This is a genomic window from Lactococcus termiticola, assembly GCF_003116835.1.
Classification (GTDB): domain Bacteria; phylum Bacillota; class Bacilli; order Lactobacillales; family Streptococcaceae; genus Lactococcus; species Lactococcus termiticola.
In genome coordinates, this window is record NZ_BFFO01000005.1 from 55,961 (window position 1) to 113,631 (window position 57,671).

Below are 57,671 nucleotides of genomic sequence, written 5' to 3' on the forward strand. Positions count from 1 at the left end.
TCCCCCCCCTCTTCTGTTCACTATCGTTCCCAATTGTCTCCACAATTAGAGCCATTATATTCCTTCTCTGATTAAAAATCAAGAATTTAATGAATAATTTTAATTTAAGTTGCCCTACATTTTCAGCAAGTCTTTACAAGCCCCTCAAAATCGCCAAAATTTGCTATAATAGTTAGGACTAGGCAGTCTTTCTGCCAAATTTTTCGGAGGAGTTATGACTAAAATTACAACTGACCAGGTCTTGCACGTTGCTGACCTGTCAAAATTGGCTTTTTCCGCTGAGGAAATCACTCGCTTCACTAGCCAACTTGGCGATATTATCGACATGGTGGAAAGCCTCGATGAGGTTGACACGACCGGTGTTGCCTTTACTATGAATGTAGCTGACAATGTCAACCGGATGCGTGAAGATGTCCCTGCTGAGCCTGTCAACCGGGACTTGATTTTGCGTGAAGTCCCTGAGACCCAAGACGGCTTTATCAAGGTGCCAGCCATGCTGGCTGATGGAGGTGACGCATGAGCTTTAATGATAAAACCATCTCTGAGCTCCATGAGCTCCTGGTCAACAAGGAAATTTCAGCCACTGAGTTGACGCAGGCGACGCTTGCTGATGTCAAAGAGCGTGAAGCCCAGGTTGACGCCTTTGTCACAGTCACTGAAAAAGAAGCCCTGGAAAAAGCGTCTGCTATCGACGCCCGTGGGATTGACGCCAGCAAGTTGACAGACGGAATTCCTCTGGCTGTCAAAGACAATATTGTCACCAAAGACATCCTGACCACAGCGGCATCAAAGATGCTCCACAACTGGATTCCACCATATAATGCCACCGTTGTCAACAAACTTGACGAGGCCGGCATGGTCATCATCGGTAAGGCCAACATGGACGAGTTTGCCATGGGTGGCTCGGGGGAAAACTCTGCCATCAAGCCAACCAAGAACGCCTGGAACAAGGTCAAGGTCCCTGGTGGTTCCTCATCAGGTTCTGCCTCTGCTGTGGCTTCAGGACAGGTCCGCCTTTCCCTCGGCTCTGACACAGGGGGCTCTATCCGCCAGCCTGCTAGCTATTCTGGGATTGTCGGCATGAAGCCGACCTACGGCCGGGTTTCCCGCTTTGGCCTCATCGCCTTTGCCAGCTCGCTTGACCAAATCGGGACCTTCAGCCAGACCGTCAAGGAATCAGCTGAGTTGCTCCAAGTCATCTCTGGTGTTGACGACAATGACAATACCTCATCAGATATCGCTGTGCCTGATTTCACATCAAAAATTGGTCAAGATATCAAAGGCATGAAAATCGCCCTGCCCAAGGAATACCTGGGCGAAGGAATTGACGGGGGTGTCAAAAAGACCATCATCGATGCTGCTAAGCACCTGGAAAGCCTCGGAGCCATCGTCGAAGAGGTCAGCCTGCCCCACTCTAAGTACGGCGTGGCAGTCTATTACATCATCGCAGGCTCTGAAGCCTCTTCAAACCTGCAACGTTTTGACGGCATCCGCTTTGGCTACCGGGCCGATAACATCAAAGATCTGGAAGACCTCTATGTCCGCTCTCGCTCCGAAGGCTTTGGCGATGAGGTCAAACGCCGTATCATGTTGGGTTCATTCAGTCTTTCTGCCGGCTATTATGACGCCTACTTCAAGAAGGCTGGCCAGGTCCGAACCCTCATTGTTGAGGACTTCAACAAGGTCTTTGACAACTACGATCTCATCCTTGGTCCAACAGCTCCGACTGTTGCCTTTGGCTTTGGTGAAAAGACCCAGGACCCTGTCTCTATGTACCTGGCCGACATCCTGACTATCCCTGTCAATCTGGCGGGACTGCCAGGCATCTCGATTCCTGCAGGCTTCTCCGACGGCATGCCTGTCGGTATGCAGCTCATCGGGAAACGCTACGATGAAGAGACGATTTATCAGGTCGCTGCTGCCTTTGAGGCAACGACCGACCACCATAAAAAACAACCACATATCTTTGAGAAAGGGGAATTTTAATGAGTAATTTTGAAGTCATCATTGGCCTTGAAGTCCACGTCGAACTCAATACCAAGAGTAAGATTTTCTCACCAGCCCCTGCCAACTTTGGTGGTGAAGCCAATAGCAGCACCAACCTCATCGACTGGGGTCTCCCTGGTGTCCTGCCCCGCATGAACAAAGGCGTAATTGACGCCGGTATCAAGGCGGCGCTTGCCCTCAACATGGACATCCACCAGTCCATGCACTTTGACCGGAAGAACTACTTCTACCCTGATAATCCCAAGGCCTACCAGATCTCACAATTTGATGAACCGATTGGCTACAATGGCTCTATCGAAGTGACCCTTGAAGACGGTAGCAAGAAGAGCCTCCGGGTCGAGCGGGCGCATTTGGAAGAAGATGCCGGCAAGAACACTCACGGGACAGACGGTTATTCTTATGTCGACCTCAACCGCCAAGGTGTGCCTCTGATTGAGATTGTCTCTGAGCCTGATATGCGCAATGCTGACGAGGCCTACGCCTATCTGGTCGCCCTCAAGGAGCTCATCCAGTACACCGGCATCTCTGATGTCAAGATGGAAGAGGGCTCTATGCGTTGTGATGCCAATATTTCCCTGCGTCCTTATGGGGCTGAGAAATTTGGTGTCAAGACTGAAGTCAAGAACATGAACTCTTTCAGCAATGTCAAAAAGGCCTTGGCCTTTGAGATTGACCGCCAGGCCAAGATTTTGCGGGCCGGTGGAGAAATTCGTCAGGAAACCCGTCGTTTTGATGATAAGACCGGCGAAACGATTCTTATGCGTGTCAAAGAAGGTTCATCTGACTACCGCTACTTCCCAGAGCCTGATGTGCCTCGCTACGAGATTTCTGATGAATGGATTGCTGAGATGCGGGCAGAACTCCCTGAGTTTGCCTCAGCACGTCGGGCACGTTATCAATCAGAACTTGGCCTCAGCCAATACGATGCTGAGCAGCTGACGGCAAACAAGGCGACCTCTGACTTCTTTGAGTCAGCCGTTAAACTCGGTGCTGACGCCAAACTCGTCTCAAACTGGCTCCAAGGTGAAGTGGCTCAATATCTGAATGCTGAACAGCTCGAGCTCAAAGACATCAAGCTCAGCCCAGAAAACCTGACGGAGATGCTTTCTCTGATTGCTGACGGCACCATCAGCTCGAAGATTGCCAAGAAGGTCTTCATCGAGCTCGCCAAAAACGGTGGCTCAGCCGAAGCCTTTGTCAAAAAGGCGGGACTCGTACAGATTTCTGACCCGGCTGTTTTGATTCCAATTATCCAGGAAGTCTTTGCCAACAACGCGAAATCTGTCGAAGACTATCGTGGCGGTAAGCAAAACGCCGCTAAAGCTCTCGTCGGCCAGCTCATGAAGGCAACTAAGGGGCAGGCTAATCCTGCTGTAGCTCAGAAGTTGCTTTATGAGGAGTTGGATAAATAAGGATTGATTCGTTTGAGTCGTTTCATTCCAGAACTCCCTCCGATTTTCTGTGAGGCCCGCAAGCGAAGGCTCCGCCTTCCATTGCTAACTGTCGAGCCCTTTGGTCTCGCCAGTTGCCTTTTTCACAGCGAATCTGCGGGAGTTCTTCCATTTCACTTGTCTATATCTAAAACCCGGTCTCAATAGACTGGGTTTTGTTATTTATAAATAGGAAGCAAGAGTTCCAGAAAACAGCCCCACTACAGCCTGGGGCTGTTTTCTGGAACGACCAGGACCAGATGAACAGAAAGCTTCAAATCGTCCAAAATCCCTAATTTTACTGACTTTATCATGGTAAATAAGCCTCTTAAATTCTCTGTTTACGGGCTTTTTTTGTGTTATAGTAAGGTTTAGTACCATAAGAAAAGAGGAAAGAAAAATGTCCTATTCAAAATATGGGCAAGTCTTTCGAGCCATCCGTCACAAAAATGGCCTCCCCCTCTCAGCCCTGAGCAAGATTGGGATTGATGGTTCAAATATTGCCCGATTTGAGCGAGGAGAAAGCATGCTCGCCATCGATAAACTTGCCGTCTGCCTGCAAGAAATGAATGTCAGCCTGGCAGAATATGAACTCTTAATCAATCATTTTATTCCCGATTATGAAACAGAATTCTTTTTCGACCTGGAGAACTATGATTTTTCAAGAAATATTAAAGGCCTCGAGAGCCTCTATTTAGAGGCCGAAAGCGAGGGAAAATGCCGTTTTGCCCTGGCCGCTAAGGCTTGCTTTGTTACGCTCTCTAAAAAAGACTGCGACTTTTTACTCGCCTACTTCGAGAACCTAGATTACTGGACCTTTCCAGACCTCAAGCTGGCCTACTTCTGCATTTTCCACTTCAAAAGCGGCGACATCAGCCGGCTCATCAAGGCCAGCCAGGGCCGGAATTACAGCCTGGGCTATCACTTCTGTCATCTGAGAAGCCATGTCCAGCTCATCAGCCGGGCTATGATTCTCTTTGCCAGTCGGGGTAAGCAGAAAAAGGCCCAGCAGATGGCTGACCGCCTGCATAAGTTTGAAATCAAGCGGGATTTTTTCGCCATCAATCTTATCGCCATTGCCGAAGCCGTCTACTGCCTGCAGTTTGAAGACAAGAAGAAGGGGATGGAAGAGCTTGAAAAATGTCTCGATAAATTTAGTAGCTGTGACGCTGGCGAACTGGCCAGCTACTACCGCTTCCACTTCCAACTCATGGGCATCTTGCCCTAAAGAAAAAGCTGACAGCGTCAGCTTTTTTATGATACTAATAAATCCTGGCGATGCCGGGCCGAAAAACGCCGGAGCATGGCAATGGTCGTCGGAATCAGAATGACCGTCGAGCCAATCCAAGCGGCAGGGTTAGAGGCAATGATGACGGTATAATTCATCAGGTAGACCCCGAGAATCGCCACCGCTGCCCGCATGACCAGCTCCATCACCCCGCAGATGGTCGGAATCTTGGCGTCGCCCAGGCCCTGCAGGGTCGAGCGGGTCACAAAGAGGATGGCCAGGAGCCAGTAGAAGGCCCCATTGACCAGATAGTAATGCTGGCAGAGCTCGAGGACATCCGTCTGCGAAGGGCTGATAAAGGCCGTCGTAAAGTAGAAATGGAGCAGGTTAAGGACAAGGGCAAAGAAAATCGCCCAGCCAACTGCCAGCCCCAGAGCCCTGTAAAGGCCTTGGTTTATCCGCAGGTACTGCTTGGCTCCAAAGTTTTGAGCGGCAAAGGTAGCCATGGCAAGGCCTATTGACATCATTGGCAACATTGCAAACTGGTCGATTTTTGAGACAATGGCCTGGGTTGCGACCGCATTGGTCCCCAGCGTATTGAGGGCAATTTGCAGTGTAATCGAGCCAATCGCAATGATGCTGGACTGAAAGCCCATGGGCAGAGCCAGGCCTGAGTGCTCGATAAATTCTGATTTTCTCAACTTCCAAAATTCCCGCTGAAGGCGGAAGGCTGGCACCTTTCGCCGGATATGCCAGAAGAGAAAGCCCACAGAAATCAACTGGGCCAAAATTGTCGCTGAGCTAGAACCCAAAAGACCCAGATGAAAGCCGAGGATGGCCACATATTCAAAGATAATGTTGAGGATACTGGCGACAATCAAGGCGTAGAGCGGAGTCTTTGAGTCACCCAGGCTCCGGAGGGCATTGGACAGATAGGCATAAAGATTTGTCGCAATCATCCCGCCCAGCATGATGGTCAAGAAGGTCCTGGCCCCCTCGAAAATCTCCGCCGGCGTCTGCATAAAGCGAAGCAAATCACCCACAAAAAGGACGGAAAGGACTGCCAGAATGACCGAAACCGCCACTGTAAAATAAAGGCCAGTCGCATAAGACTTCTTCACACCGACCTTGTTACCCGCCCCAAAGCGCTGGGCTGTAATAATCGTCAGGCCAGAGGTCAGCCCCTGGGCAAAGCCAATGATCAAAAAGTTAATTGCCCCCGTCGCCCCGACCGAAGCCAGAGCATCCTTTCCCAGCGTCTGACCGACAATCAGCGTATCTGCTGTATTGTAGAGGACTTGAAAAAAATTCCCCAATAAAAGGGGAAGTGTGAAGAGAATCAAGCCCTTGAAAATTTTTCCCTGTGTTAAATCTTTCATGGTCTCTATTTTAGTTTAATTTAGTTTTGTCGTCAACCTGCATTTTGGTGGCTTGCAGCCGGCCTTTCCTCTTCGGGGCTGGGGATGTTTCTAGTAGTGGGTGCTCGCGTAAGCGAGACTAAGAGCAACTCTAAGCCCCTCTTAGTCTCGCTTACGCGAGCCGTCGAGTGGCTAAGATTTGCTACTTGCGGATTTCCGCTCCGCGGATTACACGACAGCAGAGCTGTCGGTAATCCCACTACTAGAAAATCCCCTTGGGTTAGAGCTCCGCTCCCGCCGTCGGCGGACCGCTTTGCGGGTTTGGCGGAGCCAAACGGCCGGAGGCCTAGTAAAAAGGGAATTTTCTAATAATGGGAAGACAAGCAGCTTTGCTGCTTAGTCTTCCGCACAGGGGAGATCCACAAGTACTATTTCTTAGGCTGATGACGGCTCCCGCAGGGAGACTAAATCAGACTTAGAAATAGTCGAAGCTAGCTCCCCGAGCACTCCATTATTAGAAACATCCCCAAACCCGAAGGGAAAAGCCGCCTGCAAGGCACAAAAAAAGCCGGCCACACGGCCAACCTTCAAAAAATCTTATTTTGTTACGTTGACTGCTTGAGGTCCGCGAGGGCCTTCTTCCAAGTCAAATTCAACTTTTTGTCCTTCGTCGAGGGTTTTGAAACCGTCGGTTTGGATTGCTGAGAAGTGTACGAATACATCTTTTCCGTCTTCAGCTGTGATAAAACCGAAGCCTTTAGTAGCGTTAAACCATTTTACTGTGCCTTGTGCCATTCTTTTGATCTTCCTTTCTTTTCATTTTGTAAAGCCTGTTTAGAAATGGTGGATCAAGGTGACACACAGCAATTTATAAAACAAAAACTTACACCTTTATGATAACATAGATAGTATGAAAAAGAAAGCCTTTTATCGCAAGCAAATGATAGAACAGCTCAAAGCGATGCCGATGGCTGAGCGACAAAGACAGACTGACCTCATCCTCGATAAACTGATGGCTTCTGACAGCTATAAAAAAGCAAAAAGCCTTGCCCTCTACATGTTTCAAGACTTTGAGTTTGACCTGACCCGTCTCTTTGAAGATGAAAGCAAGCAAATCCTCATCCCAAAGACCCTGCCAGGCCGGCAGATGATTTTTGCCAGCTACGATAAAGACAGCCTAACTCAGTCAGCCTTTGGCATCGCTGAGCCTAACTCCAACAAGGCTGAAAGCCCCGACCTCATCATCGTCCCAGGCCTTGCCTGGAATAAGACCAGCCACCGCATCGGTTTTGGTGGAGGCTACTATGACCGCTACCTGGCTGATTTTACTGGCCCTACAGCCTCGGTCTGCTACGACTTTCAAGTCATTGATTTTGAGCCAGAAAGCCATGACATCCCCGTCAACGCCATCTTTAGCCTATAAAAAAGGAAACCCATGAAGCCTGAAAATATTAAAAAAGACCTGCTCGACCATCGGTCGACCTATCTCATCGTCCTCCTGACCCTGGCGGTCTGGTTTGCCCAGCTCACGACCTTTTCAGGACAAGTGAGCTCAGGCCAGGCCCTGCTGGAGTCTGGAGCTATCTTTTCCCCTCATATCCTGGCTGATCCCAGCCAGATTTGGCGACTTTTCACGCCTATCTTCGTCCATGCCAGCTGGGGACACGTCCTCTCCAACATGCTGATTGTCTTTTTTATGGGCCGTTTAATCGAAGAAATCTTTGGTCACCTGCGATACCTGATCATCTATCTTTTGGCTGGTATTTTCGCCAATTCAGCCATTTTCTTTCTGGCTCCAGACGTCCTTTCGACCGGTGCTTCAGGGGCCGTCTTTGGCCTCTTTGGAGCCATCGCTGCCCTGGGTTATTTCACAGGTGACCCACGCCTCAAGCAAATCGGGAAGACCTTCGCTGTCCTGATTATCCTGCAAATATTCATCAACCTCTTCCAGCTCGGCCAGGTCAACATCTGGGGCCACATCGGCGGAGCCCTTGGCGGTGTCTTGCTCGCCGCCTTCATCCCACCCAAGGCTTACTGGAAATGGGTGCCGACGACCTATAAGGTCTCTTGTGGCTTGATTTTTGTGGCCTTGATGATTGTTTTTATTGCTCTGCCTTTTATGCGGGGATAATGTAGGTGAAATATGGTTAGAAAACTCACTGAAAAACAGCGGATTGTCTTCGATGAGATCTATAATCTTATCCTCAATCCGGAGATTACTGAGCAGGAAGGTCAATGATTTGTCCCATGCTTTAAGGATAATCATCATCCGCAGGGAAAATTCCAAGGCGGTTCTGGCTTTTAAGAAATTGCTTGATGCGAGTAATGAAGACGGGAATCTTCCTGGTGGGGATTTGCCTGGTAAATCCTCCAAAACAGGCTTAACGCAGAGGCGTTAGCCTTTTTTTCTTAGGGCTTTAACCGGATAAATGACTTCACGAAAAAAGAGGACGAAGGCCTCTTTTTGTCAAATTAATTTTTCTGAATAAGGATTGAATAAGCCAATTTTATCACAAGTGTAGTGGAGGAAATTCTGAAAAACACTGTGAAAAAAGGCAAATGGAGAGACCTTCGGGCTCGCCATTTAGCAATGAAACCGAAGGTTTGCTTGCGGGCCTCACAGTATTTTTCAGAATTTCCGGAACGAAACGGACCTTATCGTCAAGCCCCAACCTCATCCTTCTTCAACTGCTTACTCCGCAACTGTCCACAAGCCGCATCAATATCAGCTCCGTGCTCTTGCCGAACCACGCAGTTGATGCCGTTCTTCTTGAGGACATCGTAAAACTTGGCTACATCCTCAGGCTTTGAGCGTTCATACTTGATATGCTCAGCGACGGGATTATAAGGAATCAGATTGACATAGGCCAGCTTATTGCGAGGCTTGATGAGATCCGCCAATTCCTGGGCGACCTCTGGGCTGTCGTTGACGCCGGATAGCATGATGTACTCATAGGTCACACGGCGGTTCGTTGTTTCAGTATAATAATCAATCGAATTGAAAAGCTTCTCGAGAGGAGCATTCCGGGTAATCCTCATGAGGCTAGTCCTCAGCTCATCGTTTGGAGCATGGAGAGAAATCGCCAGATTGACCTGGAGGCCGTTGTGGGCAAACTCTTCAACACGTTTTGGCATAAAGCCACAAGTTGAAACCGTGATATGACGGGCACCGATGGCCAGACCCTTGTCGTCATTGATGACATGCAGGAAGTTCATCAAGTGCTCGTAGTTCTCAAATGGCTCACCAATACCCATGACAACCACGTGAGATACGCGCTCATCCAGGCCACGTTCATCAAAGTATTTTTGAACCAGCATGATTTGAGCGACAATCTCACCAGCTGTAACATCCCGCTCTTTTTTCAAAATCCCTGAAGCACAGAAGGTACAGCCCATGTTACAGCCAACCTGAGTGGTCACACAGACAGAAAGCCCGTAGCTCTGTCGCATCAGGACGGTCTCAATCATCATCTTATCAGGCAACATGAAGAGGTACTTGACCGTGCCGTCTTCAGACTCCTGGACCACGACCTGCTGGAGGGGATTCATGATGAAGTTTTCTTTCAAGAGGTCAATGAAGTCCTTCGAGAGGTTGGTCATCTCGTCAAAAGACTGGACACGCTTGCGGTAGAGCCAGTCCCAGACCTGGGTCGCCCGGAATTTCTTTTGGCCATTGGCAAGCGCCCATTCAATCAAGGCTTCCTGTGTTAATCCGTAAATGCTTTCTTTATTTTCCATGTTTGCTTTCTATTTTGGACTTGCGTTCTCTGATGACAAAGCCTTGCTTGCCTCCCGGCTTTTGGCCGGGCTTATCCTTGGGCTTATTATTGTTCGGCTTGTTTTGCTTGTTGTTGCCGGCGTTTTTGCCATTATTATTGTCAGCCTTAGCTTGGGAAGGCTTTTTGCGATTCCGCTTGCGGTTATCGAGTCTTGGCTTCTTAGGACCATCTTCAAAGACTCGCTCCTTGGCATAAGGCAGGTCTTTTTCGCCCGCCTTGCGGATGCGTCTCAGGACAAAGTAGGCACAGCCGTAGTTGCAGTATTCATTGAGATAGTCTTCCAGATGGTCGATTCTCTGCTCAGGACTGGCCTTTTTGCGACTTTCAGAATAAAAGCCCTTGAGGCGAAGTTGTTCAAAGCCCCAGTCGCCGACAATGTAGTCATAGCGGTCGAGGATGCCATTGTAGCGTTGCTCCAGCTTTTCAGTGTTAAAGGCTTCCTTCACATTTCTGACCAAATGAAAGGTCTTCTCGCCGACCTTGACGACCTCGTCAATGGCAATGACATGCTCGCCCGGGTATTTATTATAATTTAATTTCGTTTCATCTACTTCTTTAGGCATGATTCTCTTTCTTCTTTAGTGCATGGGCAAAGCATTCTCTCAGAAAATCAGGAAAGAGAATCTCTGCATGGCCTAAACCTTTCAATATCGGGAAATAGCGGGCAAAGAGGTACTGGTCAGGCATGAGGACCTCGTAGGTCTCATTGGCTTCGACCGGCTGGCCCAGGTAGCTGGCCTTGCCCTCTTCAAAAGTCAAATTGTGCAAAATCAGCTCGCCAAAGACCTTGCCCCGAAAGCCCATGCCCTGAATCGTCTGGTTGACCATAAAGCTGGCGTTCTGTGTGATTTCAGCCAGGGCCTGGCTCAATTCATCGCCTGTAAAAGTAAACTTGACCAGACGAATCGAATGAGGCAAAAAGTCATGGAGCATGTCCAAGTCCAGCTCGGCCGGCAGGTAGTCCGTGACCAGGAGGCCAGAAGCCAGCAGCATGGCCGGCACCTGCTTTTGCTCACAAAAGCGCTCGGCGAGATAATGACTAGCTGGATAGTCAGGAGCCGTATTGGTCAAGCCCTCTTCCAGGGCCTCAAACTGGACCTGCTGGAGGAGCTTGTGGCCCTCATCCTCCCAAGCCGATACCCTTTCCTTGTCGCCAGGCAAATCTGGCAAAAGCTGGGTATCATAGGCATGAATCCTTGAGTCGACCAGCTGATTGCCCTCAAAATCAAGGTCAATCAGGCCGACATGCTCGCCGTAACGGCCCGCTGCCGCAAGGAGGGTCTCATTGGCCTTTGAGCCATCCTCAAAGAGATGATGGGTGTGGCTCCCGATAATCAAGTCAATCTCTGGAAAACGCTCAGCAATCTCTTCATCACGGGGCTTCCCAAGATGAGACAGGAGAATCGTAAAGTCGCAGTCCAGCGGAAGAAGCTCCTCTAGGACATCCATCGGGTAACGCAAGTCCCAGCCAGCCAGTGGATAGGCCCGGTCATAAGGGGCTGTCAGGCCGATGATACCGACCTTCATCCCCCAGCTCGTCTCAATGATTTTTGGTCCCTGCCCAAAGGGCGTATTCGTCAGATTAGACAAGAGGACATCAAAATTGGCCTGGTCATAGAGATGGCTGAGCATCTCGTGGGTCAGGCCGAGGCCTTCGTTGTTGCCGATGGTCGCAGCCGTCAGCCCAAGGCGGTTCATGAGCTCAATGTTACTTCGCCCAGCCGTTGCTTCAGTCAAGGGATGAGCCCGGTCGACATTGTCGCCCAGGTCAAAGCGAAGGACGTCGCCCGTTGCCTCCTCAGATTTTTCCGCAAAAAAACGCTCAATCACTGGGAAATTTTCAAAGTGAGAATGAAGGTCGTTCAAATGCAGGATCCGCAGGCTATTCATACTCTACATTATAGCACACTTGTCAAGGGCTTGATGGGGAAATGAAACGGCTGGGGATACTGCTCTCTTGGACCCTTTCGCTCCAGTAAACAGGGCGACTTGCTGTGGGCCGGAAGCGTTCCATGCCTAAATCATAAGCCCTAGCAGTCTTACGATTTGCCTTTTTCACAGCAGGTCACCCTGTTTTCTTCCGCTACAGTCATGATAAGCTTTTAGGCTGTTTCAGCTCCCCTTCCCTTTAACTTTTCTACCAGTAAAGTGAAAGAAATCCCACAGAAACACCGTGAAATTAGGCAAACGGCGAGACCGAAGGGCTCGATATTTAGCAATGGAACGCGGAGCGTTCGCTTGCAGCCTCACAGTGTCTTCTGTGGAATTTCTGTAACGGAACGACAGCTAAGGTCAAGAACTCATTAAAGCCCGAACTGATCCTTCAAGCCATCAATCGCACCCTTGGCTTGATCTTCAATCCCGTCTGGCAATTTTTCAGTCAGCTCGTCGATCATGCCAGAGGCTTGATTTTTCATGTCATCGGGAACATTTCCCATCAGGTCTTGAGCCTTTTCGCCCAAGTCGCCTAAGTTACCAAGGTCTAAACCTTTTGTCAAATCTTCAAGTCCCATGTGTGGACCTCCTTTAATAAAATATATTTAATGCCCAGTCGAGCCAAAACCGCCGGCCCGCTCAGACTTTGTAACATCTTCATCGCCATCAGCAACCAGGAAAGGAGCAAAGACGCCCTGCACCACCCGTTCTCCAGCCTCCAGCACAACCTCTCGGTCTGTGATGTTTCGCATCTGGGCAAAAATCTCGCCCTCATTGCCCGGATTATTGTAGTAGTCGCCGTCAATCACGCCCACCGAGTTAATCAAGACCAGTCCCTTCTTTCGGGGATTTGACGATCGGTCGTAGAGATAGAGCACCTCACCAGGCTGCATGTAGGCCTTCAGGCCCGTCGGCACCAGCTTGATTTCTCCAGGAGCAAAGCTGACCGTCTGCGAGGCCGCCAAATCATAGCCCGCTGCCTGATGGGTTTCCCGCTTGGGCAGGCTCAGGCCAAGCTTCTCAGCTCCAGAAACAAATTCAAAACCACGTATTTTCATTTTGTCGCTCCTTTTTTAATATTATAACGGAAAAAGATAAAAACAACAATTTTTTCCTAATGAGCTAGCGCAGAGCGTGCTACTTATAACAAAAATGAGCTTCGTTTGTTATAATATAACTAATTAGAAAGGCAGGCCAACATGACTCAAATCCCAAGCTTCGGAGAAAAACTAGAAAGCGTCGACTACCAGCCAAGATACGGCGTCTACGCGATTGTTTCACGTGAAATTGACGGTAAAATCTGCCTGGTCCAGACACCGAATGGGGCCTTTTATCTGCCTGGTGGCGAGATTGAAGCAGGAGAAGACCAGGAGTCTGCCCTCAAGCGGGAGCTTCTTGAAGAACTGGGGGCTGAAATGGAGATTGGTAATTTCCTCGGCCAAGCTGACGAGTACTTCTACAGCTCCCACCGGGACCAGCACTACTACAATCCAGCCTATATCTACAGCCTCAAGACAGTCAATTTTGACCATGCTCCTTTGGAAGATTTTAACAAGCTGGTCTGGTTTGACTATGAAGATGCCCTCCTCAAGCTCAAGCGAGGCAGTCACAAGTGGGGCCTCGAGGCCTGGAAGGCCCAGCAAAACTAAGAAAGTCTCACAAATCAACTCAGATAAAATAAAAAAAGCTGTGATTTTTAGCCTCACAGCTTTTTGTCTTTTTGGACTTGTAAAACCGCTCAACGGCTCAGCTCATAAAAGAGCTCAGCCACGCTACCCTCAAACGGATAGGGCTCGTCGTTGATTTCCATCATGACGACCCTTGCCGAATCCGGTATCCTTGGCAGCTCCATGCTCTGCTGACGTAAAAAATCAGGCACGCCATTAAAGACAGCATACATTTCCTGCTGGTTCAACAACTGGTATTTAATTTTCATGAGGCTCCTCCCTTCAGCTTTTCTTTCTCCTCAGTAACATTATATGAAAAATTTATCTTATTTTCAAGAACTTTTATCCATAAAACAAAGTGAAAATAACAGAAAAAAGCAGCCCACCACAAGCTGCTTTTTAGGAGTAAACTAATGAAAATTTTATTGGAATAAAATGATTATAACTTAGCTTGCTTAAATTAGACTAAAATAAGCATAAAATGAGTTTAATCTGTGAAAAGGCATCCAAAAAGATAAGCTTTCAAATCCCCTTAAAATATGGTAAAATAGGCCTATCCCACTACTAAGATAAGGAAAAATACATGCTTACAGTTTCTGATATTTCATTAACATTTTCTGACCGCAAACTCTTTGATGATGTCAACATTAAATTTACAGCAGGCAACTGCTACGGCTTGATCGGGGCAAATGGGGCCGGGAAATCTACCTTCCTCAAAATTCTCTCAGGTGACCAACAACCTTCAACTGGTCACGTTTCTATGGATCCAAATGAACGTCTTTCAGTCCTTCGTCAAAATCACTTTGACTACGAAGACCAAGCACCAATCGATGTTGTTATGGCCGGTAATGAAGAGCTCTTCAAGATTGCCCAAGAAAAAGATGCCATCTACATGAATCCAGACTCGACAGATGACGACTTCATGCGGGCAGCTGAACTCGAAGCTGAATTTGGTGAAATGGGCGGTTACGAGGCTGAAGCTGAAGCCGCTCAACTCCTCCAAAACTTGGGAATTCCTGTGGAACTCCACCGTGACCTCATGAGTAACTTGACTTCAGGCGAACACGTCAAAGTCCTCCTGGCCCGTGCCCTCTTTGGTAAACCTGATGTCCTCCTCCTCGATGAACCAACCAATGGACTGGATATCCAAGCGATTTCTTGGCTCGAAGATTTCTTGATTAACTTTGAAAATACCGTCATCGTCGTTTCCCATGACCGTCACTTCCTCAACAATGTATGTACTTACATGGCTGACCTCGACTATGGCAAAATCAAACTCTACCCTGGTAACTACGACTTCTGGAAAGAATCATCTGAACTCGCCCTTCGCCTGCAAAACGACGCCAACCGTAAAGCTGAAGAAAAAATTGCCGAGCTCAAAGATTTCATCGCGCGTTTCTCAGCAAATGCCTCTAAATCCAAACAAGCGACTTCACGTAAGAAAATGCTGGACAAGATCGAAGTCGAAACTTTCGTGCCATCTTCACGTAAATATCCTTTTGTCGGCTTTGAACAAGAACGTGAAATCGGGAACGACCTTCTCCGTGTGGACAATCTCTCTGTCGAAATCGACGGCGAAAAGATTCTCGACAACATCAGCTTTATCCTAAATCCTGGCGACAAGACCGCCTTCATCGGACAAAACGACATCCAGACGACAGCCCTCTTGCAAGCTGTTATGGGTAAAATCCCTTATACAGGTGAGGTCAAATGGGGTGTAACCTCAAGCCAGTCCTACCTGCCTAAGGACAATACCGAAGACTTTGCCACTGATGAATCTATCCTCGACTGGCTCCGTCAATTTGTCCTGACCAAGGAAGAAGACGATAATACCTACCTCCGTGGCTTCCTTGGCCGGATGCTCTTCAAGGGCGACGAGTCGCTCAAACCTGTCAATGTCCTTTCAGGTGGGGAAAAGGTCCGGGTCATGCTCTCTAAGATGATGCTCCAACGTGCCAATGTCCTGGTCCTTGACGACCCAACCAACCACTTGGACTTGGAATCTATCTCAGCCCTCAATGATGGCCTCAAGAGCTTCAAGGGAAGCATCCTCTTTGCCTCTCATGACCATGAGTTCATCTCGACCCTGGCCAACCACATCGTCGTCTTATCTAAGAATGGCGTGATTGACCGGATTGGCGAAAACTATGATGACTTCCTGGAAAATGCAGAAGTCCAGGCCAAGGTCAAGGCGCTCTGGGCGGAATAATATGACTTATAAAATCTTTGCCAGCGACATGGACGGGACCTTTTTGGACAGCGAACGGGGCTATGACAAGGCCCGTTTCGCTGAGATTCTCAAGGAGTTTGACAAGCGAGGCCTGATTTTCTGTGCCGCCTCTGGCCGGCAGATGCTGGCCCTAGAGGAGGTCTTTGCTGACTTCCGGGACCAGATTGCCTTTTGTGCAGAAAACGGGGCCCTGGTCAAATACAAGGGGGAAATCCTCTACAGTAGCGAACTGGGAGCCGAGAAGAGCAAACAGCTCATCGGCCTCCTCCAGAAGAATCCCCATCTGGCCGAAGACCGGATGCTGGTCTCTGGCCTCAAAGGCTTTTATTGCCTGGAGTCCAGCCCCCAGGACTTCCGGGACTTTGCCAGCCTTTATTATGAGAATTTGCAGGTCGTCTCATCAACTGAAGAAATTGACGACGTCTTCCTCAAGGTCTGTGTCGAGTTTCCACCCGATGAAATCCGGGCCTGTGAAGACTGGATCAACGCCCGCATGTCAGGCATCCGGGCGACCACGACCGGCTTTAAGTCGATTGACATCATGTCAGAAGGCGTCAGCAAGGCCAGTGGCCTAAGCCATCTCCTCTCGCATTTTGACCTGGACGCCAGCCATCTCATGGCCTTTGGCGACCAAATGAACGACCTTGAGATGCTCAAGCTCGCGGGGCACGCCGTTGCGGTGTCCAATGCTGTGCCTGAGATCTTGAGCTTGGCGGATGAGATGATTGGGGATCACCAAAACAGTGCCGTCCTAGAGCGATTAGAAGCCTATTTGAAAAGAGCCTAGTAAGGCTCTTTTTTATGACGGTGAAGACGGATAGTAAGGGAGCTGAAAGAGATAGAGCCCTTTCGATTTTTAGCCTTTTTTTATAGAGGGAAAGAAGTCAATTCTCCTTAAACAGCAAGCTTTTCCAGTTAGTAAAAAATCTGATATAATATATAAATACATTATCAAATTTGAAAAGAGATTCCATGAAAATCGCAGTTGATGCTATGGGCGGAGATTACGCCCCTGAAGCCATTGTAAAAGGTGTAGAACTGGCCCGTGCCAGCTTTCCAGATATTGAATTTCTGCTTTTTGGCGACCCTGAGGCCATCAAGAAGCACTTGAGCGACGAGAAAAATATCAGTATCATCAAGACTACCGAGCTCATCGACTTCCACGACGAGCCCCTCAAGGCCATCCGCAAGAAGAAGGACAGCTCGTTGGTCCGGGCGGTCAAGGCAGTCAAAGACGGCGAGGCCCAAGCCGTCCTGTCGGCTGGTAGCACTGGAGCCCTGCTTGCCGCCGGCCTCTTTATCGTTGGCCGTATCAAGCAAATCGAACGTCCAGCCCTCATGAATACACTGCCTACAGCTGATGGCTTGGGTTTTGACATGATGGACCTGGGTGCCAATGCTGAAAACAAGGCCGAGCACCTGCTTGATTTCGCTATTCTCGGTAGTTATTATGCTGAAAATGTCCGTAATATCAACAAGCCCCGGGTCGCCCTCCTTTCAAACGGAGCCGAAGAATCTAAGGGCTCGCCCCTTGTCAAAGAAGCCCACGAGCTCCTGTCAAATGAAGTCAGCATCAACTTTGTCGGCAACATCGAGTCCCGGGACATCCTGGCCGGTGGCATGGCTGACGTCGTCGTGACTGACGGCTTCACAGGAAATGCTGTTTTGAAGGCCATCGAAGGAACTGCCAGTGTCCTGATGAAGCAAATCAAAGACGGCATCATGAATGGTGGCCTCGGCACCAAAATCGGCGGTGCCCTCGTCAAGAAGGAACTCAGCAAGCTCCGCAATACGATGAGCACTGACTCTGCCGGCGGTGCCCCAATCTTTGGCCTCAAGGCCCCAGTCGTCAAGACCCACGGCAACTCTAGTCCTGAAGCGATTTTTAGTACGATTAAGCAGATTCATAAGATGCTTGAGACGGATGTGGTCGGCAAGCTCGTTGAGCACTTTGAAAAGAATGCAGAAGAAAAGCACTGAGGCAGTGCTTTTTTATATGATTATACGTCAGATAAAAAAGCACAGAAATTCTGTGCTTTTCTTACTTACAATTCTCCCGTCAAAAACTGGGCACGACCATTGCCAAAAGACCAGTCTGCATCCCCATTTTCAACAATGGAAATCAGGAGATTTCTGGGGTCAAGGTCAAGACTCGCTTCCAGATTCTCTGCCACCGCCTGGTAAAAGGCGACTTTAGATGCTTCCGTCCGCTTTCTTGAGACGACTTGAATGACAATCTCACGCCCAGGCTCCCGCTCAAAGCCAAGGCCTGTATCCTGAGCGATGATTTCGCCGGCAGCATGCTTTCTGATGACCTGGTAGCGGTCTCGTTCAGGCACGCCAAAGCTTGAGAGGACGGCCTTGTGAATACCGTCTGCGATGAGTCTGAGCTCGTCAGCCGACCATTGGTCGGACAAATCAATATTTATCAAAGGCATAAAATTTCCCCTTAAACGTGAATCGGCATGCCGTCTGCAACTTCAGCCGCATCCATAATTGCTTCACCAAGAGTTGGGTGAGGCTGGATGGTCAAGCTGATATCCTTAGAAGTCAAGCCATTTTCAATAGCAAGAGCGAGACCTGAAATCAAATCAGAAGCCCCAGGGCCAACGATTTGAGCACCAATGATAGCCCCCTCTTTCGTTTCTGTAATCAGACGGATAAATCCTGTTGTATCATCCATAGAAAGGGCACGGCCATTGGCTGCAAATGGAAACTTGCTGATTTTTACTGTATCCATGCGGTCTTTGACTGATTCAGGTGTTTCACCAACCGTTGCCAGTTCAGTAGAAGTGTAGGCAACAGCAGGCATAGCCACATGGAGGTCAACTGCTTCATCAGCTCCAGCAATAGCTGCCGCTGCAACCTTAGCCTGGAATGAAGCCTTGTGTGCTAGCATTGGACCAGGGACTACGTCACCGATGGCATAGATGTGGGGAACACTGCTTTGATATGAGTCAGAAACCTCAATCAGACCGCGGTCTGTAAGCTTCACATCGGTATTGTTTAAGCCAAGCAAGTCAGTATTTGGTTTACGACCGACCGAAACAAGAAGATAATCTCCCGTCACAGTCTTAGTTTCTCCATTTTGCTCAAAAGTGAGTGTAACATCTTTATCTGTCTGTTCAGCAGAAATCGCTTTAGCTGATGTAAAGACATCGCTGCCTGCATCAATGACACGCTTATGAATGATATCAGACATTTCTTTATCAAAGCCATTCAAGATATGATCAAGGCCTTCGATAATTGTAATTTTCGCACCAAGATTTCGGTAAGCACCACCGAGTTCAGAACCAATAACTCCGCCCCCAACAATAATGAGGTGTTTAGGAATTTCTTTAAGGCTAAGCGCTGCAGTTGAGTCGATAATACGACCTCCAAATGGAAAACTTGGGATTTCAATAGGACGTGATCCAGTCGCGATAATCGCGTTTTGGAAGTGGAGGAGTTGGAAACCGTCTTCCTGCTCAACATTCAGGGTTTCATTGTCAACGAACTCGGCCGTCCCTTTGATGATGTCAACCTTATGCTTTTTAAGGAGCATGCCGACACCGCCTGTCAATTGAGCAACAACCTTTTCATCCTTCCACTTTTGAGCAGCTACCCAGTCCAGTTTTGGTGACTCGACGGTCAAGCCAAAAGGTGTCTTATTCTCAGACTCTTTGAGTGAGTCTTGGTACTTGTGGCCAACATTGATCAAGGCTTTTGATGGAATACAACCAATGTTCAAGCAGACGCCACCCACATTATCCTTTTCAATGATGGTTACTTTTTTCCCGAGCTCAGCCGCACGAATCGCAGCGACATATCCTCCGGGGCCTGAGCCAATCACAACTAAATCTACATCTGTAGCTTGTGCACCTACTACCATATGTTGTTTCCTTCTTTCTTGTTTTCTTGTTTTCTTTTCTTCTATTTGGGACTTTCGTTCCAGCTTTTAGGCTGATTCTAGCTGTCACCATAGGCGAAGCCTCTGTCAACTAAATTTACAGTTAATAATGACAGAAGAGGAGAGTTTGCAATGCCGTAAACTCTATTGACATTAAACTTCCATCAACATGAATGCAGGATCTGCAAGCAAGCTCTTCAAATAGTTGAGCGAGCTTTGTCCAAGCATGCCATCAATCAAACGGTGGTCATAGGTCATTGATAACTTCATATTTTGACCTACAACGATTTCACCCTCTTCGTTGACGATAGGTTCTTTCACGATAGAACCCAAGCCCAAGATAACAACATCGGAACCATTGATAATTGGTGTAAACCATCCGCCACGTGCTGAGCCAATATTTGAAATCGTAATCGTTGAACCACGCATTTGGTCTGGTTTGATCGAACCAGTACGGACTGCTTCAGCAAGTTCAGAAATTTCTTTTGCAATTGTCAAGATAGACTTACTGTCAGCATTCTTGATGACTGGCACATAAAGTCCTGTCGGAGCGTTTACAGCGATACCGATGTTTACACTAGCATGGTAAACCACATCTGTTCCCTTGATAGAAGCGTTGATTTCTGGGAATTTCTTAGCCGTTGCTGCCAAAGCTTTCGTTACATAAGCAAGGTATGTCAACTTCACATCTTGCTTAAGCGCAGTTTCTTTGAAAGTTGCACGGTGAGCAACCAACTTAGATACTTCGACTTGGTCAAAGTTTGTCACCGCTGGGATATTGCTATGTTGTGTTGACATCGCAGCCGCGATTGCTTTACGTGTTGGACTCATTGCTTCGACACGGTCTTCACCAGCAACTGCAACAGGTGCTGGCGGAGCTTTTGGTGCTGGTGCTGGTTCAGCTGGACTTGGAGCGGCAACCGCTGCTTCTGGAGTCGCTACTGGAGCAGCTGGCGCAACATTTCCTGCGGCAAAGTTTTTCACATCAGCAAGGGTGGTATGACCATGACGACCAGTTGCTGGGACTTGTGTCAGGTCAATACCATGCTCATGTGCATAATGACGAACCGTCGGCATCGCAAGGACGCGTCCTGCAGCACCGGTCTTCGTCAATGATGCATTTGCTGGAGCTGCAGCTGCTGGGGCAGGGCTTGCAGCTAATGCTGCCGCTACTGCTTCAGAAGTCGCAGCTGCCGGACTCGCATTTCCAGAGCCGTTATACTCAATCAATGGTGCGCCGACTTCGACAGTCGTTCCTGCTTCAACGAAAAGTTTTGTGACTGTTCCTGAGTAAGGTGACAAGATTTCTTGCATGAGTTTATCGTTTTGAACTTCAGCAACAGGATCATCTTCTTTGACAACATCGCCAACTTTAACAAGCCAGTTCGCGATATCACCTTCGTGCATTCCTTCACCGATATCAGGCATGGTGAAGATTTGTGTGTCGCCTCCTGCAGCTGGAGCTGGACTTGCTTCAGCACTAGGTGCTTCGGTAGTTGCTCCGCCAGTGCCATCTCCATCGTACTCAATCAGAGGAGCGCCAACTTCGACAGTTGTTCCTGCTTCAACGAAAAGTTTCGTAACGGTTCCTGAGTAAGGCGACAGGATTTCTTGCATGAGTTTATCATTTTGAACTTCAGCAACAGGATCATCTTCTTTGACAACATCGCCAACTTTGACAAGCCAGTTCGCGATATCGCCTTCGTGCATTCCTTCGCCGATATCAGGCATTTTGAAAATTTCAGTCATAATTCACAATCTCCTTTGCTTTTGCTGCAATGTCTTCTGCCTTAATCATCCAATCATTTTCAGCTTGTGAAAATGGAAAGACACTATCAGGTCCTGCGACACGTCCAATAGGGGCTTGAAGCGAAAGTACAAAACGTTCAGAAATCTCAGCCATTACGTTAGCTGCAATCCCTGCAGAACGCTGTGCTTCTTGCACCACAACCACACGACCTGTCTTTTCAACCGTCTTACCAATCGATTCGATATCAAGTGGCGCAACCGTACGCAAATCAAGGACTTCTGCATTAATTCCTTCTTTTTCAAGTTGTTCTGCAGCTTTCAAAGCAAGGGGCACTGTCCCACCATAAGCAATGATAGAAACATCTGTTCCTTCTTTAGCAACAGCTGCCTTATCAAGTGGTGTTGTATAATAGCCCTCTGGCACTTCACCTTTTAATGAACGGTAGAGGTGTAAGTTTTCAAGGAACATGACAGGGTCATTATTTTCAATCGAAGCAAGGAGCAAGCCTTTAGCATCCGCTGGGTTTGAAGGCATCACCACACGCAAGCCTGGAATCTGTGCAAGCAGACCTTCGATAGAGTCTGCGTGCATTTCAGGTGTTTTTGTCCCGATACCATAAGGTGTACGCAAGACAATAGGATTGTGTCGTGTATTATTGAAACGATAGCGTGTCCGAGACATTTGACCTGCGATAGAGTCAAAGACTTCGTAGATAAATGTTCCAAACTGGATTTCCATGATTGGACGGAAACCTTGTGTTGACAGACCAATCGCAAGACCACCGATACCAGATTCGGCAAGTGGTGTATTGAAGACGCGGTCTTCGCCATATTTTGCTTGGAGTCCATCAGTCGCCCGGAAAACCCCACCATTTTGTCCGACATCTTCACCAAAGATTAATGTATTTTCATCTTTTTCAAGAGCGAGGTCAAGTGCCTCAGTAATTGCTGCAATATAGGTTTTGACTGCCATTATTTGCCCTCACTTTCAAATTTCTGAATTTGTTCTGCCATGACCTGGCTAGGGACTTCGAGTGTGTTTTTAAGGAAGTTAGAAATCTTTTGTTTTTCAACACCATTGGCCTTCTTGATGTCGGCATCAATCCGGGCATCAAGCTCAGCCACATAGGCTACTTCCTTGTCATCATCCCAGAGCCCCTTGTCTGTCAGGAGCTTGCGCATGCGAAGCAAGGGCTCTTTTTGCCACCAGGCTTCCAGGTCTTCCTTGGTCCGATAGCGAAGCGGGTCGTCGCCCGCTGTAGAATGGGGCTCTAAACGATTGGTAATAGCCTCAATCACAACAGGGCCGTTTCCAGCTACCGCCCAAGCACGGGCCTCTTTCGAAGCCAGATACATTGCAATGGCATCATTACCGTCAACGACGATTGATGGAGCACCTGCCGCCCAGCCCTTGGCTGCCAGGTGTTCAGCAGCGGTCTGGAGATTCCGAGGGGTCGAAATAGCAAAGCCATTATTTTGGATGAAGGCGACCATTGGCGCCTTATAAGCTGCCGCAAAGTTAATGCCTTCGTAGGTATCGCCTTGAGAAGAACCGCCGTCGCCTGTGTAGACAAAGGCAACCGCATCCTTCTTACGTTTCTTGAGGCCTAGGGCCACACCCGCAGCCTCAACATATTGGGCCCCGATGATAATCTGCGGGAACCAAGATTTGACCTCAGCCCCTTCATCGGTCGTGTATTCATTGCCAAAATAATGTCCCCGGCTCCAGAGCAGGCCCTTCCAGATTGGCCAACCCTTACTGTAAATTTGAGGCAGGTCACGGTAGCCTGGGAAGAGCCAGTCCTCATCAGTGAAGGCAAAGGCAGAGGCCATCTGTGAAGCCTCCTGGCCTGCTGTAGGTCCAAAAAAGCCCATCCGGCCCTGTTTGGCCAGCTTCATGCAACGGATATCAACCTGACGGCTGAGGAGCATATTTTTGAAGAGCTCAACCAGCTGGTCGTCTGTGAGACCCGCCCGCTCAAAGCCTTCTTGGTCGACGATATTGCCTGTTTCGTCCAGGATTTGCAGCATGGGGAAGCTGCTGTCTTGAAGTTCTAATTGTTGCTTAAAATCTAAGATTTCTTTTGCGTTTGACATAGATTTTTCCTTTCTTCGCCCTATTGGTCAGGGTTCTTGAACATGTTTGAAAGCTCTTCGTTAGTGATCGTACCAAAGTACTGGCCGGCCTTGTTGGCCTCGAGGACCTCGTAGACCGCCTTGACATCAAAAGGCAGGCCGATAAACTGATCCTTGATATCACGCCAGTCTCGGACACCTAAAAAATCGCCGACAAAGTTGATGTCAGTGATGCGACCTTCAGCCACATTGACCTGGATGTCAATCCCGCCACCAGCAAATTTCTCATGGTGTTCAAAGCTGAATTTTGGCGACTCGCCATAATTCCAGTCCCAGGTCGCAAATTGCTCATCTCTCAATCGCTTGATGTCCGCAATTTGCTCGTCCGTCAAGACCAGCTCGCCGTCCTTTCCTTCATCGGTAAGGTAATATTTTAGCTTCTCGATGAAGGTGTTAATATCCAGGTCAGGAGCGTAATCCTTGATGTTTCCAACCCTGGAGCGGACGGATTTAGCAGCTTTTGATATGAATTTCTCATCCGAGACACTCAGACTTCGGACCAGGGCGTCTACGTCCGAGTTCCAAAGCAAGGTCCCGTGGTGCATCAGGTAGCCACCCGCATAACGCTGGGCATTTCCTGAGACCTTCTTGCCCTGGATTTCCAGGTCATTACGGCCGGTAATCTGGGCATCGATTCCCAGGCTCTGAAGGGCATCATACATAGGCTTAACAAACTGCTTGAAGTTGACCTGGGCCGAGCTCTCCACAGGAAGGAAAAAGGTGAAACAGATGTTTCCCTCATCGTGGTAGACGGCCCCACCACCAGAAACCCGGCGGACCACCTGGACATCATGGCTGTCGATATAGTCCTGGTTGACCTCAGCAAAGGTATTTTGATTGCGGCCGACAATGACGGCCCGCTTGTTCTGCCAGAGGGCAAAGACCGGCTCTTCAGGCTTGAGATGCTTGAGGAGCCAGCTGTCCATTGCAATATTGGTATAGGCATCCTGGCCTAGGTAGTTGATATACTGCATAATCCTCTTTCTTATCTTAAACGATTAGAAAAAATTAAAGGTTAAGTAAAATTTATCGCTATGTCTTCATTATATTATATTGTGAACTTAAAAGGCAAGAAATATGTTTATCGCTTTCATTTCCTTAATTTGTGCAGGTTTTCACATTGTGAGATTGTGAAAAAATCTTTTAGAGTCACTATGACTAAATTTCTAATGAAAAAAGCAGTCAACGACTGCTCATTCTTATTTTTTTGCCAGAATCCTGAAGACAGTGGCCCTGTCGATGTTGCCAAGGAAGTTTTCCCCTTCGTAAATGGCCAGGCTCTCATTCTGGCTGAGCTCCTGATATACCTGCTCTATGGGAGCCGTGACATCGGCCTTGTTCCAGACAGGATCTGCCTCCCGGTCAAGCTCAAGCTCTTCAATCAGGCTCTTCAAGGTCAGCTGGTCAAAATTCGCCGCCCCAAAGAAGGACTTGACAAAGTCCGTCGCCGGATGGTTTTTCAGCTCGTCCGGCGTCCCCAGCTGGGCAATCTCGCCGTCAGCCACGACAGCAATCCGGTCGCCGAGCTTCATAGCCTCATTCATATCATGGGTCACAAAGACAATGGTCGTGCCGAACTCGGCATGGATATCCAAAATCAGGTCCTGGAGAGCTGTTCTCGAAATCGGGTCCAGGGCCGAAAAAGGCTCATCCATCAAAATCAAGTCCGGCTCCGCCGCAATTGCCCGCAGAATCCCAATCCGCTGTTGCTCGCCACCTGAGAGCTCTCGAGGGAAGCGACCAGCATACTTCTCAGCAGGCAGGCCGACCTTGTCGAGCAGGGCCTGGCTCCGCTCCCGGCATTTCTCCTTGTCCCAGCCAATCAGCTCAGGAATCAGCTCGATGTTCTGCTTGACCGTCATATTGGGAAAGAGGGCAATCTGCTGGAGGACATAGCCGATTTTCAGCCGGAGCTGTTGGAGGTCGTAGTCCCGGATTTTCTTGTCTTCGAAGTAGACATAGCCGTCGGTCGGGATGACCAGCGCGTTGATCATCTTGAGGGTCGATGTCTTGCCACCGCCTGATGGGCCGACCAGGACAAAGATTTCTCCTTGTTGAATTTCAAAGTTCATGCCCTCTGTGACAACCTTTTCGCCATATTTCAGGCCGACATTTTCAAATTTTATCTGACTCATTTGATCAACCCACTTTCTTTGAGGTAGTCCTCTGCGACCTTGCTTGCCGACTGCTTTTCGACGGCAACCTTGTAGTTCATCTCCCGCATCTGGTCGGTCGTGATGTGGCCAGCCAGTTTATCCAGGGCCTTGACAACCTCCGGATGGCTCTTAGCAAAGGCCGTATTCATCAGAGGGGCTGCCTGATAATTCGGGAACATCTTCTTATCGTCATCGAGGCTGACCAAGCCAAATTGCTCAAGGCCTGCATCGGTCGAGTAGGCATCGATGACATCGATCTTGCCGCTGTTGATGGCGGTGTAAGCCAGGGTCTCATCAAGCGTTGACGGCTCTGTCGCAAATTTCAGGCCGTAGATATTACCCAGGCCCAGATAGCCATTTGGCAAGGTCTTAAATTCTGAGTCAAATGAGGCCCGGGCGGTCGCCTGGACGTTTTTCAGGTCAGAGATGGATTTTAGGCCATTCTTTTCAGCATAGTCCTTCTTGACCGCGATGGTATAGGTATCTTGGAAGCTCATCGGAGCCAGGTAGGTCATGTTAAACTGCTGGGCAATGAGTTTCTTAGATTGATTGTAGGTCTCTTTGTCTGATAAAGTCTTATTTTTTAAGTCATCCGGTTGCTTGACCAGATTGGTCCAGATGGTACCGGTAAATTCAGGGTAGACATCGATTTGCTTGGCCTTGAGGGCGCTGAAGAGGAAGGTCGTGTTCCCAAAACTAGGTTTGACGACGACATCGACATTCTTGTCATTGGCCTCGATGATGTCCTTATACATGTTAATGAGGATTTCAGGCTCTGTACCGAGCTTGCCGGCAATCGTGATGGTCTGCTTTTCCTTGGGGCTAAAAATGCCTGACTGCTGGACATTGACCGCACCGACCAGGACAAAGAGGACGAGCAGGGTCCAGACCGCCACACGGGGCCGGCGTTTCTGCAAGAAGGCAACCAGGCCTGATAGGATGATGGCGAGCAGGGCCGCCCCTATTGCCCCGATGAGCATGAGTGAGAAGTTATTCTGCTGAAGGCCCTGGACAATAAAGGTCCCGAGGCCCCCCGCACCAATCAAACCACCAAGCGTCGCCGTCCCTATGATAAAGACCAAGGCGGTCCGGACACCAGAGATGATGACGGGCAGGGCCAGCGGAAGCTCGACTTTGATCAGCCGCTGCCAGCGGGTCAGCCCAAAGGCATCGGCCGCTTCTAAATAAGCAGGGTCAATCTCATCTAAGCCCACATAGGTGTTTTGAAAAATCGGCAGGAGGGCGTAGACTACTAGGGCGACAAGGGTCGGCACGGTCCCGATGCCTAAAAAGGGAATCAAGAGGCCGAGAAGAGCCAGCGAGGGAATGGTCTGAAAGACCCCCGTAATCTGCAGGACCACACCTGCTAAGCGCTTGTGCCGGGCCACCAAAATCGCCAGCGGAATGGCAATTAAGACGGCAATCAAAACGGCAAAGAGCGAGAGTGACAAGTGCTCAAAGACCGCCTGTAAAATCGAGCCCTTCTGGCTCTGAAAGGTCTGTATCAATGCTTTCATAAGATCTCCTAAAATTTCCTAAAATCTTTATGACTTTATTATAACAAGGGAGCCTCCAAAAGCCTAATAACTTTGCTCGTCGCTTTCATTTTTCTTTGAGAAATTTTGACAATTTCCCCAAAGTCCTGTAAAATGGTCTCTAGCAAGAAGAGTAAGCGGATGTCGACCGCCCAGAGAGCCTGCGGATGCTGGAAGCAGGTGGGTCGCCCCCGCCCAATGGGCTTGCCTTAAAGCAGATTTTATCGGGCCGCCTCCCTTATGGGCAAGAGTGGAAATCACTATAATAGCTGATTTCAATAACGGTGGCACCGTGCACAAGCACCCGTAAGCGTATCTCGCTTTCGGTTGCTTTTTTATTTTAGAAGGGAATATGAAAATGACTAAACCTATTATTTTGACCGGCGACCGGCCAACCGGCAAGCTCCACATTGGCCACTATGTCGGCTCACTGAAAAATCGGGTGGCCCTGCAAAATGCCGGACAGCACGAGCTCTTCGTCTTTCTGGCCGACCAACAGGCCCTGACTGACCACGCCAAAGAGCCTGAAAAAATTATCCAATCCGTCGGCGACGTGGCCCTGGATTACTTGGCCGCAGGCCTTGACCCAGAAAAATCAACCATCTTCATCCAGTCTCAGATTCCTGAGTTAGCTGAGCTGACCGCCTACTATCTGAATCTGGTCTCTGTTTCCCGGCTCGAACGCAATCCTACCGTCAAGACAGAGATTGCCCAGAAGGCCTTTGGCGAGTCCATCCCAGCGGGCTTTTTGACCTATCCCGTCTCACAGGCCGCTGATATCACGGCCTTCAAGGCCAATCTCGTGCCCGTTGGTAACGACCAGAAGCCTATGATTGAACAGACCCGTGAGATTGTCAGAAGCTTTAACAATGCCTATGACTGTGAGGTCCTGGTTGAGCCAGAAGGCCTCTATCCAGAAAACGAAGCCGCAGGTCGCCTGCCTGGTCTCGATGGCAATGCTAAGATGTCTAAATCTCTTAATAACGGGATTTTCCTGGCAGATGACCTGGACACGCTGACCAAGAAGGTCATGTCCATGTACACCGACCCCGACCACATCAAGGTCGAAGACCCCGGCAAGATCGAAGGCAATATGGTCTTCCACTATCTCGATGTCTTTGGCCGCGATGAAGATCAAACCCAAATCGCTGAAATGAAGGCCCAATACCAGGCCGGAGGCCTCGGCGACGTCAAGACCAAACGCTACCTCCTCGACATCCTCGACCGTGAGCTCTCGCCTATTAGAGAACGCCGTGAAAGCTACGCCAAAAACATGGACTACGTCTATGCCATGCTCAAGTCCGGCTCTGAAAAGGCTGAGGCCGTCGCTGCCCAGACACTTGATGAAGTGAAGGATGCGATGGGGATTAATTATTTTAAGTAGGTTGGTTCTGCTACTGAGGAGCATTCACTTCCAGAAATTCCCTGATTTTTCTGTGAGGCACCAGCGAAGCTTCGCTTCCATTGCTAAAAGTCGAGCCCCCTGGTCTCGACTTTTGCCATTTTCACAGTAAAATCAGGAGATTTCTTACAGCTCATTCAGGTCTGGTAATATTTTAGCTTTACAATATGTTGGCCTTTCTGGAATGAAATAAGCACCGCCAAGCTAAAAGCCACTGCCCCCAAGCCCCTCAACTTGATTTCTCTCCAGTCCTATGTTAAAATAAATTTTGTTTTGTCATACAAATAAAATTAAAGGAATAATTTAATCATGGAATCTGCAAAAAAACTTGCACTTATTGGTAACATTCTTCAAACCATCTGGTTTGTTCTCATGATCATCGGCATGTTCGTGACCGGTATCTTGAAAGCTCTCGACGCTATTCCAGCAGCTGCTGGTGGCCACAATCACCTTGGCATTATCGGCTTGATCGTTGTTTTGATCCTGAGCTGGATTGCTGGCAGCCGTCTCGAAAACAACACTTGGCGCTGGATCCTCTTGATCCTCGCTATCGTGGCTTTGATTTATGCCGGAAGCTTGATCGCTGCCATCCTCTTCATCATCGCCTTCTTCAAGGCGGGTAAAAAGGCTTAACAAGGCATTATAAAAGGGCTCCGGCCCTTTTTCTTTTACAAAAAATGAGCTCCAACAGCTCATTTCATTTCTTCAAATAGAGAGGCAACAAGACATCATCAACCAGCTCCTCTAGCTCTTCCATCGTCATGACCCGATTCATCGTCATATTGTTATAGCGAAAAAGCTGGAAAGGCAAGAGCTTAGCGGCCCGAGCAATATCCCCCCGTATCTCGCCCCGCTTTCTGGCCCGATCTAAAATCTTATCCATGATATCAATATTTGTCGCAGCAATCTCATCAAAAAGCTGTTCAGCCGCCTGATAAAAGAAAATCTGATTGATAAAGCCCTCTGGAAAAAGGCTGGCATTTTCCCTGCTAAAGGCAACCATGTCGAGCAGGTCAGACCGCAATGAATCTCCTGTAAACTCATGGTCTCGAATTGAACCATGCCAGTCAGGATTATTCTGCAGTGACCAAATGACAGCCTGATAGCGGAGGCTTTCAGGATTTTCCCAGTGTCGATAGAGGACACTCCTTGTCGTTTCAGCCTTTTCAGCCACTGTCTTAAAGGTGACCGCCTCCCAGCCTTCCTTTTCGAGCAGGCTCATGGTCGCTTCAAAAATCGCATTTTTAAGCGCTTCGCCCCGCCGGCGGGTGTTTTTTTCTTTATCCATAACATTATTATATCACATTTAGGTACAAAAGTACTTTATTTTTGACAAAGTTCTTCTTTTAATATAAAATACATTTGTATCTAAAGAAAGGACAAACCTAATGAATAAAGAAAAACTTCCAAAGGAATTGATGCAGGCCGCCTGGCTCATTGTCCTCGCAGCCATTCCTTCCATGCTGGATTCCACCATGGTCAACATCGCCGTCAACCGCCTCCAGAGCGACCTACACGCTTCACTGAACATGGTCCAGTGGGGCATCACAGGCTACGTGCTTGCGATTGCGATTGCTGTCCCTGTGGCTGGCTATTTCATCGGCCACTTTAATGGTAAACATGTGCTCAACGTTGCCCTGGCTGCCTTTGCCATCTTCTCAGTCCTATCTGGTCTTGCCAACAGCATCGACCTCTTCATCCTCTTTAGGATTTTCCAAGGCTTAGCGGGAGGCTTTATCACCCTCTTGAATGTGACCCTAATCATGAGCATCACACCCAGAAATCTCTTGGGCCGACTCATGTCAGTCATCTCTGTGCCGATCATCCTGGCTCCGATTCTTGGCCCTGTCATCGGCGGAGCACTTGTCGAGTATTCAAACTGGCGCTTTATCTTCTTTATTAACCTGCCTATCTGCCTGATTTCCATTTTCCTCAACCACTGGAAATTACAGGACTTCTTGCCAACTGCCAAAGGATCAAAGCTTGATTTTATTGGCATTATCCTCCTGTCTGGACTCTCTGCCAGTCTGATTTACGGCCTAGTCCAAGGCTCAGAAAATCCTAGCCATTTCTTCAATGCTCAAATGCTGTCCTTTGTTGCGCTTGGAATCGTCTTAGGCCTGATTTACGCCCTCTACAACCGCCTACGTCATGGACAGGTTGTACTTCCGCTCAGATTTTTCAAAGACCGCAATTACAGCGCCGCTAACATCGGGATTTTCTTTGCCGGGATTGCGGCGAATGGTCCCCTGCTCCTGCTTCCCCTCTACTTTCAAAACAGCCGTGGCTTCAGCGTGATTGAAGCTGCCCTGATTATGATTCCACAGGGCCTCGGGATGATGGTCTCACGCCCCAGGGTTGGTCGTTTGATTGACGCCATCGGGGCAAAAAGCGTCGTCCTGGTCTCTTCAGCGATTTGCCTGCTCGCTACCCTCCCCTTCGTCTTTGCTGGCAGTCATACTAGCCTGATTTGGCTGGCTATCGTCCTCTTTGTCAGAGGTCTTGGCTTCTCTGGCCTTCAAATGCCGATGATGACTGATATCTTTGTTGGCCTTGATCGTAGCGACATTCCTGCTGCCTCTGTCGGCCAACGGATTATCCAAAATGTCGGTAGTAGCTTTGGCAGTGCGATTGTCGCTGTGGTCATTACCAGCGTCATGCTCAGCCAGCATACGGTCAATCCATTGCAGGGCTATCAGACAGCCTTTCTCGTCTCTGCCCTGATGCTGATTGTCATCGCCATCGTTGCCTTCTTTATGTCCAGTAAAAGACTGCCTAAGACAGCATAATTAAACGGCCCAGGCCGTTTTTTTGCTATAATAAAACCATGAGTAAACTCGACAAAATCGCAGACTACGCCCGCTCGATTCATGAAAAAAATCAGGATGGCCACGGCTTTGATCATATCCAAAGAGTGGTGGCCCTCGCCAGGAAAATCCTGCTGGAGGAGCCAAATGCAGACAGCGAGCTCGTTCTGACCAGCGCCTACCTGCATGACAGCTATGATGAAAAAATCACAGCGGATGTCGATCAGCAAAAGGAAGAAGTCGCCGGCTTTCTCAAAGGGCTGGAAATCGATTCAGAACCCGTCTTTAATATCATCGACCAGATGTCTTTTTCTGCCAATATTGACGGCAAAAAAGCCCTCAGCCTCGAGGGGCAAATCGTCCAGGATGCCGATAGGCTGGATGCGATGGGGGCCTGGGGGATTGCCCGGACGCTCGAATACGGCTGGGCCCACGAGCGTGTGCTTTACGACCCTGAGCAAAAGCCTGTCGACTACCTCGACAAGGCCAGCTATCACAAGGCTAAGGGCACGACCATCAATCATTTTTATGAAAAATTATTCCTTCTGAAAGACCTGCTCAACCGGCCGGCCAGTAAGAAGATGGCTGAACGTCGCCATCAGATCATGCTGGACTTTGTGGCCGCCATTGAGCAAGAATATCAGGAAAGCTTATAAATAGGAAGGCGAGGCCCTTATGGTTATTGGACTCAGTCGGCTGGTCAACAAGGCCAGGCGTAGCCTAGATCGAAGAAAATCAAACCGTTCAGCCCGCTGGCTCGATAAGCACCGGCCGGCTGACCAGGATATCCAGACCCTTATTTTTGCCCACCGAGGCAGTAAATGCAATCGACCTGAAAACACGCTCGCTGCCTTTCGTGAGGCCATCCGAGTCAAGGCAGAAGGTGTCGAGCTCGATGTCCATCTGACCGCAGACGATGAGCTGGTCGTCATCCACGACGAAAAGATTGACCGGACCACCAACGGTAAAGGACTCGTCAGAAAGCTCACACTGGCCCAGCTCAAGCGTTTTGAGGCCGGCTCCTGGTTTTCCCCAGAATACTCAGACGAGCGGGTACCAAGCCTCAGAGAGGTCCTGGACCTCTTGAATGAGCTTGACTTCAAAGGGGTCCTCAACATTGAGGTCAAGACCGACCATTATGACTATCCTGGTATTGAAGAAAAGCTCAGTCAGCTCATGACCGCTGAGCCTTGGGACTTTACTCATCTTTACTCCTGCTTTAATCCAGATACGCTGGCCAGACTCAAGGCCCTAGAGCCCGAGGTCGAGACCTCCTACCTGACCTACAACCGTCTGAAAAACATCCGGCGGGGGGCCAGTAGCGACTTTATCGCCAGCATTCACCCTAGGAAAAGCTTTGCCTTCAAGCATCCTGAGGAGGCCGGAATCCTCAACAAGCCTATCCGCCTTTGGACCATCAACAGCGAAATGCAAATGCGGGCTGCCTTTCACTTAAATGTGGCGGGGATTATTACCGATTATCCGGAGAAGGCCAGACGGATAAGAGAAGAAATCGAACGACAAGTATAAAAAGCCTAGCAGCTGCTAGGCTTTTTATCTATCTTATTTGCTAAGTGACAAAGCCCTACTTCATCACATCCGCCCAACCAGCCATGCCGTCCAAAAACTTCTTCGCCTTCAGATTTAGGCCGACATATTCCTCATAAATCCCATCTAAAAAAGTCCGAATCTTTCCCTTCATCAGGTCAGACACAGAAATCTTCTCCAAGTCCGCCAGACTAATCTCCTGAAATTGCCCGCAAAGGTAGAGGACATTAGGGTCCAGATGGCTTCTCCTCGGGTCTTCATGGTAGTGGTCAGGACAGAGGCAGGCCGAATATTTATAGGAAAAGTCAAAAGGCCCCGTCGTCTTATGGCAAAAAACACATTCTGACAAATTAAGACTAACCCCAAAACGGCTCAGGACCTGGAGCTCAAAGATATTCGTGATAATTTCCATATCCAGCCCCTGATTCATCAGCTCTAGCGACTTAATCAAAAAGCCATAGAGGGCCGGGTCATACTCATTATCAGGCACCGCCGCATCCGCCAGGGCAATGATATAGCTGGCATGGGCATTGATGAAAATATCTTCAGCAATATGGCTAAAATGCTCTGTATCGCTCAAGTCATCGATAAAGCTAAAACCCGCCTCGTTCATCAGACCAGTCAAAGAGAGGGCCGTAAAAGGCTGTAGACTACTGGCAAATCTTGACCTAGCAAAATTTTTCACAAAAAACATCCGCTTTCCAAATGACTCGGTAAAGACCTTGACTAGCTTATCTTTTTCCTTATAGTTTCGGCTAAAGAGGACGAGGCCTCTGGTCTCCGCATTTCTCATCGCCATCTGATTTGAAGACCCCCTGACTTTCTGAGCTTTTTATTATTTTAACAAAAAAACAAGACCTAAGTCTTGTTTTAACTGATGCCCCCTGAAGGACTCGAACCTTCGACCCATAGATTAAGAGTCTACTGCTCTACCAACTGAGCTAAGAAGGCAACATCATTGAGGTCAAAAACCTACCTTTCTATTTTATCACTTTTGGAAAATATTGCAAGAAATAAGTGAGGAAAAAACGATTTTTTGACTTCAGGGCAAAATAAAAGAACACTGATCGAAGGCCGTTTACCCAGTCCTGTATTGATCCCGCACAAACGCCAGGTGGGTGTCCTTGCTCAAGTCAAGCCGTTCGCCCTAAGGTTTTACATGCCACTTGATGTCTTTGGACCCCGATGCAATACAAATTTAGTCGGTCAATTAGTTGGACTGAGTTCGCACCTTCCAGTGTTCCTCGTTAAAGATATATTAACACTTTTTTGGATAAGAAGCAAATGAAATCGCTTCTATTTTTGTTTAATAATTTATCAGATAAGACCATACATCTCCAAAGCCTCCGCCGAAGGCGCTAGCAAATCCCCAACTCAAGAGGATTTAAGCAAGGATCAGCCCGAAGTCCTGCCGCCTGTAAAGACAAAAAAAAGCTCAGCGACAGCTGAACTTCTTTAAGTACTGCGGTTGTCGGACTCGAACCGACGACATCATGATTAACAGTCATGCGCTACTACCAACTGAGCTAAACCGCATCAACAACTTGGCTACGTCCTTATCTCCCAGGGGGCAACCCCCAAGTACTTCCGGCCCGATAGGACTTAACTGCTGTGTTCGACATGGGAACAGGTGTATCTCCTATGGCATGATAACCAAATCAATTTTTTCAAGCTAGGCTTGAATGGGAATTCCAGGATTCGAACCTGGGACCCCTGCGTTATCAACACAGTGCTCTAACCAACTGAGCTAAACTCCCAAATGCATAAATAAAGCAGTCCTAAGACTGTTTAAGCGGATGACGAGAATCGAACTCGCGTAGCCAGCTTGGAAGGCTGGGGTTCTACCATTAAACTACATCCGCTTTCTGTTAGTTGGACTGAGCGAAGATTTCGCCCAAAGGAAGAAATCTGAACCAGTCCAACAACAGAAAGGTTGCAGATCAGGAAAGAGGAAGCTTTCCCACATTTTCTTCTATTTCTAACAAATGGCGCGAGACGGAATCGAACCGCCGACACATGGAGCTTCAATCCATTGCTCTACCAACTGAGCTACCGAGCCGTGTGTTTAGGTAATTGCGGGAATAGGATTTGAACCTATGACCTTCGGGTTATGAGCCCGACGAGCTACCTAGCTGCTCCATCCCGCGATATTATGAAATTGTTTTCTTAAAAGAAAAAGGAGGATGTGGGATTCGAACCCACGCACGCTTTTACACGCCTGACGGTTTTCAAGACCGTTCCCTTCAGCCGGACTTGGGTAATCCTCCACTGAATTTAATATTATTAAATTCTAATAGTCCGTACGGGATTCGAACCCGTGTTACCGCCGTGAAAAGGCGGTGTCTTAACCCCTTGACCAACGGACCATTATCTTGTGCTGTCTCAAAAACAGTACTTTATTATTATATCTAATCCATTTTTATTTGTCAAGAATAAAGTTGATTTTTTTCTAAAAAAATTTTTTTCATTCGATTTTTACTCTCTTTTTAGCTTAAAATCAGTAGACTAGCAGATGGTTATATCCTTGGCAGAAGGTCTGTTTCGCTTCAATCATAGTTACAAATAGAGAAAACTAAGTTTGCTTCAACATTTGATAGTCCAGGTCTATATTCGGTGACGTCAATTAAATTTCCCTCATTCTGCTCCACTCATTCCTGAATTGTATCCACGAAGATGGCCTCACAGTACTTTTCAGAATCTCCCTAAGGGAACGAAAAGACTTTGTCTATAACAAAAAAAGGCTTATTCAGCCTTTTCTCCGTTATTATCATCAGAAGGAGAAGCTTCGGGCTCAAGCTTAGGCTCAGCAGTCTCCGCTTCCTTCTTAGCCATTTCAGCGTTGGTCTCAGAGAGGACTTCTTCATAAGACTTGGCTTCTGGCACTTCATTTTCAAGTTTTTCAATATCTTCAGCAGGCATCTCTCCTGTTTCAAAGAGGGACTTAATTTGCTTGGCATCCAATGTCTCATATTTGAGCAGGGCTTCAGCAATCGCCTTGTGCTGGTCACGATGTTCGGCAATGGCCTTCTTAGCCCGGTCATAGGCTTCTTGAAGGATGCGACGAACTTCTTCGTCAATCATGACCGCAGTAGCCTCAGAATAAGTCTTCGTTTGACCGTAGTCGCGGCCAATGAAGACCTCATGGCTACCTTCATATGAAACCATACCAAGCTTCTTAGACATACCGTACTCTGTAACCATAGCACGGGCCATCTTAGTCGCACGTTCGATGTCGTTAGAAGCACCAGGCGTCGCTACACCAAAGACAATTTCTTCACCGAGACGACCGCCCATAAGACTCGCGAGTTGGTCTTGAAGATGGAAGTTCGTTGGTTGCATGATTTCTTCATCAGGAAGGGCAAGCATGTAACCACCGATACGGCCACGAGGGACAATAGTGACCTTGCGGACCGTGCTACCATTTTCAAGAACCAGACCGACAATGGCGTGTCCAGCCTCGTGGTAGGCCACGATTTCGCGTTCACGTAGAGATTGCGTCCGATCCTTCTTAGCAGGACCTGCCATGGCACGGTCCATCCCTTCGTCAATATCAGCTGCATTAATTTCAGCCTTATTTTGACGAGCAGCAACGAGGGCTGCTTCATTCAAGACGTTTTCAAGGTCTGCACCGACATATCCAGGGGTTTGAGTTGCGACACTATGAAGGTCGACATCTTTGCCGAGTGGCTTGTTCTTCGCATGAACTTTGAGGACTGCTTCACGTCCCTTAACGTCAGGCGCACCGACCAAAACTTTACGGTCAAAACGGCCTGGACGAAGGAGGGCTGGGTCAAGAACGTCAGAACGGTTGGTCGCCGCAATGACGATGACTGAGTTGCCATCATCCTGGAAACCATCCATTTCGACGAGGAGCTGGTTGAGGGTCTGTTCACGTTCGTCATTCCCCCCACCAAGACCAGCACCACGTTGGCGACCGACCGCATCGATTTCATCGATGAAGATGATTGATGGAGCCGTCTTCTTGGCATTTTCAAAGAGGTCGCGGACACGGCTAGCACCGACACCGACGAACATTTCGACGAAATCAGACCCTGAGATGCTGTAGAAAGGCACGCCAGCTTCACCGGCAACGGCTTTGGCAAGCAAGGTTTTACCAGTCCCCGGAGGGCCCTCAAGGAGGACACCAGCAGGGATACGGGCACCCAGGTCATGGTATTTCTTAGGGTTCTTCAAGAAGTCAACGACTTCGACCAGTTCTTGCTTTTCTTCGTCAGAGCCGGCCACATCGCTGAAGCGGACCTTAGAGGTCTTACCGTCAGCCTGCTTAGCCTTAGACTTCCCAAATGACATCGGGTTGGCACCACCGCCACCACCGCGGGCTCCCATACCGCCCATCATAAGGTAGAGGAAACCAATCATGAGGACCATCGGAAGCAGGTAGCTCAAGAGATTGAGCCAGATACCGTTGTTTGAGGCCGCAACAACATTGACTTTGATGCCCTTGTCTTTAGCGGTTGACTGGAGGTTGTTGATCGTCGTATCCGTTGGCACAATCAAGGCTTGGAAGTGGCTCACCTGCTGGCTTGTTGGGCCAATCAGTGGAAATGAGCTTGGATTATCGACGGTTTTTGGCGTCTTGTATTCTCCAGAAACAGTGATCAGGCTGTCAGAAGGTTGCAGCGTGATGTTTTTTAATTTGCCATCATTGAGGTCAGAAACCAGGGTTGAGTAGTCGATTTTATCAACTGCTCCCCGATTGCTTCCCCCAGCAAAGAATTGAATCCCAAAGACGACGATGATCGCCAGAATGACCCACATGAGGACATTCTTGACAAATCCACCCTGTCTTGGTTGTTTGTTGTTATTATTCATAGTTTCCTGACATTAAAGAGTGTATTCTACGAAGGATTCGTATAGTTTCTAGTATAGTACAAATCCCCTTAAAATGCTAATGGTAAGTATTGGTCAAAGGCTTTTTCATACTAAAGTCTGAGGCCGACTTTATGAAGAATAAACCTCTTCCTTCAAGACACCCACATAAGGAAGGTTGCGGTAGTAGCCATCGTAGTCGAGGCCAAAACCAACAACAAATTCGTTTGGAATCGTGAAACCAGTATAATCGGCATCGATTTCTACCACACGGCCTTCAGGCTTGTCGAGCAGGGTCACAATCTTCACGTTGGCACCCCGGTGCTCAAGGAGCTCCTTGAGGTATTTCAGCGTCCGGCCAGTATCGATAATGTCCTCGATAATCACAACTTCACGGCCCTTCAAAGGCGTGTCCACATCCAGTAAGAGCTTAACTTCGCCAGAAGATTCCATGGTCCCGTTGTAGCTAGAAACCGTCATAAATTCAAGTTGGACAGGGATGTCAATCCGCTTGATCAGCTCAGCCATGAAGGGTACAGAGCCCTTCAAGATACCAAGTAAAAGAGGATTTTTCCCAGCGTATTCTGTCGCCAGGATTTGACCGAGTTCTACGGTCTTTTCTTGAATTTCTTTCTCAGAAATCAGAACTTTTTTAATGTCTTGTTCGAGCATGCTCAATTCTCCTCTTTAATGTAGGCTCTTAGCCATAGTTTTCTCTTCATTTTATCATTTTTAAGGCCTTTACTCAAATCTGAAATGACCATATCCCCGATGGCATAGACCTCGCCGTCTACTAAAAGCAGGGAGAGTTCTCGCTTGGCCAGCGGAATTTTCTTTTCAATCAGGACTTTTCTGACTTTTTTATGATGACCGTTGACTAGGATTTCGTCGGCCGGCTGGCGTTTCCGGACTTCGATTTTTCCTGCTAGAGGGAGGTTGACTGCCCTGTAGTCCGGTCTTTCTGAGTCAGACACTTCTAAAAGCCATTTTCTCTGGCCTTTTTCGATAGAGAAGCTGTCTGCCGTCTTTACTAGGCGAAATCCGTCAGCCAGCTCATGGTCATACTGCTCAGGTCGCTCTAAAATATGGAAGAGGTCGTCAAAGGTCTCCCGTTTGACTTCCAATTCTGGAAATTTAGACAGGTATTCCTGGAGAATAAAGTGTTTCATGGCCTGGGACTGGCTAGCATAAGCCTTCAAGTCGACCTGATCTGAAACCAGGCCCAGCCTTTGAACATCCTCATGGATGACCGTCATGGCCAGCTTGATTTCTTCAGACAGGCTCAAGATACCTTCAAGCAGTCTTGGGTTTTCTCTCTCCAAATCTGGAATCAGTTGATTCCTGACCCGATTTCTAAAATAGTCGGACTCCTGATTACTCTCGTCTTCAAAGTGGTCGAGCTTTTCTTCTAAAAAATCCGACTTCTTAAAACGAAGCAGGGGGCGGATCAATTCACCTGGTCCAAAAGCCTGTCTTTCCTCAATTCCCGCCAAATAACGCAGACGGCGACCAGTAATTATCCGCATCAAGAAGGTCTCGACCTGGTCGTTAGCGTGGTGGGCTGTCAACAATTTGTCGTAGTCGTATTCCCGCATGACCTCTTCAAAAAAGGCATAGCGAAAGGCCCGACCAGAAGCTTCTGAAAAATTGCCTGTGAATTTTCGACTATAAAAAGGCAGTGAAAGTTGCTCTGCCACGGCTCTCAGAGCTGACTCCTCATGATCTGAGGCAGGTCTCTGCCCGTGATTCACATGGACCAGGCCAAGCTCAATACCTAGCTCATCTCTCGCCTCGTAGAGCCAATGAAAAAGGGTCATCGAGTCCAGGCCACCAGAGAGGGCCAGAAGGACTCGAGAGCCCCTTTCAAAATATTTTTCTTTTTTAATCTGACTTAAAAATCTAACTCTAGCTTTCATTCTAAGGCTCCATAGACATCTTTAGAAATATCGGCAATCTCCTGGTCTGAAGCAGAAGAAGACTCGACCACTAAAATATAAGGATGTTCGGCAAAGACAATGGCTGCATCGTGGTTATAGCTGTCTGCCGCCCCAATCTTGTGGGCCACCTTGATATTTGAAGGGACACCAGCCTTGATTTTTATGTTGTCAAATGCTGTATTAAAGAGGGAGTTAAAACCTGCTCCACCCTCATTATAGAGGCCTTCAAGGACCCGGCCGACCATCTCAGCTGAGGCTTCTCGTTTCGATGGATTCCAGGGCCGACCGGCAAGCTTCGTAATGGCATCCTGGTATTCTTGTGAAAATTGCTTGGTTTCGTAGTAGGCCAGGAGATTGCTGCCGACATTGTCAGAATCCTTGGCCGTAACATTGATAACCTCTAAGAGAGAATAGTTTTTTTCATCTGGAATTTCTGACAAGACTCCTGTCCCTGCAGGCTCAAAGGAACCTGGGAAGCCATTGATGACTGAGCTATAGTAAAGTTGATCAGACAAATTTGCCTGACCGTCATTGATGCGTTTTTGTGTCCAGTAGAGGATAGGGAGCTTAGAAAGACTGGCTGAATACATGGTCTGATTCTGATTAATTCCAACTGTAAACTTACTGTCAAGTTCTTTTACATAGATAGAATAGTCAGAGCTATTGTATTTCTTATTGAGCAAGTCTTGCAGGGCCAGCATCTTAGGGTTCTTCAAGCTTAAATCATCTGCAGAGACCCAGCCTGTCTGGCCTCCGTCAAAGGAAATCTCGTAGTAGCTTCCCCAGAGGGTCTTGGCCAGCTTATCAGCTGAGTAGGACTGACCCTTCGGCAACTGGCTGTAAACTTCCTTGTCAAAGCTGGTGTAGGGATTGTAATAGACCTTGGTCTGAGCGCTCGTATAAACCGTCTGGTCAATGTTTTCCTTAGAAATCAGGACATCAGAAGCCAGGTCCTCCTTGACTGCCCGGATATAGCGACCGTCTGACAGCTCAAAAGCTCCCTTGGTCAACTTACGGATGTTCAGCTGGGTCATTTTTGAAATTGTCCCTGCTTTTTCCTTTAGGTCAGCATCCTTGTAGGCGGTCAGCTCTTTCAGTGATAGGGGACGAGTCGGGATGTCCTTATAGGCCTGCTGATGAGATGAAGCCTTCTCTTCCTCTTTAGCCAGAACCCTGTGAGCAGGCTTAGCTTCAGACTTCCCCGGAAAGGCAAAAAGGCCTGGAATGATCAGGATGATCATCGCCAAGCCAACACCCATATTCAGTTTTTCCTTCAAAAACTGCATGATGCTAATATCCCAAGCTCTCCTTATTTTTTTCTCTTAGTTCTTCTAGGCCTTTGGCTGACTGCTCTTCAAATTGAGCCATGAGCTGAAGAAGGTCGCTTTCGCCCTCTCTTAAATCAATTTTGCCGTCTTCATGACTTCTTAAAATCTCAACATCAATCAGATCTGACTTTTTAGGCCGGACAGGATGCTTACGCAAGTCTGACCAGTGCAACAGGCCTCTTTTCTTTAGGCCGGCCTCTTCAAAATCAATAAAAAGCCCATGATGCGAGAGACTTCTAACCCTTCCTATCATTGGTCTGAGTTAATTCCGCCATTGACCAAACCAGGTGCTGTAAAGACCTTTTCTCCGTTCTTAGAATAAGAATATCTTGCCCGGGCGTACTTTTCTATAAATTGTGGATCTTTTAGCTTAGAAATTTCTGTCGATTTAAGCGTTGCCTTATCGTCCAGATCCTTGTCTTTTTTGATGGCTTCTTGCTCAAGTGTGACCTGCTTTTGCAAGTTCTGGTAGGCATTGACCAGGCTCATGCTGGCCAGTGCAAAGAGGAGCATGGCCCCAATCAAAATAATCCCCAGGTGGCGACGACGTGGCGGTCTTTGTTTTTCTTCTGGACGCTTTTCTTGCATGGAAATCACATTTCTAGGCATGCTCTAACTCCTGATCCTCCGCCTTGATACGGGTCTCTGAGATGATGCTATACATCTTTTCCGCATCTTCTTTTCTTGTAAATTCTTTGGTTTCAACAACCTTGACTTCTAAAATTTTATTTCCAAAACGGATATTGATGATGTCGTCAAATTTCACGTCGCTGGACGATTTTGCCAGCTTGCCATTGATTTTAATCCGACCCTTATCAGCCACTTCTTTGGCGACTGGCCGGCGTTTGATCAGGCGTGACACCTTCAAAAATTTATCTAATCTCATGGGGAAATTATAACATAATTTCAGGGCAAAATAAAAGCCCATGCCTGAAAAAAGGCCTAGGCTTGCTCTTTTTCTTCCTCATTCCTTTGGCGAATCTGAGCTAATTTTTCTGCAAATGCCATGATGGCGTTCAAGAGGACAATCGGACTTTCCTTCTGGTACTTCAGCTGGAAAATCATGGCAGAAGCCCGTTCGCCGACATTGGCCTTGAGGTCAATCTCAGCCAGGGCTTCAAAGTAGTCCTGAGGATGATAGACGGTGTTCCCAGCCTTTTCAAGGAGGATGCTCACTTCTGATTTTGTCTGATCAATCTTAGCAATCAATGCCTCATCAGCAAAAGACTTCAAGAGACCGATTTCTAGCAAATAAGCCACCTCATCTGGATACTCGCCAAATCGGTCAACCAACTCATCCTGTAGGCCTTCATAGGTCACCCTGCTATCAATCTGGCGAATCCGCTTATAAATCTCGATTTTTTGCCGTTCATCAGCAATATAATAATCTGGAATAAAGGCATCTAAACTAAGATTGATTTCAACATTAGAAATTCTTCTCTGCTTCGTCTTACCAATCCCACGCTGGACAGCCTCTTCAAGGAGCTGTGAATAAAGCTCATAACCAATACTGTCGATAAATCCTGACTGCTCAGCCCCTAAAAGATTCCCAGCCCCTCGGATAGATAAGTCCCGCATGGCAATCTTAAAACCACTCCCCAGCTCTGTAAAGCCTTTGATGGCCTCCAAGCGTTTTTCTGAGACCTCAGAGAGAATCTTCTCCGGCCGATACATGAAGTAGGCGTAGGCCACCCGATTGGTCCGGCCCACCCGACCCCGAAGCTGGTAGAGCTGGGAAAGTCCCATCATATCAGCATTTTCAATGATGAGCGTGTTAGCATTAGCAATATCTACGCCGGTCTCAATAATGGTCGTGGTAACCAAGACATCATAGTCTCCCGCCATAAAGGCAAGGAGGGTATCCTCAAGCTGGTTTTCCGTCATTTGGCCGTGAATACTTGCAATCCTAGCCTCAGGAATCAATTCTTCCAGTTGACTGACCTTACTGTCAATACTGTCAACCCGATTGTGAACATAGTAAACCTGGCCAGAACGAGCCATTTCACGCAGGACAGCATCACGGACAACTGCATAATTGGTCTCCATCACATAGGTCTGGACGGGATAGCGGTTGGTCGGTGCCGTCTCAATCACAGACAAATCGCGGATCCCCAGCATTGACATGTGAAGTGTCCTTGGAATCGGTGTCGCCGTCAGTGTCAAGACGTCAACCTGTGTCTTCAATTCCTTGAGTCTTTCCTTGTGTTTTACACCGAAACGTTGCTCTTCATCGATGATCATCAGGCCCAAATCGAGAAATTCGACGTCTTTACTCAGCAGGCGATGGGTCCCAATCAGGAGATCAACCCTGCCTTTTTTGAGCTTTGCCAAGACCTCTGCCTGCTCTGTCTTGGTCTGGAAACGACTCAGGACTGCTACGTTGACACCAAAGTTGACAAAGCGTTCTGACATAGACTGATAGTGCTGTTCAGCAAGGACGGTTGTAGGGACCAGGACAGCAACTTGCTTGCCATCATTAATTGCCTTAAAGGCAGACCGTATGGCCACCTCCGTCTTCCCAAATCCAACATCGCCGACAAGAAGCCTATCCATAGGCCTCTCCATCTCCATATCCTTTTTGATTTCTTGAATAGAACGGAGCTGGTCGTCCGTTTCCACATAGCTGAAGGCATTGTCAAATTCTTCCTGATTGGCATCATCTGCAGAAAAGGCAAAGCCTTTTTGAGCCTGTCGGGCAGCGTAGAGACGGATTAAATCTTCAGAAATATCCTCGACCTGCTTAGAAACATTAGAAATTGTCCTCCGCCAACGGCCATCATTGAGCCGGCTGATTTTTGGAGCCTTCCCCTCACCCGCAGAGTACTTGCTCAGCAACTCCAGGTGCTCGACAGGGACGGAGATGGTATCACCCTTCTGGTATTCTATTGTCAGATAGTCCCGATGCATGCCTGAGATTTCAATGGTCTGCAGGCCCAGATACTTTCCGATTCCATGATTTTTATGGACCACATAGTCGCCGATTTCCAGCTCATTGTAGTCTTTGAGCCTTTCAGCATTAGTGATATTCAGCCTTCTGGCCCGTTTTTTCCTGTCCTTACCAAAAATCTCAGCCTCAGAAATTAAGACCAGTTTTTCATCTAGGAAGTTAAAGCCGTTTCCGATAGATAAGTTGACAAGGTTGACAAGACCTTCTTTTAGCTCCTCGTCCGGATTTATCATGTGGATGTCAAATTCTAGCTCAGACAAGCTGTCAATAAACTTCTCAGAAGTCACAGCTAGGACAACTGTAAAGCCCTGCTTGATAAAACGGTCAACCTCTGTGTAAAAGAGCTCTAACTGGCCGAAAAACTGTTGCATGGAGTGCTGGGTAAAATTATAAAGGCCATCAAATTTAAGATTTCCCAGACCCTTTTGGAAATTAGAAAAGAAGCTGGCCGGCTTATAATGACGGAGTTCCTGAATCCGGTCTAAGAGGTAGTGTTGCCCTTCAAGAGAGCGACCCATGGTCTTTTCAGAGAGGATAAAATCAGCCAATTCTTGGTTAAACTTATGGTTGGCCTCATTAATTTTTTGAAAATCGTCAATAAAAATCTGAGTAGATTTCGGAATATAGTCGAGAATAGAAGTCTCTGTCTCATAAAAATATTCCAGAAATTTAGGAAGTTCTTGATGATAATATTTTTGGCTTGATGCTGAAATAAGCTCTTCAAAATAAGCGATACTTGTAGGGTCGTCAAGCTTCTTTACAAGCTTTGTCAACTGATTGACACCCCGCTCAAAATCTTCGCCAGTCAGCATCTTCTCTGAAGCCGGATAAATTTCTAATTTATCTAAGTTTGCAATAGAAAGCTGACTTTCTACGTCAAAGGCCTTGATAGCATCAATCTCATCGCCAAAAAACTCCAGGCGAATCGGATGTTCAGCCTCGAGTGGATAGAGGTCAATAATATCCCCCCGCTTTGAAAACTCGCCCGGTGCCATCACCCGCTGGGTCTGCTCATAACCAGAAGTAGTCAAAAGACGGGTTAGTTCAACCGGGTCGTACTCGTCGCCCAGTGTTAAAAGCAGATAGTTCTCAAGATAGGCTTCTGGACTAGGCAGATAGGTCCTAAGAGACAGCATAGGCAAGAGTAAAAAGCCCTGAGCCTCAGGGTTTAATAAAAAATTCAGAGCTTCTAAGCGATAAGCCGTCCGGTCCTTACTTGCCAAGGCAAAATCGGCATAAACATTGTCATCACTGAAAAACTGAACAACCTGGCCTGGATAATTTTCATCAAGGCTCATCAGACTAGTCAATTCATCATAGAGCTCATTGGCATGAAATTGGCTATCAGTGACAATCACATATTTATCGGGCTGGTTGACATAGGCATTCATCATGACCATGGCCTTAGCTGTACCTGATAGGCCCGTGATCAGTGTCCGCTCATGTCGATTAAAATGCTGTTGCCAGGACTGTAAATCACGATTATCATTTATAAATTCTAAAATTTTCATTCGTTAAAGCCATTCATTGCCTTCATAAAGTCATTGCTGTCAAGATAGGTCTTCATGGCATCAACTGCCTTGCCCAGCCCTTCCTGAGCGGGCTGGGCATCTTCATCGTCAAATTTAGAGAGAACGTGGTTGACAACCGACATTACCCCTTTTGGACGGCCAATTCCGATTTTTACATGGTTAAATTTTTCTGTGCCAATATGGTTAAGAATAGACTTAATGCCATTATGACCCCCAGATTTGCCCTTTTGACGGAGTCGCAGGCGACCCACAGGAGAATCCATGTCATCAAAAATTACGGTCAAATCTTCAGGATCAATATTGTAATAGGCCAAAAGAGGTTGAACCGCCCGACCTGACTCGTTCATAAAGGTCAGTGGCTTGATAAGATAAACCTTTTCACCATTGACAAAGGTCTCAGCAATTTCTGACATGAAGGTCTTGTCCTGCTTAAAGCTAAGGCCAAAATCCTCAGCCAATAAATCCAAGGCCATAAAGCCCATATTATGCTTGGTTGCCGTGTATTTTTCTCCTGGATTGCCCAGGCCAACTAACATTTTTGTCATTTTTAATATCCTTACTAATAAACGTCAAAAGGCCGATTTTTACAAATCAGCTCTTTCAAACATTATAACAAATCATCTTAAAAAAGAGCCAAGAGGCCACTTTCTTTTTTCTCAGACATTAAAGCGGAACTCCATAATATCGCCATCTTGCACGACATAGTCCTTGCCTTCTTCACGAAGTCGACCTGCTTCCTTGACGGCCTTTTCAGAACCGTATTCAATCAGGTCATCATAAGACATAGTCACAGCACGGATAAAGCCTTTTTCAAAGTCAGTGTGGATGATTCCTGCCGTCTGTGGAGCCTTCATGCCCTGACGGAAGGTCCAGGCCCGGACTTCTTTTTCGCCTGCTGTAAAGTAGGTTGCAAGACCAAGCAAATGATAAGCAGCCCGTGTCAACTGATCGACACCTGATTCTTCTAGGCCAAGGCTTTCTAAGAATTCTGCCTTTTCTTCATCGTCGAGCTCAGCAATTTCCTCTTCAATCTTGGCCGAAATCACTGCCACTTCAGCATTTTCAGTAGCCGCAAAGTCACGGATTTTCTTGACATAGTCGAGCTGATCAGCATCGCCAACCTCATCTTCAGAAACGTTGGCCACATATAGGACAGGCTTGGTTGTCAACAAAAAGAGGCTTTTGACAACTTTTTGTTCTTCCTCATCAAAGTCAAGCGTACGAGCAGATTTTCCATCTTCTAAAACAGGTTTAATTTTTGAGAGAACATTAAACTCAGCTACTGCATCCTTGACTTTCGCTGTCCGGGCAATCTTTTCTACCCGAGCATAACGCTTGTTGACAGATTCTAAATCGGCCAGAATCAGCTCTAAATTAATGGTTTCAATATCAGCTAGTGGATCAACAAAGTCTGATTCACGGTTGTTTTCCCGCATGACATTTTCATCATCAAAGGCCCGGACCACATGGACAATGGCGTCAACCTCACGGATATTGGCCAAAAACTTGTTTCCAAGCCCTTCGCCCTTGCTTGCCCCCTTAACAATCCCTGCAATATCTGTAAACTCAAAAGTCGTTGGAATTGTCTTTTTTGGATTGTAAAGCTCTGTCAACTTTGTCAATCGCTCATCTGGTACTTCAACCATTCCGACATTGGGGTCAATCGTTGCGAAGGGATAGTTGGCCGCCTCTGCTCCAGCCCTGGTGATAGCGTTAAAGAGGGTTGATTTCCCGACGTTTGGTAATCCTACAATACCTGCTGTTAAAGACATATTTTTCTCCTTGAAATAAAACTTCTCTTATTATATCAAAATTTCTATGAAATTAAATAAAAGCCTGGATTTAGACATCCAGCACTTTTTTCATTTTATGCTCAAAATCATGACGACCCATCATGATTTCATGCTGGCAATTGGTGCACTGGAGCTTGATGTCTGCCCCCATCCGGGTAATTTCCCAGCGATTGGCCTTTTTCCCTGTTGCCTTAATCACACAGGCATGGGGCTTCTTCATTTCAATATATGAACCCAAATCATAGTTCTTCATATTTTTCTACCCAGACCTGGTCTGGTCCTCCTAGTAAGATAAGATACTTGTCAACCTGGTTGACACCATAAGCTTTTGATAGAGCTTCAGCGTAGAGCTTCATTTGCAGCTCATAACGTTGCATGATTTCAGGAATATCAGCTTTCGACTTAAAGCGGTCAGTCTTGTAGTCCAAGAGCAAAATCCGGTCTTCAAGCAGGACAAAGGCGTCACAAATCCCACGGACAATGTATTGCTCATGGGCAAGATCATCTGTCCTCAACATCGAAAATGGAGCTTCCTTGCGGATATGATCAGCATGCTCTATCAAGAAGCGTCCAAATTCCTGGTCAAAAAGGCTCAATATTTTAGGAAGATCAATCTTTTCTTTAAGTTCATCTGAAAGATTCATCCCATCCAAGACAGCCTGTAAACTAAACAAGTCAATCTGATGGAAATCAACCTCCTGCATGAAGCTGTGGGTTGCTGTACCAATATCCGCAGCTGTCAACTTTTTCTGAACAAAATCAAGCGTCAACTCCTTAGAGGTCACATACTCAGAAACTGGAGCAATCCCGCCCAGTTCAATCTGTCGCTCATAAGCCCTCTTTTTGACCTGACTCGGCGTCTGAATACTGGATAGCTGTGTCGCTTCAGGATAAGGATAGTTAAATTCCATGATTTCCTTAGCCTTTTGAATATCATCAGACTGGTCCATGATCCCATCAAAAGCCTTGCTAGCCTCAAGCAACTGCTCAAAATTAGGCCTTTGTAAACTTGCCTTTTCAGAGCCTTGAATAGCCTTATCATCGATGATTTTTACTGTGATTGGAAGGTCAATCGCCTGCTCAAGGGCTAAAATCCAATGCTGAAATCCCTTTGAAGACCTGCGGAATGAATCAGCTAAAAGGCCAGATTCTAGCTCAGCAGAAAGATAGTCATCCATCCCCTTTTTGCTCTTACTGTCCTTGATTTTACCAATCAGGTAAAGCTTTTTCTCAGCCCGTGTGAGTGCAACATAGAGGACCCGCATTTCCTCAGAAAGACTGGAAAGTTCCTTTTTCTCTCTGTTTGCAAGATAGGGGAAGGTCTCCATCTTGACCATTGCATAAGGGAAATTTGTATTGACAGCGGGCTCCTGCTTGAAATCAGCCAGATACTTCATGCCAATTCCCCCATCCCGGTCAAGAATGACGTCTTTTTTCAGGTCATCCATATTAAAACGTTTGTTCAAATTCATCAAGAAGACATGATTAAATTCAAGCCCCTTTGACTTATGAAAGGTCATGACTCTGACGGCATTTTGTGGCAACTTAATATTGACTGCAGCCAGGTCATTATTTTGAGCCATGAAACTGTCAATCAGTTTAATAAAGCGGAAGAGACCCTTATAGCCCGATGCTTCATAAGACTTAGCCCGGCTTGAGAGGGCTTGTAAATTTGCCTGTCTCATTTTGCCATTATCAAGACTTCCGACATAGTCGAAATAGTAGCTATCCAGATAAATTTTCCAGAGTAATTCATGAACCTGAATCTCTGTAGAAAGCTTTCGCCAGACTTCAAAAGTCTCAAGAAAGGCGACAATTTTATTTTCAAGTTTCTGGTCTATCAGATGGGGATGAGCCATTTGTCCATCCATAATCCCCTGAAGCTTCAACCAATAAGCCTTTGTCTCCAAGGCCTGCAGATGAATCCGGGTCAACTCATCCTCGTCGAATTGGAAAATGGGCGAGCGAAGAAGGGCGACCAGTGGTATATCCTGAAGTGGATTGTCAATCGCACGCAAGACATCAAGCATCAAGGTCACTTCAATCGACTTGAGAAAGTCGACCCTGCCTTCATCTAGGACGACAGGAATCCCATAAGAATTAAAAATATCCTCAATTTTATTATTACTTGACTTAGAACGTACCAGGACGGCAATGTCCTTCCATTGGACCTGCTTTTCTAGCTCTTGACCATCTTCAACGACGATTTCCTTTTCTTCACGAAGCTTCAAAATCCGCTCAGCAGCAATTCTGATTTCTCCATCAGAGACCTCATCGCCCTCTTTTTCTGTCGCAGATGAATCTTCCTGATAAATGAGAAATTCTGGATTATAGGCATCATTCAGCTCTTCAGGATAATCTCTCGTATTCCCCTGGACCAGCATTTCCTCATCGCCATAGGTCATCTCGCCCAGTCTTTCGTCCATGAGATGTTGGAAAATCTTATTTGTAAACCTCAAAACTTCCCCACGAGAACGAAAATTTTCCTTCAGACGAATCAGGTGATTCTCTTTTTTCTGATAACTTTTATATTTCTCATAAAACAGACTAGGGTCTGCCTGACGAAAACCATAAATAGACTGCTTGATATCTCCAACCATAAAGAGATTGTCCGTCCCATCGCCATTCTTACTCAACAGCCTTAGCATGGCCTCCTGAGTATGGCTGATATCCTGGTACTCGTCAATCATGATTTCTTCATATTTTTCCTGATAAATTTTGGCAATTTCAGGAAAATCGGTCAAAATTTTAATGGCAAGATGGGAAACATCACCGTATTCAAGGAGATTCTCTTCAAGTTTACGGGCCAAGTAAACACTGTAAAAATGAGCTGTAAACTTTCTCAAATCATCTGCAACTTTTCTAGCTTCGGGCTGATATTTCTCAATCAGGTCAATATGTTTGACTTCATCAATCAAGTCTCTGACAATGCCTGAATTCGTCTTTGTACCGATGGTTTGCTTAAATAATACAGCAATTGAAGACTCAGCAGGAAGCTTCCAAGCACTAAAATCTAAACCCTCAAAAAGACTTATAAATTCTTTATAATTTTTCGTTTCAAGGGTCTTTATAAGATTTTGCTTACCTGCAGAAACAGTCTCAGCCTTAGTTTTAGTCTTGGCAGTCAGCAAAGCTTCATCCAGGGCTTTGTCTAAAGCGATAAAAAAGTCATTCAACGCTTCAAAAACATCAGTCGCAAGGGATGAATCTAAATCAGCATAAGTCTTATATTCATTAAAGCCTTTAAGAAAGTCATTTTCCAGCCAGCTAAGTGGATTTTCAGTCGCCATGGCATAGTAGTAAACACTGTAAACCGTCTCTTGAAAACCCTTGATATTCCGGTCTTTTGAGAAATTCTTCATTAGCTTCTCAAAAGAAGACTTTTCGATTGGATAAGCCTTGATCACTTCCTCATCTTCTGAAAGATAGGATTCCACCAGACTATCAAAGACATCAGACTTTATTAAATCTGCCTCAGACTGGTCGGCTAAAATCCTAAAATTTGGATCCACATTGACAACATTAAAATGAGTCTTCAAAAGTCTTTGTGTAAAACTATCCATGGTCCCAATATCTGCATTTGGGAGTTCTTTGAGGGCCTGACTCAATAAGTATTTTGCCTCTTCATCGTTGGCCTGCTGGCGCGCAAGCTTGATATCCCGCTCCAACCGGCTTCGCAATTCAGCAGCAGCCTTCTTGGTAAAGGTCGATATAAAGAGTCCTGTCACAGGAATACCAGACTTTATTTTTTCCACAATCCGGTTGGCCATGACAAAGGTTTTCCCAGAACCTGCACTTGCAGAAACCAGGATATTATGGCCAGATTCAAAGATTGCTTTTTCTTGTTCTGCTGTCAATTTTAAGTCTGGCATTATGCTTTCTCCAATTCAGCTTTAATTTCCTTATTTGATTTCAGCTTGATTTCTCTCGAATGTTCTTTCAGATGACGATTGGCTTCAATCCGACAGATGGATTTGAGTTTACAGTATTGACAACCAGAAAGACTAGGCTTTCCTTTTTCTCTGACAGGATTAATCTTGATTTCTCCTGATTTAAGCGTCCTTGCACCCTCTTCAAAGTGACCTTCATTCATCTTCAAAAGCTTGTCTAAATCATCTTCAGTAAACTTATTATTCTTTTGAATTTTTACAAAGTCAGGCTGATTTTCCTGTAAACTTAATCCCTGATACTTCATTTGATCCTTGAGCATTCCATCAATTTCAGAGATATGATTGATTTTTGAAAGATTCAAAGCCTCGTTTTTAATCTGAAGATAGAGGGCACCCCAGATTTTTTGTTCTGGATAATTTTTTTTCAATACATCCAAATAAGTCAGAAGCTGTAAACTTTTCTTATCATAAGCTGACTGTAAATCAAAGTCATGACGACTGGATTTATAGTCCACAGCGACAAGGCCGTCATCAAAGAAATTGTCAATCCTGTCAATTCGCCCTCGTAAACGAAGGTATGAAAGTTCAAAATTTCCAAGTTCCTTTGCTCCAATACCAAAAGAAGCTTCAGTTGACAGTGTTGAAAAATCTGGATTGGCAATAATTTCTTTAAGCATCACAGATGTCTGTTGGACAATCTCTTTAAGATTAGTTGCTGCAAACCTTGATCTGGCATCCTGTTCAAAGTAGAGCTCATAATTACTATAAGTCTCGTTGAGCAACTGACCCAGGCTCTCATCAAATCGTCCTTCAGAAAGCTCTGGATCTGCCATCAGTTTTTCAAAAACTTCGTGGAAGAAATTTCCGACGATCCTTGAATCTAAGCTTAGTGGTTCAACAGCTTGTAATCTCAACGTATTCTGCAAGAAGTACTGATATTCACAGTTATAGAAGTTTTCAAAGCTTGATACTGAGACATTGATTTTGTCATTGTAAAGTTCTTTTACAGTATCTTCAGAAAGGTTGACAGTATCAATATCCCTGTCTAAACTCAACAATAAGTCCTGGAATTTAGGATTATTTTTACTGATCAACCTGAAAATACTCCCCCAGAAGACTTCTTTTTTTTCAATCCCTGTCGTCGCTAGCTGTCGCTCAATCTCTCCAAGTGCTGAAATCATCGCCCTCTGATTGGCAATATGGCTAATGCTCTCTTCTGGATTTGTCCTTCTCATCCTTTTGAGAATTTTACCTGATTTGTCTCGGTCAACGATGACCTTCAATAAATTAGAAGTCTCGTCCTGTTCATTATCAAAGATTTCTGGACTTGATAAGATCAATTTTTGATGGGCCGCATTAACAAGTGAGAGTGAGCTAGTTAAATTCTTGCTGTAATTTAAGGACTCAACAGCCTCCAAAAAGCGACCTTCTTCAGAAGCTTCATTGATGACCAGTCTTTCCTCATCTGTCAACAAGCTATTATTCTTACGGATACGGGGAAAATTAGATTGGTTGAGGCCAATTGCATAGACGATGTCAGCTGCAGCAGGCTCGACCAGTGCATAATCATTGACATTTACAACATCAACATTGGCTGGAATCTGCCTATAATTAGCGTTTTTGAAGCCTATAATGATAATGTCCAGAAAATCTGAAATGCTCATTTTCTCATCAGAAAAAATAGACTGAAATTCTTCAAAATTTTTATTTAATAACTTCCAGACCTGTTCATGCTTACTTGCAAGATTTTGCTGGCTCTTTTCAAGTGCTTCTTGATAGAGGCCATTAAAGTTGATAAGAAGTTCTGAATCCTTAAAAAACTGATCTAGCGATGATAACCAATGCCTTCCTGTCTTTTTTCCAGTCTGATTGAGAAAGTTTTGAAGGGCTGAATCTTGAGAAAAATATCGCTCTCTGACTAATTCTACATCATCAAAGGCAAAAAACTCTTCTTTGTAAAGTGTAAAGGCATCTGTAAACTTTTTTCGCCCTTGAATATTATAAGAGCTGACATAAAGATCAAAGGCATCGATTTCATCCTGACTAATCTGACCGTAAAGTCCAGATTTCAAAAGGTTAATCAGGTCTTCAAAACGATAATTTTTCTTTTTGATAGCATAAAGGCTCTCCAAAAATGCAATCAAGGGATGATTCGCCATTGACTCTTCCTTGGCATAAAAATAAGGAATATCATAGAGCTCAAAAATCTGCTTGACTGGAATTTCATAGGCCGTCGGGTCGCCGACTAGGACTAACATATCCTTGAATTTTCGCCCTGCTACAATTTCCTGTCGAATAGCTTTTGCCACCGCTTCAATTTCAGCCATCTGATTTTCAGCCGACCAGATTTCGACTTGCTCGGCATCTTTTTCACTGAGACTCGTCAACTGCTCAGGAATACTATAGCTATTTTCCTCTTTGACAATATCAGTCAACTTACTGTAAACTTCATTGACTTCACTAGAATCTAAATACAGTAAATCTGCTCTGAACTTTTGACGAAAGCTTTCCATCATCTCCAATGCATCACTGTAAACAGAATTGACAAATTGCCCTGCCTTATAATCAGTTTGACTGGCGTAGGTCCCAATGATAAGATCATCAACCTTGCCATTAATCGCATCAATAAAGGCTTCTTCCTCAGCAGAAAAACGGCTGTATCCATCGATGATAAAGACCGTATTTTTAAGTTGCTGAACGATTTGTCCTTCATTCCCAGCAATTTTAGCTGTCAAAAGCTGAAAGTCTGAAAAATTATGATAATCCTGACTTAAGGCTTCCTCAAAGGCTGTCAAAATCCTGCTGAGCTCATCAAATTTTGCAGTCCCAGCCAAATCTTCCGGACTTAAATTCCCTCTCAAGAACTCTTCTCTGAGATTGACCAGCATATCTAAGAAGCTAGGCGAAGCCTGTAAACTGTAATAAAGCGGGATTTCTTCCTGACTAAAATCCTTCAAGACCTTGCGAAAGAGCATGCTAAAGCCGACTTGACTGAGCTCAACCGCCTCTTGGTCTGAGATATTTCTGTCAAAATAATAAGGCAGTTGCTTAAAACGGGTCACCAAAAGGTCAAAAACAGCCGTATCTTCGCCTTCTCCCAGGCGTTCAAGAATGGATTTTTCCTTTTCAAAAGACATCGAAGAAGGCACAATATAATAGACCTTTTTGCCTTCTGCCATAAGGCTTCTAGCCTTATTCAGAAGTTCTCCACTTAAATCCTGATTGATTTCACTATAAATAATCTGCATATCTGCCTCACAAAAAAATAGACCTAAGATTTTCTTAAGTCTATCATAGCATAATTAATTGGTTCTGACAGGTGTTACCAGTTGAACGAAGTCGTTGGTCTCAATGCTTGGCTGGAGTGTAAAGGGCCGGACATTTGAGATAAAGCGGATTTGCACTTCAGGCGATTTCAAAACCTTGAGGGCATCAATCAGATATTGTGGGTTAAAGCTGATGGCAATGTCTGCCCCTTCTTTAGCAAGGACAGTCATATCTTCATGGACAGAGCCGACTTCAGGCGAGTTGGCGGTCGTTACTACGCTATCGCCAGAAACTGTTAATTTGACAGTCCCGTTTGACGTTGCATTGGCCAGAAGTCTTGCCCGGTCCATAACATGACGAAGCTCAGAAACATCAAAGGTCAAACTCAGCGTATAGTCTGAAACTTGTGGAATCAGGCGGTCTGTTTCAGGATAATTTCCTTCAATCAAACGACTATAAAAGCTGATATTTTCATTTTGGAAAAGGACTTGATTGTGAGCAATAAAGAGATTGATTTCTTCATCATCATTGTTGAAAACATTTCTAAAGCTGTTGATAGACTTAGCAGGAATGACCACGTCAAAGTCTTCCGTCATATTTTCAAGCTCCACAATCCGCTGACTCATCCGGTGAGAGTCAGTCGCAACAGCCTTGAGGCTCTTATTGTCCGTCAACATCAGGTGGACACCTGTAAAAATAGGGCGACTTTCCTGTGTGCTGACAGCAAAGACAGTTTCAGAGAAGATTTCCTTGAGTTGCCCAGCCTTGATTTTCAAAGGATTTTCCTTAGAAATTTCTTGAATTCGTGGATAAACTTCAGCATCCAGACCATTCAGTGTGATTTCTGATTTGCCTGATGTGACGATAATCTGATGGTTGTCAATTTCTTTGAGTTCTAGCGTGACATCTGGCATCTGAGCAACGACAGAATCAAAGAAGCTGGCTTCTACCAAGATGCTACCAGTGCCTGAAATCAACATGCTGGCATCTTTATCAGAAGCGGGAAGGAAGTTTTCAATAGAAATCTGGCCGTTTGAGCCTGTTAAGCTAATGCCTTCATTGCTGACAACAATTTTTAATTTGCTGAGAGCTGGAATGGCTACCTTAGAACCAATGGCTTGTTTGGTAATCCGAAGTGCGTTGAGGAAGGCTGCTTTATTAATGGATAATTGAATCATGGGACTCCTTTATATATATTATTTAATAATAAATAGTAGTAGTAGGTCAGGGGATAAACTGGAAAAGTTGAAGTAATCCAGTCATAGTGCTAAAATCTTCTCGGAAAAGTCCGGGAAAAAATGTGGAAAACTTTTTAACTTATTTTAACTTCTGTTTGATTTGATCAATGTCTTTTTGAAGTTGTTGATCGGTATTCATCAGCTCAGAAATCTTATTATAAGAGTGCATGACGGTTGTGTGGTCACGCCCACCAAATTCACCACCAATGGCAGGCAGGCTAAGTGCCATCAAATCCCGAATCAGAAACATAGCGACCTGCCTTGCAAAGGCAATTTCCTTGTTTCGCTTAATGCCAATCATGTCTGAAACAGCGACCATGTAGTGCTTAGAGACCACGTCTTGGATTTTCTTAACGGTCAGATTATTGAGCGGTTGGGCATGGTTGTTTTGGATATTTCTTAGGGCCTTGCTGGCGGCATCAATATCGACCTTTTGCATCTTATTGGTCTTGGCATAGAAGTCGACCAGGTTCAGTGCCCCTTCAAGCTCACGGACATTGGAGTCAATCTGGCCAGCGATATAGGCCAGGACCTCTTGAGGAATCTCTGTGGCGAGATGTTCAGACTTCTTCATAAGAATTGCCATCCGGGTCTCATAGTCAGGAGCTGTGATGTCTGTGGTCAAGCCCCAACCAAAGCGACTGACGAGACGGTCTTCCAGATTATTAAGTTCTGTGGGTGGCCGGTCTGAGGTCAGGACAATCTGTGCCCCTTTTTCATAGAGGGCATTAAAAGTATAGAAAAGTTCAGATTTTGTCTTTTCCTGCTCTGGATTGAAGAATTGGACATCGTCAAGAAGCAGGAGGTCAAGGTTTCGATAGGTGTTTTCAAAATCCTTGAGCTTACCGTTGGTAGCTGCAGTGACATAGTCATTGACAAAGTTTTCCGCTGAAGCATACATGACACGGGCATAAGGATTATCCTTGAGCATCTCATTGCCGATGGCATACATCAGATGGGTCTTACCAAATCCAGAGCCACCGTGAATAAAGAGGGGATTGTAGATGGAGCCAGGACTGTCTGAAACCGCGATAGCAGCTCCCAGGGCCAACTGGTTCCCATCCCCTTGGATAAAGTTTTCAAAAGACTTATTCGGGTTGACCTTAGTTTGTGCGACCGGTGTTTTTTCACGGACACTTTGCAGGTCATGTTCTAATTCATTGATTTCTTGAATGTCGTCAGTTTTTAATTTTTCAAGCTCATCTGTTGAAAGCTCATCTGAAGCGTAGGTTTTGATAGAGACAGGCTCGCCAAAGACCTCAAAGGCGGCGGTTCGGATCAGGTCCGTCTGTCCCTTCCAAAAGTCCTTATGCATCTGTGAGACGATAAGAATGGAGGCCACCCCTTTTTCAACAGAAAGAAGTTGACTGGGTTCTATAAAAAATTCATAAGCTTGAGCTTTAAGATGCTTTTTGGCGAGTTCATTGACCCGATTCCAAAACTGCTTATCTTCGCTGGTTAAGGGCATATTGTTACTTTCTATGGGAAAAATCGTATGCTTTATTATATCATCTTGAAGAGACTTTTTCCACAAGCAAAATAAAAGGAGAAGTTTTTTCACAGTTGTGCAAAAAAGCTTGTGTAAAACTTGTGGATTTGTGCAAATTTCAAAGATTTACACAAAAAGAAGCTTGATTTTCCACTATTTTTATTAGTTTTCCACAAAAGTGGAGAAAAACTTTTCTCTTGAAAAGCATGTGGAAAAAAATGTTTTGAGTTTGACTTTTCCTTTGGCCTGTGAAAAAATCTGTTGAAAAAAATAAGGCTTGACAAGGCTCTTAGATTTTGATAAACTTATGAAGTTGTTAAAACTCAGGTCCGTTGGTCAAGGGGTTAAGACACCGCCTTTTCACGGCGGTAACACGGGTTCGAATCCCGTACGGACTATATTAAAAATCAGCCTTTGGCTGATTTTTTTGTTTCATTTACTTTACTGGATGAAAGGCTTGCCTTGCTTTCTGAGAATAGCCTTGGTCAGCTCAATGACAAGGACTGATACGAGGCTGAGTCCAATAGCAATCAACCAATGGTAGCCGGTCATCGGCACGATTTC

The 57,671-nt window shown here is 46.5% G+C and carries 49 protein-coding genes, 9 tRNA genes and 1 rRNA gene (1 of these 59 cut by a window edge); 16 read left to right on the forward strand and 43 right to left on the reverse strand.

Features of this window, described 5'->3' with window-relative positions; translation table 11 throughout:
• Positions 1–214: 214 nt before the first annotated feature.
• From gatC to NtB2_RS04770, 4 genes are all read left to right on the forward strand, one after another.
• Complete coding sequence (gene gatC / locus NtB2_RS04755; RefSeq protein ID WP_109245807.1) at positions 215–520, forward strand: Asp-tRNA(Asn)/Glu-tRNA(Gln) amidotransferase subunit GatC; 306 nt, start codon at positions 215–217, stop codon at positions 518–520.
• Positions 517–1,986, forward strand: a complete 1,470-nt coding sequence (gene gatA / locus NtB2_RS04760; protein WP_109245808.1) for an Asp-tRNA(Asn)/Glu-tRNA(Gln) amidotransferase subunit GatA — start codon at positions 517–519, stop codon at positions 1,984–1,986. Before gatC ends, gatA begins: the two co-directional genes overlap by 4 nt.
• Complete coding sequence (gene gatB / locus NtB2_RS04765; protein ID WP_109245809.1) at positions 1,986–3,419, forward strand: Asp-tRNA(Asn)/Glu-tRNA(Gln) amidotransferase subunit GatB; 1,434 nt, start codon at positions 1,986–1,988, stop codon at positions 3,417–3,419. Before gatA ends, gatB begins: the two co-directional genes overlap by 1 nt.
• A gap of 418 nt (positions 3,420–3,837) precedes the next feature.
• A complete protein-coding gene (locus NtB2_RS04770) occupies positions 3,838–4,665 on the forward strand; it encodes a helix-turn-helix domain-containing protein (protein ID WP_109245810.1) in 828 nt (275 codons plus the stop codon).
• A 26-nt stretch (positions 4,666–4,691) separates the two neighbouring features.
• Here the strand turns inward: NtB2_RS04770 and NtB2_RS04775 are convergent, their stop codons facing one another.
• Positions 4,692–6,044, reverse strand: coding sequence for an MATE family efflux transporter (locus tag NtB2_RS04775; RefSeq protein ID WP_109245811.1), 1,353 nt, complete (start codon positions 6,042–6,044; stop codon positions 4,692–4,694).
• Between the two features lie 576 nt (positions 6,045–6,620).
• Positions 6,621–6,818, reverse strand: a complete 198-nt coding sequence (locus NtB2_RS04780; RefSeq protein WP_109245812.1) for a cold-shock protein — start codon at positions 6,816–6,818, stop codon at positions 6,621–6,623.
• A gap of 115 nt (positions 6,819–6,933) precedes the next feature.
• Between NtB2_RS04780 and NtB2_RS04785 the strand changes: the two genes are divergently transcribed.
• On the forward strand, positions 6,934–7,446 hold the full coding sequence (locus tag NtB2_RS04785) for a 5-formyltetrahydrofolate cyclo-ligase (RefSeq protein ID WP_109245813.1): 513 nt from the start codon (positions 6,934–6,936) through the stop codon (positions 7,444–7,446).
• Between the two features lie 12 nt (positions 7,447–7,458).
• Positions 7,459–8,154, forward strand: coding sequence for a rhomboid family intramembrane serine protease (locus NtB2_RS04790; protein ID WP_109245814.1), 696 nt, complete (start codon positions 7,459–7,461; stop codon positions 8,152–8,154).
• 530 nt (positions 8,155–8,684) lie between these two features.
• Here NtB2_RS04790 and rlmN read toward each other — a convergent pair.
• The 5 genes from rlmN to NtB2_RS04815 all read right to left on the reverse strand — a co-directional run bounded on the left by rlmN (position 8,685) and on the right by NtB2_RS04815 (position 12,795).
• Entirely contained in the window at positions 8,685–9,761 is a 1,077-nt protein-coding gene (rlmN, locus tag NtB2_RS04795) for a dual-specificity RNA methyltransferase RlmN (RefSeq protein WP_109245815.1), read from the reverse strand.
• Positions 9,751–10,365: a YutD family protein gene (locus NtB2_RS04800; protein ID WP_109245816.1), complete on the reverse strand. Its 615-nt coding sequence runs from the start codon at positions 10,363–10,365 to the stop codon at positions 9,751–9,753. The genes rlmN and NtB2_RS04800 overlap by 11 nt, the downstream gene beginning before the upstream one ends.
• On the reverse strand, positions 10,358–11,692 hold the full coding sequence (locus tag NtB2_RS04805; RefSeq protein ID WP_109245817.1) for a bifunctional metallophosphatase/5'-nucleotidase: 1,335 nt from the start codon (positions 11,690–11,692) through the stop codon (positions 10,358–10,360). Before NtB2_RS04805 ends, NtB2_RS04800 begins: the two co-directional genes overlap by 8 nt.
• 413 nt (positions 11,693–12,105) lie before the next feature.
• A complete protein-coding gene (locus tag NtB2_RS04810; protein WP_109245818.1) occupies positions 12,106–12,315 on the reverse strand; it encodes a hypothetical protein in 210 nt (69 codons plus the stop codon).
• A 27-nt stretch (positions 12,316–12,342) separates the two neighbouring features.
• Complete coding sequence (locus tag NtB2_RS04815; RefSeq protein WP_109245819.1) at positions 12,343–12,795, reverse strand: dUTP diphosphatase; 453 nt, start codon at positions 12,793–12,795, stop codon at positions 12,343–12,345.
• A 141-nt stretch (positions 12,796–12,936) separates the two neighbouring features.
• Between NtB2_RS04815 and NtB2_RS04820 the strand changes: the two genes are divergently transcribed.
• A complete protein-coding gene (locus tag NtB2_RS04820) occupies positions 12,937–13,386 on the forward strand; it encodes an NUDIX hydrolase (protein ID WP_109245820.1) in 450 nt (149 codons plus the stop codon).
• Between the two features lie 89 nt (positions 13,387–13,475).
• Here the strand turns inward: NtB2_RS04820 and NtB2_RS04825 are convergent, their stop codons facing one another.
• Positions 13,476–13,673 carry a DUF4649 family protein gene (locus NtB2_RS04825; RefSeq protein WP_109245821.1) on the reverse strand — a complete coding sequence of 66 codons (198 nt, stop codon included), beginning with the start codon at positions 13,671–13,673 and terminating at the stop codon, positions 13,476–13,478.
• Positions 13,674–13,987: 314 nt separating this feature from the next.
• Here NtB2_RS04825 and NtB2_RS04830 point away from each other — a divergent pair, with 314 nt between their 5' ends.
• The 3 genes from NtB2_RS04830 to plsX all read left to right on the forward strand — a co-directional run bounded on the left by NtB2_RS04830 (position 13,988) and on the right by plsX (position 17,614).
• Positions 13,988–15,613 carry an ATP-binding cassette domain-containing protein gene (locus tag NtB2_RS04830; RefSeq protein WP_109245822.1) on the forward strand — a complete coding sequence of 542 codons (1,626 nt, stop codon included), beginning with the start codon at positions 13,988–13,990 and terminating at the stop codon, positions 15,611–15,613.
• Between the two features lies 1 nt (position 15,614).
• Positions 15,615–16,421 (forward strand): Cof-type HAD-IIB family hydrolase, encoded by an 807-nt coding sequence (locus NtB2_RS04835; protein ID WP_109245823.1) that lies wholly within the window; start codon positions 15,615–15,617, stop codon positions 16,419–16,421.
• A gap of 185 nt (positions 16,422–16,606) precedes the next feature.
• Complete coding sequence (plsX, locus tag NtB2_RS04840; protein ID WP_109245824.1) at positions 16,607–17,614, forward strand: phosphate acyltransferase PlsX; 1,008 nt, start codon at positions 16,607–16,609, stop codon at positions 17,612–17,614.
• Positions 17,615–17,679: 65 nt separating this feature from the next.
• On the opposite strand, the gene NtB2_RS04845 is transcribed toward plsX, so the two are convergent.
• The 8 genes from NtB2_RS04845 to NtB2_RS04880 form a co-directional block, all read right to left on the reverse strand.
• Positions 17,680–18,072 (reverse strand): tautomerase family protein, encoded by a 393-nt coding sequence (locus tag NtB2_RS04845; RefSeq protein ID WP_109245825.1) that lies wholly within the window; start codon positions 18,070–18,072, stop codon positions 17,680–17,682.
• Between the two features lie 11 nt (positions 18,073–18,083).
• Complete coding sequence (gene lpdA, locus NtB2_RS04850) at positions 18,084–19,505, reverse strand: dihydrolipoyl dehydrogenase (RefSeq protein WP_109245826.1); 1,422 nt, start codon at positions 19,503–19,505, stop codon at positions 18,084–18,086.
• 171 nt (positions 19,506–19,676) lie between these two features.
• A complete protein-coding gene (locus tag NtB2_RS04855; RefSeq protein WP_109245827.1) occupies positions 19,677–21,272 on the reverse strand; it encodes a 2-oxo acid dehydrogenase subunit E2 in 1,596 nt (531 codons plus the stop codon).
• On the reverse strand, positions 21,265–22,245 hold the full coding sequence (locus NtB2_RS04860; protein ID WP_109245828.1) for an alpha-ketoacid dehydrogenase subunit beta: 981 nt from the start codon (positions 22,243–22,245) through the stop codon (positions 21,265–21,267). Before NtB2_RS04860 ends, NtB2_RS04855 begins: the two co-directional genes overlap by 8 nt.
• Positions 22,245–23,369, reverse strand: a complete 1,125-nt coding sequence (locus NtB2_RS04865) for a thiamine pyrophosphate-dependent dehydrogenase E1 component subunit alpha (protein WP_109245829.1) — start codon at positions 23,367–23,369, stop codon at positions 22,245–22,247. The genes NtB2_RS04860 and NtB2_RS04865 overlap by 1 nt, the downstream gene beginning before the upstream one ends.
• A 20-nt stretch (positions 23,370–23,389) precedes the next feature.
• Positions 23,390–24,382 carry a lipoate--protein ligase gene (gene lplA, locus NtB2_RS04870; protein ID WP_109245830.1) on the reverse strand — a complete coding sequence of 331 codons (993 nt, stop codon included), beginning with the start codon at positions 24,380–24,382 and terminating at the stop codon, positions 23,390–23,392.
• Positions 24,383–24,607: 225 nt separating this feature from the next.
• Positions 24,608–25,543, reverse strand: a complete 936-nt coding sequence (locus tag NtB2_RS04875) for an ABC transporter ATP-binding protein (protein WP_109245831.1) — start codon at positions 25,541–25,543, stop codon at positions 24,608–24,610.
• The gene (locus NtB2_RS04880; RefSeq protein WP_109245832.1) at positions 25,540–27,081 is read right to left on the reverse strand and encodes an ABC transporter permease/substrate-binding protein; all 1,542 of its coding nucleotides are present in this window, start codon (positions 27,079–27,081) and stop codon (positions 25,540–25,542) included. The genes NtB2_RS04875 and NtB2_RS04880 overlap by 4 nt, the downstream gene beginning before the upstream one ends.
• Before the next feature lie 376 nt (positions 27,082–27,457).
• Between NtB2_RS04880 and trpS the strand changes: the two genes are divergently transcribed.
• On the forward strand, positions 27,458–28,483 hold the full coding sequence (gene trpS, locus NtB2_RS04885) for a tryptophan--tRNA ligase (protein WP_109245899.1): 1,026 nt from the start codon (positions 27,458–27,460) through the stop codon (positions 28,481–28,483).
• Between the two features lie 327 nt (positions 28,484–28,810).
• A complete protein-coding gene (locus NtB2_RS04890) occupies positions 28,811–29,134 on the forward strand; it encodes a hypothetical protein (protein ID WP_109245833.1) in 324 nt (107 codons plus the stop codon).
• 64 nt (positions 29,135–29,198) lie between these two features.
• On the opposite strand, the gene NtB2_RS04895 is transcribed toward NtB2_RS04890, so the two are convergent.
• On the reverse strand, positions 29,199–29,789 hold the full coding sequence (locus NtB2_RS04895) for a TetR/AcrR family transcriptional regulator (RefSeq protein ID WP_109245834.1): 591 nt from the start codon (positions 29,787–29,789) through the stop codon (positions 29,199–29,201).
• A 100-nt stretch (positions 29,790–29,889) separates the two neighbouring features.
• Between NtB2_RS04895 and NtB2_RS04900 the strand changes: the two genes are divergently transcribed.
• Genes NtB2_RS04900 through NtB2_RS04910 form a run of 3 tightly spaced genes read left to right on the forward strand, consistent with a single transcriptional unit; the run spans position 29,890 to position 32,838 of the window.
• The gene (locus tag NtB2_RS04900; RefSeq protein ID WP_109245835.1) at positions 29,890–31,290 is read left to right on the forward strand and encodes an MDR family MFS transporter; all 1,401 of its coding nucleotides are present in this window, start codon (positions 29,890–29,892) and stop codon (positions 31,288–31,290) included.
• A 38-nt stretch (positions 31,291–31,328) separates the two neighbouring features.
• Entirely contained in the window at positions 31,329–31,964 is a 636-nt protein-coding gene (locus NtB2_RS04905; RefSeq protein WP_109245836.1) for an HD domain-containing protein, read from the forward strand.
• A 19-nt stretch (positions 31,965–31,983) separates the two neighbouring features.
• On the forward strand, positions 31,984–32,838 hold the full coding sequence (locus NtB2_RS04910) for a glycerophosphodiester phosphodiesterase (protein WP_109245837.1): 855 nt from the start codon (positions 31,984–31,986) through the stop codon (positions 32,836–32,838).
• A gap of 55 nt (positions 32,839–32,893) precedes the next feature.
• On the opposite strand, the gene recO is transcribed toward NtB2_RS04910, so the two are convergent.
• The 25 genes from recO to dnaA all read right to left on the reverse strand — a co-directional run bounded on the left by recO (position 32,894) and on the right by dnaA (position 57,086).
• Positions 32,894–33,649, reverse strand: a complete 756-nt coding sequence (recO, locus tag NtB2_RS04915) for a DNA repair protein RecO (RefSeq protein WP_109245900.1) — start codon at positions 33,647–33,649, stop codon at positions 32,894–32,896.
• Positions 33,650–33,734: 85 nt separating this feature from the next.
• Positions 33,735–33,807 (reverse strand) — tRNA-Lys (locus NtB2_RS04920).
• Between the two features lie 511 nt (positions 33,808–34,318).
• Positions 34,319–34,392 (reverse strand) — tRNA-Asn (locus NtB2_RS04925).
• Between the two features lie 6 nt (positions 34,393–34,398).
• A 5S ribosomal RNA gene (rrf, locus tag NtB2_RS04930) occupies positions 34,399–34,514 on the reverse strand.
• 25 nt (positions 34,515–34,539) lie between these two features.
• Positions 34,540–34,613, reverse strand: a tRNA-Ile gene (locus tag NtB2_RS04935).
• Between the two features lie 34 nt (positions 34,614–34,647).
• Positions 34,648–34,718 (reverse strand) — tRNA-Gly (locus NtB2_RS04940).
• A 124-nt stretch (positions 34,719–34,842) separates the two neighbouring features.
• Positions 34,843–34,915, reverse strand: a tRNA-Phe gene (locus NtB2_RS04945).
• Between the two features lie 14 nt (positions 34,916–34,929).
• A tRNA-Met gene (locus NtB2_RS04950) sits at positions 34,930–35,003 on the reverse strand.
• Positions 35,004–35,033: 30 nt separating this feature from the next.
• A tRNA-Ser gene (locus NtB2_RS04955) sits at positions 35,034–35,123 on the reverse strand.
• Between the two features lie 27 nt (positions 35,124–35,150).
• Positions 35,151–35,222: transfer RNA gene (locus NtB2_RS04960), tRNA-Glu, on the reverse strand.
• Between the two features lie 376 nt (positions 35,223–35,598).
• Positions 35,599–37,689 (reverse strand): ATP-dependent zinc metalloprotease FtsH, encoded by a 2,091-nt coding sequence (gene ftsH, locus NtB2_RS04965; RefSeq protein WP_109245838.1) that lies wholly within the window; start codon positions 37,687–37,689, stop codon positions 35,599–35,601.
• A 129-nt stretch (positions 37,690–37,818) separates the two neighbouring features.
• Complete coding sequence (hpt, locus tag NtB2_RS04970; protein WP_109245839.1) at positions 37,819–38,358, reverse strand: hypoxanthine phosphoribosyltransferase; 540 nt, start codon at positions 38,356–38,358, stop codon at positions 37,819–37,821.
• A 2-nt stretch (positions 38,359–38,360) separates the two neighbouring features.
• Entirely contained in the window at positions 38,361–39,602 is a 1,242-nt protein-coding gene (tilS, locus tag NtB2_RS04975) for a tRNA lysidine(34) synthetase TilS (RefSeq protein ID WP_109245840.1), read from the reverse strand.
• Positions 39,599–40,909, reverse strand: coding sequence for a serine hydrolase (locus NtB2_RS04980; RefSeq protein ID WP_109245841.1), 1,311 nt, complete (start codon positions 40,907–40,909; stop codon positions 39,599–39,601). Before NtB2_RS04980 ends, tilS begins: the two co-directional genes overlap by 4 nt.
• Before the next feature lie 4 nt (positions 40,910–40,913).
• A complete protein-coding gene (locus NtB2_RS04985; RefSeq protein WP_109245842.1) occupies positions 40,914–41,123 on the reverse strand; it encodes a hypothetical protein in 210 nt (69 codons plus the stop codon).
• Positions 41,124–41,200: 77 nt separating this feature from the next.
• Positions 41,201–41,560 carry a septum formation initiator family protein gene (locus NtB2_RS04990; protein ID WP_109245843.1) on the reverse strand — a complete coding sequence of 120 codons (360 nt, stop codon included), beginning with the start codon at positions 41,558–41,560 and terminating at the stop codon, positions 41,201–41,203.
• A complete protein-coding gene (locus NtB2_RS04995; protein ID WP_109245901.1) occupies positions 41,553–41,837 on the reverse strand; it encodes an RNA-binding S4 domain-containing protein in 285 nt (94 codons plus the stop codon). Before NtB2_RS04995 ends, NtB2_RS04990 begins: the two co-directional genes overlap by 8 nt.
• Before the next feature lie 56 nt (positions 41,838–41,893).
• Positions 41,894–45,409, reverse strand: coding sequence for a transcription-repair coupling factor (gene mfd / locus NtB2_RS05000; RefSeq protein WP_109245844.1), 3,516 nt, complete (start codon positions 45,407–45,409; stop codon positions 41,894–41,896).
• Positions 45,406–45,975 carry an aminoacyl-tRNA hydrolase gene (pth, locus tag NtB2_RS05005; RefSeq protein ID WP_109245845.1) on the reverse strand — a complete coding sequence of 190 codons (570 nt, stop codon included), beginning with the start codon at positions 45,973–45,975 and terminating at the stop codon, positions 45,406–45,408. Before pth ends, mfd begins: the two co-directional genes overlap by 4 nt.
• 111 nt (positions 45,976–46,086) lie before the next feature.
• Positions 46,087–47,202 (reverse strand): redox-regulated ATPase YchF, encoded by a 1,116-nt coding sequence (gene ychF, locus NtB2_RS05010; RefSeq protein ID WP_109245846.1) that lies wholly within the window; start codon positions 47,200–47,202, stop codon positions 46,087–46,089.
• A 70-nt stretch (positions 47,203–47,272) separates the two neighbouring features.
• Positions 47,273–47,476 carry a DUF951 domain-containing protein gene (locus tag NtB2_RS05015; protein ID WP_109245847.1) on the reverse strand — a complete coding sequence of 68 codons (204 nt, stop codon included), beginning with the start codon at positions 47,474–47,476 and terminating at the stop codon, positions 47,273–47,275.
• Positions 47,463–51,095 carry a helicase-exonuclease AddAB subunit AddA gene (gene addA / locus NtB2_RS05020; RefSeq protein ID WP_109245848.1) on the reverse strand — a complete coding sequence of 1,211 codons (3,633 nt, stop codon included), beginning with the start codon at positions 51,093–51,095 and terminating at the stop codon, positions 47,463–47,465. Before addA ends, NtB2_RS05015 begins: the two co-directional genes overlap by 14 nt.
• A complete protein-coding gene (gene rexB / locus NtB2_RS05025) occupies positions 51,095–54,361 on the reverse strand; it encodes an ATP-dependent nuclease subunit B (protein WP_109245849.1) in 3,267 nt (1,088 codons plus the stop codon). Before rexB ends, addA begins: the two co-directional genes overlap by 1 nt.
• Positions 54,362–54,415: 54 nt before the next feature.
• Positions 54,416–55,558, reverse strand: coding sequence for a DNA polymerase III subunit beta (dnaN, locus tag NtB2_RS05030; protein WP_109245850.1), 1,143 nt, complete (start codon positions 55,556–55,558; stop codon positions 54,416–54,418).
• A 139-nt stretch (positions 55,559–55,697) separates the two neighbouring features.
• Complete coding sequence (dnaA, locus tag NtB2_RS05035) at positions 55,698–57,086, reverse strand: chromosomal replication initiator protein DnaA (protein ID WP_109245851.1); 1,389 nt, start codon at positions 57,084–57,086, stop codon at positions 55,698–55,700.
• Between the two features lie 347 nt (positions 57,087–57,433).
• On the opposite strand from dnaA, the gene NtB2_RS05040 reads away from it, so the two are divergent.
• Positions 57,434–57,505 (forward strand) — tRNA-Glu (locus tag NtB2_RS05040).
• Between the two features lie 43 nt (positions 57,506–57,548).
• Here the strand turns inward: NtB2_RS05040 and NtB2_RS05045 are convergent.
• Positions 57,549–57,671 carry the 3' end of a cation-translocating P-type ATPase gene (locus NtB2_RS05045; protein ID WP_109245852.1) on the reverse strand. Its footprint extends 2,490 nt past the window's final position, so the window shows 123 of its 2,613 coding nt (coding positions 2,491–2,613); its start codon lies beyond the right edge, outside the window; it ends in the stop codon at positions 57,549–57,551.

Coding starts and splice junctions, on each gene's coding strand:
- NtB2_RS04990 (WP_109245843.1), bottom strand. CDS start 41,560: ATGCCTAGAAATGTGATTTCCATGCAAGAAAAGCGTCCAGAAGAAAAA.
- gatC (WP_109245807.1), top strand. CDS start 215: ATGACTAAAATTACAACTGACCAGGTCTTGCACGTTGCTGACCTGTCA.
- rlmN (WP_109245815.1), bottom strand. CDS start 9,761: ATGGAAAATAAAGAAAGCATTTACGGATTAACACAGGAAGCCTTGATT.
- lplA (WP_109245830.1), bottom strand. CDS start 24,382: ATGCAGTATATCAACTACCTAGGCCAGGATGCCTATACCAATATTGCA.
- dnaA (WP_109245851.1), bottom strand. CDS start 57,086: ATGCCCTTAACCAGCGAAGATAAGCAGTTTTGGAATCGGGTCAATGAA.
- NtB2_RS04770 (WP_109245810.1), top strand. CDS start 3,838: ATGTCCTATTCAAAATATGGGCAAGTCTTTCGAGCCATCCGTCACAAA.
- NtB2_RS04790 (WP_109245814.1), top strand. CDS start 7,459: ATGAAGCCTGAAAATATTAAAAAAGACCTGCTCGACCATCGGTCGACC.
- NtB2_RS04785 (WP_109245813.1), top strand. CDS start 6,934: ATGAAAAAGAAAGCCTTTTATCGCAAGCAAATGATAGAACAGCTCAAA.
- NtB2_RS04900 (WP_109245835.1), top strand. CDS start 29,890: ATGAATAAAGAAAAACTTCCAAAGGAATTGATGCAGGCCGCCTGGCTC.
- NtB2_RS04890 (WP_109245833.1), top strand. CDS start 28,811: ATGGAATCTGCAAAAAAACTTGCACTTATTGGTAACATTCTTCAAACC.
- NtB2_RS04845 (WP_109245825.1), bottom strand. CDS start 18,072: ATGCCTTTGATAAATATTGATTTGTCCGACCAATGGTCGGCTGACGAG.
- NtB2_RS04800 (WP_109245816.1), bottom strand. CDS start 10,365: ATGCCTAAAGAAGTAGATGAAACGAAATTAAATTATAATAAATACCCG.
- NtB2_RS04775 (WP_109245811.1), bottom strand. CDS start 6,044: ATGAAAGATTTAACACAGGGAAAAATTTTCAAGGGCTTGATTCTCTTC.
- NtB2_RS04780 (WP_109245812.1), bottom strand. CDS start 6,818: ATGGCACAAGGCACAGTAAAATGGTTTAACGCTACTAAAGGCTTCGGT.
- plsX (WP_109245824.1), top strand. CDS start 16,607: ATGAAAATCGCAGTTGATGCTATGGGCGGAGATTACGCCCCTGAAGCC.
- addA (WP_109245848.1), bottom strand. CDS start 51,095: ATGCCAGACTTAAAATTGACAGCAGAACAAGAAAAAGCAATCTTTGAA.
- tilS (WP_109245840.1), bottom strand. CDS start 39,602: ATGAAAGCTAGAGTTAGATTTTTAAGTCAGATTAAAAAAGAAAAATAT.
- recO (WP_109245900.1), bottom strand. CDS start 33,649: ATGAGAAATGCGGAGACCAGAGGCCTCGTCCTCTTTAGCCGAAACTAT.
- hpt (WP_109245839.1), bottom strand. CDS start 38,358: ATGCTCGAACAAGACATTAAAAAAGTTCTGATTTCTGAGAAAGAAATT.
- rexB (WP_109245849.1), bottom strand. CDS start 54,361: ATGCAGATTATTTATAGTGAAATCAATCAGGATTTAAGTGGAGAACTT.
- mfd (WP_109245844.1), bottom strand. CDS start 45,409: ATGAAAATTTTAGAATTTATAAATGATAATCGTGATTTACAGTCCTGG.
- NtB2_RS04810 (WP_109245818.1), bottom strand. CDS start 12,315: ATGGGACTTGAAGATTTGACAAAAGGTTTAGACCTTGGTAACTTAGGC.
- NtB2_RS04880 (WP_109245832.1), bottom strand. CDS start 27,081: ATGAAAGCATTGATACAGACCTTTCAGAGCCAGAAGGGCTCGATTTTA.
- lpdA (WP_109245826.1), bottom strand. CDS start 19,505: ATGGTAGTAGGTGCACAAGCTACAGATGTAGATTTAGTTGTGATTGGC.
- NtB2_RS04825 (WP_109245821.1), bottom strand. CDS start 13,673: ATGAAAATTAAATACCAGTTGTTGAACCAGCAGGAAATGTATGCTGTC.
- ychF (WP_109245846.1), bottom strand. CDS start 47,202: ATGTCTTTAACAGCAGGTATTGTAGGATTACCAAACGTCGGGAAATCA.
- trpS (WP_109245899.1), top strand. CDS start 27,458: ATGACTAAACCTATTATTTTGACCGGCGACCGGCCAACCGGCAAGCTC.
- NtB2_RS04815 (WP_109245819.1), bottom strand. CDS start 12,795: ATGAAAATACGTGGTTTTGAATTTGTTTCTGGAGCTGAGAAGCTTGGC.
- NtB2_RS04995 (WP_109245901.1), bottom strand. CDS start 41,837: ATGAGATTAGATAAATTTTTGAAGGTGTCACGCCTGATCAAACGCCGG.
- NtB2_RS04865 (WP_109245829.1), bottom strand. CDS start 23,369: ATGTCAAACGCAAAAGAAATCTTAGATTTTAAGCAACAATTAGAACTT.
- pth (WP_109245845.1), bottom strand. CDS start 45,975: ATGACAAAAATGTTAGTTGGCCTGGGCAATCCAGGAGAAAAATACACG.
- NtB2_RS04875 (WP_109245831.1), bottom strand. CDS start 25,543: ATGAGTCAGATAAAATTTGAAAATGTCGGCCTGAAATATGGCGAAAAG.
- NtB2_RS05015 (WP_109245847.1), bottom strand. CDS start 47,476: ATGAAGAACTATGATTTGGGTTCATATATTGAAATGAAGAAGCCCCAT.
- NtB2_RS04860 (WP_109245828.1), bottom strand. CDS start 22,245: ATGGCAGTCAAAACCTATATTGCAGCAATTACTGAGGCACTTGACCTC.
- NtB2_RS04905 (WP_109245836.1), top strand. CDS start 31,329: ATGAGTAAACTCGACAAAATCGCAGACTACGCCCGCTCGATTCATGAA.
- gatA (WP_109245808.1), top strand. CDS start 517: ATGAGCTTTAATGATAAAACCATCTCTGAGCTCCATGAGCTCCTGGTC.
- NtB2_RS04910 (WP_109245837.1), top strand. CDS start 31,984: ATGGTTATTGGACTCAGTCGGCTGGTCAACAAGGCCAGGCGTAGCCTA.
- dnaN (WP_109245850.1), bottom strand. CDS start 55,558: ATGATTCAATTATCCATTAATAAAGCAGCCTTCCTCAACGCACTTCGG.
- NtB2_RS04820 (WP_109245820.1), top strand. CDS start 12,937: ATGACTCAAATCCCAAGCTTCGGAGAAAAACTAGAAAGCGTCGACTAC.
- NtB2_RS04835 (WP_109245823.1), top strand. CDS start 15,615: ATGACTTATAAAATCTTTGCCAGCGACATGGACGGGACCTTTTTGGAC.
- NtB2_RS04830 (WP_109245822.1), top strand. CDS start 13,988: ATGCTTACAGTTTCTGATATTTCATTAACATTTTCTGACCGCAAACTC.
- ftsH (WP_109245838.1), bottom strand. CDS start 37,689: ATGAATAATAACAACAAACAACCAAGACAGGGTGGATTTGTCAAGAAT.
- NtB2_RS04895 (WP_109245834.1), bottom strand. CDS start 29,789: ATGGATAAAGAAAAAAACACCCGCCGGCGGGGCGAAGCGCTTAAAAAT.
- NtB2_RS04855 (WP_109245827.1), bottom strand. CDS start 21,272: ATGACTGAAATTTTCAAAATGCCTGATATCGGCGAAGGAATGCACGAA.
- NtB2_RS04805 (WP_109245817.1), bottom strand. CDS start 11,692: ATGAATAGCCTGCGGATCCTGCATTTGAACGACCTTCATTCTCACTTT.
- NtB2_RS04980 (WP_109245841.1), bottom strand. CDS start 40,909: ATGCAGTTTTTGAAGGAAAAACTGAATATGGGTGTTGGCTTGGCGATG.
- gatB (WP_109245809.1), top strand. CDS start 1,986: ATGAGTAATTTTGAAGTCATCATTGGCCTTGAAGTCCACGTCGAACTC.